This is a genomic window from Kitasatospora sp. NPDC114501 (genome assembly GCF_055633695.1).
This window is the reverse complement of record NZ_JBVKDS010000015.1, coordinates 223327-277405: the sequence shown is the minus strand read 5'-3', so window position 1 is coordinate 277405 and position 54079 is coordinate 223327. Positions and strand designations below refer to the sequence as shown.

Annotated in this window: 38 protein-coding genes, 3 tRNA genes and 2 pseudogenes (1 of these 43 cut by a window edge); 25 read left to right on the top strand and 18 right to left on the bottom strand. The window is 74.4% G+C overall.

Annotated elements, in window-relative coordinates; translation table 11 throughout:
- Positions 1–504: 504 nt before the first annotated feature.
- From ACZ7RU_RS27500 to ACZ7RU_RS27485, 4 genes and pseudogenes are all read right to left on the bottom strand, one after another.
- Positions 505–1179, bottom strand: coding sequence for a nucleoside/nucleotide kinase family protein (locus tag ACZ7RU_RS27500; RefSeq protein WP_470343631.1), 675 nt, complete (start codon positions 1177–1179; stop codon positions 505–507).
- A 77-nt stretch (positions 1180–1256) separates the two neighbouring features.
- The gene (locus ACZ7RU_RS27495) at positions 1257–2213 is read right to left on the bottom strand and encodes a S66 peptidase family protein (RefSeq protein ID WP_470343630.1); all 957 of its coding nucleotides are present in this window, start codon (positions 2211–2213) and stop codon (positions 1257–1259) included.
- Between the two features lie 185 nt (positions 2214–2398).
- Positions 2399–3160, bottom strand: a pseudogene (locus ACZ7RU_RS27490) (tryptophan--tRNA ligase); the annotation flags it as partial.
- Positions 3161–3265: 105 nt separating this feature from the next.
- Positions 3266–4840 carry an APC family permease gene (locus ACZ7RU_RS27485; RefSeq protein WP_470343644.1) on the bottom strand — a complete coding sequence of 525 codons (1575 nt, stop codon included), beginning with the start codon at positions 4838–4840 and terminating at the stop codon, positions 3266–3268.
- A 328-nt stretch (positions 4841–5168) separates the two neighbouring features.
- On the opposite strand from ACZ7RU_RS27485, the gene ACZ7RU_RS27480 reads away from it, so the two are divergent.
- Positions 5169–6278, top strand: a complete 1110-nt coding sequence (locus ACZ7RU_RS27480; RefSeq protein ID WP_470343629.1) for an ABC transporter substrate-binding protein — start codon at positions 5169–5171, stop codon at positions 6276–6278.
- 354 nt (positions 6279–6632) lie between these two features.
- Entirely contained in the window at positions 6633–7772 is a 1140-nt protein-coding gene (locus ACZ7RU_RS27475; RefSeq protein WP_470343628.1) for a hypothetical protein, read from the top strand.
- Between the two features lie 97 nt (positions 7773–7869).
- Here ACZ7RU_RS27475 and ACZ7RU_RS27470 read toward each other — a convergent pair whose 3' ends face one another.
- Positions 7870–8412 (bottom strand): NUDIX hydrolase, encoded by a 543-nt coding sequence (locus ACZ7RU_RS27470; RefSeq protein WP_470343627.1) that lies wholly within the window; start codon positions 8410–8412, stop codon positions 7870–7872.
- Positions 8413–8535: 123 nt separating this feature from the next.
- On the opposite strand from ACZ7RU_RS27470, the gene ACZ7RU_RS27465 reads away from it, so the two are divergent.
- On the top strand, positions 8536–9537 hold the full coding sequence (locus tag ACZ7RU_RS27465; protein ID WP_470343626.1) for an ATP-grasp domain-containing protein: 1002 nt from the start codon (positions 8536–8538) through the stop codon (positions 9535–9537).
- A gap of 53 nt (positions 9538–9590) precedes the next feature.
- Here the strand turns inward: ACZ7RU_RS27465 and ACZ7RU_RS27460 are convergent, their stop codons facing one another.
- Together ACZ7RU_RS27460 and ACZ7RU_RS27455 are read right to left on the bottom strand one after the other, a co-directional pair.
- Positions 9591–13661 carry an ABC transporter ATP-binding protein gene (locus ACZ7RU_RS27460; protein WP_470343625.1) on the bottom strand — a complete coding sequence of 1357 codons (4071 nt, stop codon included), beginning with the start codon at positions 13659–13661 and terminating at the stop codon, positions 9591–9593.
- 369 nt (positions 13662–14030) lie between these two features.
- A complete protein-coding gene (locus tag ACZ7RU_RS27455; RefSeq protein ID WP_470343624.1) occupies positions 14031–14696 on the bottom strand; it encodes an SACE_7040 family transcriptional regulator in 666 nt (221 codons plus the stop codon).
- Positions 14697–14829: 133 nt separating this feature from the next.
- Between ACZ7RU_RS27455 and ACZ7RU_RS27450 the strand changes: the two genes are divergently transcribed.
- From ACZ7RU_RS27450 to ACZ7RU_RS27435, 4 genes are all read left to right on the top strand, one after another.
- On the top strand, positions 14830–16539 hold the full coding sequence (locus ACZ7RU_RS27450; protein ID WP_470343623.1) for a carboxyl transferase domain-containing protein: 1710 nt from the start codon (positions 14830–14832) through the stop codon (positions 16537–16539).
- Between the two features lie 151 nt (positions 16540–16690).
- On the top strand, positions 16691–18949 hold the full coding sequence (locus ACZ7RU_RS27445) for an ATP-binding protein (protein ID WP_470343622.1): 2259 nt from the start codon (positions 16691–16693) through the stop codon (positions 18947–18949).
- On the top strand, positions 18946–19932 hold the full coding sequence (locus tag ACZ7RU_RS27440; protein ID WP_470343621.1) for a hydroxymethylglutaryl-CoA lyase: 987 nt from the start codon (positions 18946–18948) through the stop codon (positions 19930–19932). Before ACZ7RU_RS27445 ends, ACZ7RU_RS27440 begins: the two co-directional genes overlap by 4 nt.
- Before the next feature lie 176 nt (positions 19933–20108).
- Positions 20109–21299 carry an acyl-CoA dehydrogenase family protein gene (locus ACZ7RU_RS27435; protein ID WP_380668090.1) on the top strand — a complete coding sequence of 397 codons (1191 nt, stop codon included), beginning with the start codon at positions 20109–20111 and terminating at the stop codon, positions 21297–21299.
- Positions 21300–21458: 159 nt separating this feature from the next.
- On the opposite strand, the gene ACZ7RU_RS27430 is transcribed toward ACZ7RU_RS27435, so the two are convergent.
- Entirely contained in the window at positions 21459–21935 is a 477-nt protein-coding gene (locus ACZ7RU_RS27430; protein ID WP_470343643.1) for a universal stress protein, read from the bottom strand.
- A 1168-nt stretch (positions 21936–23103) separates the two neighbouring features.
- On the opposite strand from ACZ7RU_RS27430, the gene ACZ7RU_RS27425 reads away from it, so the two are divergent.
- On the top strand, positions 23104–24111 hold the full coding sequence (locus ACZ7RU_RS27425) for an HAD family hydrolase (protein ID WP_470343620.1): 1008 nt from the start codon (positions 23104–23106) through the stop codon (positions 24109–24111).
- A 143-nt stretch (positions 24112–24254) separates the two neighbouring features.
- Here the strand turns inward: ACZ7RU_RS27425 and ACZ7RU_RS27420 are convergent, their stop codons facing one another.
- Entirely contained in the window at positions 24255–25061 is an 807-nt protein-coding gene (locus tag ACZ7RU_RS27420; RefSeq protein ID WP_470343619.1) for a GNAT family N-acetyltransferase, read from the bottom strand.
- Positions 25062–26125: 1064 nt separating this feature from the next.
- On the opposite strand from ACZ7RU_RS27420, the pseudogene ACZ7RU_RS27415 reads away from it, so the two are divergent.
- The 5 genes and pseudogenes from ACZ7RU_RS27415 to ACZ7RU_RS27395 form a co-directional block, all read left to right on the top strand.
- A pseudogene (locus ACZ7RU_RS27415) lies at positions 26126–27131 on the top strand (helix-turn-helix domain-containing protein); the annotation flags it as partial.
- Between the two features lie 880 nt (positions 27132–28011).
- Positions 28012–28614 carry an oligoribonuclease gene (gene orn / locus ACZ7RU_RS27410; RefSeq protein ID WP_470343618.1) on the top strand — a complete coding sequence of 201 codons (603 nt, stop codon included), beginning with the start codon at positions 28012–28014 and terminating at the stop codon, positions 28612–28614.
- Positions 28615–28788: 174 nt separating this feature from the next.
- A tRNA-His gene (locus ACZ7RU_RS27405) sits at positions 28789–28864 on the top strand.
- A gap of 182 nt (positions 28865–29046) precedes the next feature.
- Positions 29047–29493 (top strand): DUF4442 domain-containing protein, encoded by a 447-nt coding sequence (locus ACZ7RU_RS27400; RefSeq protein WP_401115049.1) that lies wholly within the window; start codon positions 29047–29049, stop codon positions 29491–29493.
- Between the two features lie 339 nt (positions 29494–29832).
- Complete coding sequence (locus ACZ7RU_RS27395) at positions 29833–30507, top strand: hypothetical protein (protein WP_470343617.1); 675 nt, start codon at positions 29833–29835, stop codon at positions 30505–30507.
- Positions 30508–30560: 53 nt separating this feature from the next.
- Here the strand turns inward: ACZ7RU_RS27395 and ACZ7RU_RS27390 are convergent, their stop codons facing one another.
- The 3 genes from ACZ7RU_RS27390 to ACZ7RU_RS27380 form a co-directional block, all read right to left on the bottom strand.
- Positions 30561–31019: a GNAT family N-acetyltransferase gene (locus ACZ7RU_RS27390; protein WP_470343616.1), complete on the bottom strand. Its 459-nt coding sequence runs from the start codon at positions 31017–31019 to the stop codon at positions 30561–30563.
- Between the two features lie 160 nt (positions 31020–31179).
- Positions 31180–32085 (bottom strand): spermidine synthase, encoded by a 906-nt coding sequence (locus ACZ7RU_RS27385; RefSeq protein WP_470343615.1) that lies wholly within the window; start codon positions 32083–32085, stop codon positions 31180–31182.
- A gap of 105 nt (positions 32086–32190) precedes the next feature.
- Positions 32191–32574: a hypothetical protein gene (locus ACZ7RU_RS27380; protein WP_470343614.1), complete on the bottom strand. Its 384-nt coding sequence runs from the start codon at positions 32572–32574 to the stop codon at positions 32191–32193.
- Positions 32575–32841: 267 nt separating this feature from the next.
- On the opposite strand from ACZ7RU_RS27380, the gene ACZ7RU_RS27375 reads away from it, so the two are divergent.
- Positions 32842–34464 carry a tetratricopeptide repeat protein gene (locus tag ACZ7RU_RS27375; RefSeq protein ID WP_470343613.1) on the top strand — a complete coding sequence of 541 codons (1623 nt, stop codon included), beginning with the start codon at positions 32842–32844 and terminating at the stop codon, positions 34462–34464.
- A 60-nt stretch (positions 34465–34524) separates the two neighbouring features.
- Here ACZ7RU_RS27375 and ACZ7RU_RS27370 read toward each other — a convergent pair whose 3' ends face one another.
- Positions 34525–35181, bottom strand: coding sequence for a histidine phosphatase family protein (locus ACZ7RU_RS27370; RefSeq protein ID WP_470343612.1), 657 nt, complete (start codon positions 35179–35181; stop codon positions 34525–34527).
- A gap of 230 nt (positions 35182–35411) precedes the next feature.
- Here ACZ7RU_RS27370 and ACZ7RU_RS27365 point away from each other — a divergent pair, with 230 nt between their 5' ends.
- The 3 genes from ACZ7RU_RS27365 to ACZ7RU_RS27355 all read left to right on the top strand — a co-directional run bounded on the left by ACZ7RU_RS27365 (position 35412) and on the right by ACZ7RU_RS27355 (position 39748).
- Positions 35412–36611 carry a hypothetical protein gene (locus tag ACZ7RU_RS27365; RefSeq protein ID WP_470343611.1) on the top strand — a complete coding sequence of 400 codons (1200 nt, stop codon included), beginning with the start codon at positions 35412–35414 and terminating at the stop codon, positions 36609–36611.
- A 150-nt stretch (positions 36612–36761) separates the two neighbouring features.
- Positions 36762–38387 (top strand): hypothetical protein, encoded by a 1626-nt coding sequence (locus ACZ7RU_RS27360; RefSeq protein WP_470343610.1) that lies wholly within the window; start codon positions 36762–36764, stop codon positions 38385–38387.
- The gene (locus ACZ7RU_RS27355) at positions 38384–39748 is read left to right on the top strand and encodes an AAA domain-containing protein (RefSeq protein WP_470343609.1); all 1365 of its coding nucleotides are present in this window, start codon (positions 38384–38386) and stop codon (positions 39746–39748) included. The genes ACZ7RU_RS27360 and ACZ7RU_RS27355 overlap by 4 nt, the downstream gene beginning before the upstream one ends.
- Before the next feature lie 3 nt (positions 39749–39751).
- On the opposite strand, the gene ACZ7RU_RS27350 is transcribed toward ACZ7RU_RS27355, so the two are convergent.
- Positions 39752–40072 (bottom strand): hypothetical protein, encoded by a 321-nt coding sequence (locus ACZ7RU_RS27350; protein WP_470343608.1) that lies wholly within the window; start codon positions 40070–40072, stop codon positions 39752–39754.
- A 261-nt stretch (positions 40073–40333) separates the two neighbouring features.
- Here ACZ7RU_RS27350 and ACZ7RU_RS27345 point away from each other — a divergent pair, with 261 nt between their 5' ends.
- From ACZ7RU_RS27345 to ACZ7RU_RS27335, 3 genes are all read left to right on the top strand, one after another.
- Positions 40334–40687 carry a hypothetical protein gene (locus ACZ7RU_RS27345; RefSeq protein WP_387757023.1) on the top strand — a complete coding sequence of 118 codons (354 nt, stop codon included), beginning with the start codon at positions 40334–40336 and terminating at the stop codon, positions 40685–40687.
- Positions 40688–40892: 205 nt separating this feature from the next.
- A complete protein-coding gene (locus ACZ7RU_RS27340) occupies positions 40893–41438 on the top strand; it encodes a bifunctional DNA primase/polymerase (protein WP_470343642.1) in 546 nt (181 codons plus the stop codon).
- Positions 41439–41506: 68 nt separating this feature from the next.
- A tRNA-Lys gene (locus ACZ7RU_RS27335) sits at positions 41507–41580 on the top strand.
- A gap of 137 nt (positions 41581–41717) precedes the next feature.
- Here ACZ7RU_RS27335 and pgi read toward each other — a convergent pair.
- Both pgi and ACZ7RU_RS27325 read right to left on the bottom strand, forming a co-directional pair.
- Positions 41718–43379, bottom strand: a complete 1662-nt coding sequence (pgi, locus tag ACZ7RU_RS27330) for a glucose-6-phosphate isomerase (RefSeq protein ID WP_470343607.1) — start codon at positions 43377–43379, stop codon at positions 41718–41720.
- A 174-nt stretch (positions 43380–43553) separates the two neighbouring features.
- On the bottom strand, positions 43554–45137 hold the full coding sequence (locus ACZ7RU_RS27325; protein WP_470343606.1) for a Na+/H+ antiporter: 1584 nt from the start codon (positions 45135–45137) through the stop codon (positions 43554–43556).
- 160 nt (positions 45138–45297) lie between these two features.
- Here ACZ7RU_RS27325 and ACZ7RU_RS27320 point away from each other — a divergent pair, with 160 nt between their 5' ends.
- The 4 genes from ACZ7RU_RS27320 (at position 45298) to ACZ7RU_RS27305 (ending at position 48113) form a co-directional block, all read left to right on the top strand.
- Positions 45298–46206, top strand: coding sequence for an NADP-dependent oxidoreductase (locus ACZ7RU_RS27320; protein WP_470343605.1), 909 nt, complete (start codon positions 45298–45300; stop codon positions 46204–46206).
- A gap of 74 nt (positions 46207–46280) precedes the next feature.
- Positions 46281–46354 (top strand) — tRNA-Lys (locus ACZ7RU_RS27315).
- A gap of 158 nt (positions 46355–46512) precedes the next feature.
- Positions 46513–47484, top strand: a complete 972-nt coding sequence (locus ACZ7RU_RS27310; RefSeq protein ID WP_470343604.1) for a GlxA family transcriptional regulator — start codon at positions 46513–46515, stop codon at positions 47482–47484.
- Positions 47484–48113 (top strand): DJ-1/PfpI family protein, encoded by a 630-nt coding sequence (locus ACZ7RU_RS27305; RefSeq protein WP_470343603.1) that lies wholly within the window; start codon positions 47484–47486, stop codon positions 48111–48113. Before ACZ7RU_RS27310 ends, ACZ7RU_RS27305 begins: the two co-directional genes overlap by 1 nt.
- A gap of 62 nt (positions 48114–48175) precedes the next feature.
- On the opposite strand, the gene ACZ7RU_RS27300 is transcribed toward ACZ7RU_RS27305, so the two are convergent.
- A complete protein-coding gene (locus ACZ7RU_RS27300; RefSeq protein ID WP_470343602.1) occupies positions 48176–49363 on the bottom strand; it encodes an MFS transporter in 1188 nt (395 codons plus the stop codon).
- Positions 49364–49442: 79 nt separating this feature from the next.
- Entirely contained in the window at positions 49443–51116 is a 1674-nt protein-coding gene (locus ACZ7RU_RS27295; protein ID WP_470343601.1) for a chitinase, read from the bottom strand.
- 203 nt (positions 51117–51319) lie between these two features.
- On the opposite strand from ACZ7RU_RS27295, the gene ACZ7RU_RS27290 reads away from it, so the two are divergent.
- On the top strand, positions 51320–54079 hold the 5' portion of the coding sequence (locus ACZ7RU_RS27290) for a S41 family peptidase (protein ID WP_470343600.1). Its footprint extends 468 nt past the window's final position; the window shows 2760 of its 3228 coding nt (coding positions 1–2760); it begins with the start codon at positions 51320–51322; the stop codon falls past the right edge of the window.

Sequence of the window (54079 nt, the reverse complement as noted above, 5' to 3'; positions counted from 1 at the left end):
TGAGCGGCACGGCAACCACCGGAATAGGGCGGCCCCGCGCACTGCGTCCTCGCTAGTGTTTGTTTCAAAAGGAATCTCCAACCCCGATCAAACGATCGAGGCCGGGGATGTCAACATATCTGGCGTTGACTTTTGGCACGCTGTTGAGTTCTCAAGGAACGGACGCTTCCTTCGGACTGCCTTCCGGCAGGCCCTCCGGGCTTCGTTCTTTCGTGTTCCCAGCTTATCAGACGTTTTCCGCTCCGTTTCCGGGGCTTCGTTCATCCAACTCGCCGGTGTCTTCCGGGGTTTGACGCCCTGTCCGACGTTTCAAACTCTAGCCGATCCCCGCTCCGAAAAGCGAATCCAGCCGCAATCCGATAAAATGCGCACGCCAAATACGCACCAGGCCGCAACGTGAAAACGACGAAGCGACCCGGCCCGAACCGGGAAGTGGTGTTTCAGAGGATTGGCCACTCCGGGACCGTCCGCGCAGACGCGTGTCCGGTGCTCCCTGCCGAGCGACTAGGAAACACTACCCCTGTCGGACGTCGGAGGCAAACCCGTCCCGGAGACGGTCCGGGTGCAGAGTGCCCGGCCCGGCTTCACGTACTCCCCGTTGGGGTGGTCGTTGCCGGTGACCCAGTGACGGGCGGCGGCCTCGTCGCGGCCGCCGTCGCGGTGCCGCCTGAGCAGGCGCTCCTCGCGGACGTCGTCGTCGGTGTGCACGTACCAGAGCTCGTGCAGCAGTCGGCGGGCGTCGGGCCAGGGGGTGTCGGCGGAGGCGAGGTAGTTGCCCTCGGTGATGACGAGCCGGGTGTGCGGGCGGACCACGTGGCGGGCGGCGACCGGTTCGTCCAGAGTGCGGTCGAAGTCCGGCACGTAGATGTCCTGGAAGCGGTCGCCGGCGATGCGGCGCAGCAGGGCGACGTAGCCGTGGGCGTCGAAGGTGGTCGGGGCGCCCTTGCGGTGGGTCAGGCCGAGGCGGTCGAGCTGGGCGCCGGAGAGGTGGAAGCCGTCGAGCGGGACGTAGGCGGCGGTGCCGGGGCCTTCGGTGCGCTCGACCTCGGCGACCAGGTGGCGGGCCAGGGTGGACTTGCCGGCGCCGGGCGGGCCGGCAAGTCCGAGGATCGTGCGGGCGTTGCTGCCCGGGCCGCGGAGGAAGCCGAGGGCAAGGGCGGTGAGGCGGTCCTCGTTCATGGCCGCACCTTACTCAGCGGCCGACTTACTCAGCGGTCGGATCACTCAGCGGTCGGTCTGACAGACGGCCGGCCTGCTCAGCAGCCGGCGAGCGCGGGCAGGTCCAGGGTGAGGGTGCCGGCATCGGCGTCGAGCAGGGCGGGAACGCCGAGCGGGACGGTGAGGGTGGACGGGCAGTGGCCGAAGCCCAGCTCCCAGAGCACGGGGACGCCGAGCCCGCCGAGCCGGTCGAGCATCACCTCGCGGATCCGCTCGGGCCGTCCGCAGCCCTCCCAGGATCCGAGGGCCAGGCCGGCCACGCCGTCGAGGGCGCCGGAGCGCAGGAGCTGGGTGAGCAGCCGGTCGAGCTGGTAGGGGTGCTCGTTCACGTCCTCGAGCAGCAGTATGCGGCCCTCGTACGAGGGCCGGGCCGCGGGCGTGCCGCGCTCGGCGGTGAGGACATGGAGGCAGCCGCCGGCCGTGACGCCGCGGGCCCGGCCGGGGACGAGCGGGGCGGCGGTGGGTGAGGTGAGGACGGTGACGGCGGCGGGGTCGAAGAGGGTGCGGCGCAGGTGCTCGGCGGTCGGCCCGTCGGAGACGAAGGAGGCCCCGGCGGCCAGCGGTCCGTACAGGGTGGTGAGGCCGAGGCGCTGGGCGAAGGCCTCGTGCAGGGAGCTGACGTCGCTGAAGCCGATGAAGGGCTTGGGCCGGGCGGCGCGCATCGCGGTCCAGTCGAGCAGGTCGACGATGCGGTGCACGCCGTATCCGCCGCGGGCGCAGATGACGGCGTCGACGGTGGGGTCGAGCCAGGCGGACCGGAGGTCGTCGGCACGGTCGGCGTCGGTGCCGGCCAGGTAGCCGAGGGCGGGGTGGGTGTCGAGGACGTGCGGGGCGACGGTGACGCGCAGCCCCCAGGAGCGGAGGATCGCGCACCCGGCGGCGAGGCGTTCGGCGTCGACGGGGCCGCTGGGGGCTACGACGGCGATGTGGTCACCGGGGCGCAGGCGCGACGGGCGGGTCAGCCCCTGGCCGGGTGGAGTCGGGTGCTGGTCCATGGGCCGGGCCGCCTTTCGGGCGCGGGAACGGGGTGCGGGCGGTCGCGCTGTGGCCGCGACCGCCCGGTGACGATATGCCCCTGTGTCAACCGGCCGATGTGCGCGGGTGACGGTCCGCTGTTCGACGGGTTCCGGCGGGTTAGATCGCCGCCCCCATCACCTCCCGGACCTCGGCGAGGGTGGCGTCGGCGGGCGCGCATCGGGCGGAGGAACTCGTTGACGGACTCGGTGACGGTGCGCTTGAGCACGGCGGCGCCGCCGTCGCCGATCTCCCCGGCGACGGCCTCGGGGGCGCGGTCCTGACAGACGGCGGCGAGCAGGACGAGGCTGGAGACCTCCGGCCGGGCGACCGGGTCGTAGCCGATCCGGCGGTCGGCGTCGGTGCCGGGCAGCATCGGGGCGTCGGAGAGCAGGGCCTGCGGGCGGGGAAGACGGCGCTGCCGTCGGCGTGCGGGTAGCGCTCGTTGAAGCGACGGGCGACGGTGCGGGCGACTTCGAGGTGGGGCAGCTGGTCCTGGCCGACCGGGACCAGGTCGGCCTTGCAGAAGAGGATGTCGGCGGCCTGGTGGACGGGGTAGGTGAACATCAGCCCGCTGACGGCGGCCTGCCGGGAGCGGGCGATCTCGTCCTTGACGGCTGGTTCAGGGCGGGGACGGCGCTGTGCGGGAAGATCGTCGCCCGCTCGGGGTCGAGCCCGGCGGCGAGGTGGTCGAGGACGAGGTTCTCGGTGTGCTCGGCGAGCCGGTCGGCGAGGTCCCGGTCGGTGATGCCTGGTAGTCGGCGACCACGACGAACATCTCGACGCCCTGGTCCTGGAGCCGGACCCGGTTGCGCAGGGTGCCGAAGTAGTGGTCAAGGTCTTCTCTCCTCGGTGCGGCGGTGGTGGTTGCCGTCCGGGGCGAGGGGCCCGTCCTGCGGGAGCGCGGGAGGCGCGGGAAGCGCAGCAGGGCCGTCCATCCCGGACGGCCCTGCTCAGGCGAGTGGGGTGGCCGTCCTAGGACGGCCACCAGCACAGGCGCGTGAAGCGCTTCATGCGCCCGACAGTAGTGGTGTCAGTCCTCCACGACCAGCGCCTGGGTGTCCTGGTGCAGCGTCTCGCCGCGGAAGAACTCCGGCCGGATGAAGCCGTACCAGGTCATCAGTCCGGCGCCGAGCAGCAGGATGCCGACACCGATCACGAAGACCGAGCCGATGCCGAGGACCGACCCGCTGCCGTAGTCGGGGGCCCAGGCGTCGGTGAGGGTCTGCAGGAAGACCGCGCTGAGCAGCACGCCGCCGAGGAGCGGGGCGACGCCCTTGAGCAGCAGGTCGCGGATCCCGGTGCGCAGCGACCGGCGGAAGTACCAGGCGCAGGCGAAGGCGGTCAGCGCGTAGTAGAAGCAGATCATCAGACCGAGCGCCAGGATGGTGTCCTGGACGACGTTCTCGCTGATCAGGCTCATGCCGACGTAGAAGACCGCGGTGGCGATGCCCGCCGCGACGGTGGCGTAGCCGGGGGTGCGGTAGCGCGGGTGGACGGCGCCGAAGCGCGGCGGCACGGCGCGGTAGGCGCTCATCGCTAGCAGGGTGCGGGCCACCGGGATGAAGGTGGTCTGCAGGCTGGCGGCGGCGCTGGCGACGACGGCCAGGAAGAGCAGGATGCTCCACGGCGAGCCGAGCACCGGGCGGGCCAGCGCGGCGAACACGTTGTCGGCGGTGGCCGGGTTGCCGAGGCCGTTGCCGGTGCTGCCGACGCCCGCGAACATCTGGGAGGCGATCGCGACCAGCAGGTACGAGCCGACCAGGGTGACCATGGAGATCATCGCGGCGCGGCCGGGGGTCCTGGCGCTGCCCTGGGTCTCCTCGTTCATGGTCAGGCAGGTGTCCCAGCCCCAGTACATGAAGATCGACAGCGACAGTCCGGCGGTGAACGCGCTGAACGAGCTGACCTCGAGCGGGTTGAGCCAGGAGAAGGAGAAGCCGACCGAGTCGGGCAGGTCGCCGGAGGCCGCCTTGCCGATGGCGATGGCGGAGAAGAGCAGCAGCACGGCCAGCTGGAGGCCGACCAGGCCGTACTGGAACCACTTGGTGGCGGTCATCCCCCGGTAGCTCATCGCGGTGGCGCCGGCGATCAGCAGGACCACCGTGAGCAGGTGGACGGCCTTGTTCTGGTCGAGTCCGGTCACCCAGTCGCTGCCGGTCATCTCCCCGAGCATCAGGTACAGGAAGTCGGTCGCGACCCCGGCCAGGTTGGAGAGCACGATGATGGTCGCCACCGTCAGACCCCAGCCGGCCATCCAGCCGACCCGGGGGCCGAAGGCCCGGACGCCCCAGGTGAAGGACGTGCCGCAGTCCGGGAAGTCCTTGTTCAGCTCCTTGTACGCGAACGCGACGAGCAGCATCGGCAGGAAGCCCGCGAGGAACACCGCGGGCATCTGGACGCCGACCGCGGTGACGGTCGGGCCCAGTGTGGCGGTCAGGCAGTAGACCGGGGCGACCGTCGAGACGCCCAGCACCACACTGCTCAGCAAGCCGACGGAGCCGCCCCGTAGACCCTTGTCCCCCGCTCCCCCAGCCGTCCCCTGATCGACGGGGACTCCACCACTGGTGCCACTGACCGGGGCACCCTGCGGAGCGCCGGGCGCCATTGCCCGGCCGCTGCTCGTGTGCTCTGAGAGCTGCTGATCAAACACCAGCGCACCCTAGATCCGGGCACGGAAGGTTGAGTAGACCAACCCTTGGTGATCTCAGCCACGTGTTTCGATTCGTTCCCCTGAAGGCAAGACAGGCTGGCGCATTAACGGCCCGTTAACCCAGGTACCTTTGTTTCAAAGGAGTAAGGTCAAAAAACTTTCTCCGTTTTGCCAAGGTTCGGCATGGTTTGTCCCTACGTCGCAGGCGGGGGTCGGGGGGGTCCGCCCCGTCGGGATCGGATAGGTTTGCCTAACCTAATCCGACCCGTGAACGGAGCGTCGCGTGCCCCCCACCTCCGACGACCTGGCCCTCTCCCCCCGCACCTCCGGCCGCCGCCGGTTCCTCACCACGGCGATCGCCGGCGGGGCGGTACTCGGCCTCGGCGGACTGCTCACCGCCTGCGGCAGCTCGGGCGGATCCGGTGGATCCGGCGGCGGTTCGACCCCGGCCGGCGGCGGCTCGTCCCCGAACCAGAAGTCGGTCAAGCAGGGCGGCGACGACTACGCCGCCGTGATCGAGAAGATGAAGGGCTTCGGCACCGACGCCGCCCCCGGCGTCTACCCGCGCACCGTCAGGCACGCGATGGGCGGGACCGTCATCCCGGCCAGGCCCACCCGGGTCGTGGTGCTGGACACCGGCGAGCTCGACAACGTCGTCGCCCTCGGCATCCAGCCGGTCGGCGTCGTGCACGCCGACGCCTCCAAGTCCCTGCCGTCCTACCTCAAGGACAAGGCCGGCAGCCCCGCCGCCGTCGGCACCATCAACAGCCTCAACCTGGAGGCCATCGCCGCGCTCAAGCCGGACCTGATCCTCGGCAGCCAGCTGCGCGCCCAGGACCAGTACGCGCAGCTGTCCAAGATCGCGCCGACCGTCTTCTCGCTGCGCCCCGGCTACCCGTGGAAGCAGAACTTCCTGCTCAACGCGAGCGTGTTCGGCCTGGAGGCCGAGGCCAAGGCGCAGCTCGACGCGTACCAGGCGGCGGCCACGGCGATCGGCGCGAAGCTCGGCGACAAGCGGCCCACCGTCACGCCGCTGCGCTTCATGCCGGGCCGGACCCGGCTCTACGCCGAGCTCTCCTTCATCGGCACCATCCTCACCGACGTGCCGCTGCCGCAGCCCAGGATCGAGCAGGTCCAGGAGCTCGCGGTGGAGGTCAGCCCGGAGCAGATCGACAAGGCCGACGCCGACTGGATCTTCTACGGCGTGTACGGCAGCCCCAGCTCGACCAACCAGGACGCGGTGCTGGGCGGCGCGCTCTGGAAGACCCTCGGGGCGGTCAAGTCCGGTCAGGCCCGGCCGGTTTCGGACGAGACCTGGTTCCTCGGGCTCGGTGTCATGGCGGCGAACGCGGTGCTCTCCGACCTCAAGGGCTTCGTCGCGCCCGGTAGTTGATCCCACCCGGCGGGCTGGGAGTGGGGGTGAGGGCGGGGTCGACGGGCGGCACCGGGCTTCAATCCCGCCGTGGGGCAACGGTGTTCGCCAGGCGCTGTCTTGGGCGGCCCCGGGGCGGTTCCGGGGCGCTTCCGGAGAGGTTCCGGGGAGGTTCCGCAGGGTGTCACGGTGGTTGTCGCGGTGGTCTCGCGCACTCCGTCGGGTTCGACGCTTGGAGCTGATCGCCAGGTGCGGGAGGATCGTCGGGACCATTCCCCGAAGGGCCCGCAGATGACCTCGCTCCATCCCGCCGTAACCGACCCGTCCCTGCCCGGTCCGCCCGGGGACAGCGCCGGATCGTCGCCTCCGTCCACCATGACCGGTCCGATGTGCTCGATCGCGACCGCCGCCGAGCCCGGTGCGGCCGCACCCGGCACCCCGGACGGGGCGGCGCGCCAGGGCGGTGCGACGCGCCACGACTCGGTGCCGCAGCCGCGCAGCCGGTACGACGCGGAGGCGCCGCCCGTCCCGCCCGCGCCCGGCCCGGAGGCCGACGGCGACCCGATCGACGGCGACCCGACCACCGCGCGGCTGCGGGCGGCGTTCGCCGACCGGCTGCGGACCGCGCACGCCCAGGGTCGCTCCGTCGCCGAGCTGGCGGAGGCGTGCCACCGACCGGTCGCCGAGGTGCGGGCCCTGCTCGACGCGGACGCGGAGCCGGAGGACGGTCTCGCCGCCCTCGGCGCTCCCGCCGACCGTGCGGCCGCGGCACCCGAGGCTCTCGACGGACCGGCCGGAAGCGGGGCCGGGGCCGGGTTCGTCCGGTTCGGGCCCGTCGCCGCGCCCTCCGAGGGCGCCCTGTCCGTACCGGCCCCGCGTCCGGCACGCGAGGAGTCGCGGATCCTGGTGTTCCGGCGGCCGTCGCCCTCGCGGCGACTGCGCCGGATGCACCCGCAGGCCGACCGGACCGGGCAGGGGGCGACCGCACGGGAGACGGCCGCGTCCGGCCCGGCCGGGACGGGCCAGCCGGGTGCCGCCGGGTGGGCGGACGGCCCCGGCGGTGCGGCGGGTGCGACGGCGCAGGTGCCGCCGTTCGGAGCCGGAACCGGAGTTGGAACCGGAGCTCGAACCGACTCCGGGGGCTCCGTCGCGACCAGCCCCTCCACCGGGGCCTCGTGGGCCGAACCGCCGCTCGGCATCCTGATCGGCGGCAGCCCCGGGCCGGCCGAGGCGCCCGGCCGGCCGGAGGAACGCGAGCCGGTCCGGGTGGTGGCCCGGCCGATCCGGGTCGGCCTCGGCACCTGCCTGGTCGTGCTGCCCTCCTGGCGGCCGGCCATCGCCGTCTCGGTGCCGACCGACCAGCTGCTGTCCGCGACCGGGCTCGCCTTCGAGCAACTGGCCGACTCCCGACTGACGGTGCTGATGAACCCCGCCGCGCTGCACGACCGGGAGCTGGAGCTGCACGGCTGGGAGCCCGCTCCGGCCGGGCGGCCCCGGCGCGGCGGGCGCGCGTAGCCGATCCGCCGGGCTCGTTCGGCCACACCCAACCTCGTCCAGCCGTGTTCGGCCGCCCTCGGGCGACGGGCCGCACGGGACAGGCGGGGCCGGCGGTCTAGCGCGGCTGGCGGGTGGCCGGGGCGTTCGGGACGTACCCGAGGTCGACGGGTACCGGCGGCCGCCCGTCCACGGCCCAGCCGGCACGGACCGTGTCCAGCAGTTCCGGCAACGCGGGCGGCCAGAGCGCGTCGGCGTTCTCGTCGGCGAGGTCGGCCGGGGTCCACCAGCGCCAGTCCAGGATCCGGTCGACGGCGTGCACCGCGCTGACGTCGCCGACCGGGCCGCGGTGCGGTCCGCCGGTGAGGTAGATGTGCTCGTGCTGGCGGACCGGGGTGCCGTGCCAGGTGAAGTCGTGCTCCCAGGTGCAGAGCAGCGGGCCGGGTTCGAGGTCGCTCCAGCCCGTCTCCTCCCACAGCTCGCGCCGGGCGCCGTCCCACGGGGTCTCGCCCGGCTCCAGTCCACCGCCCGGCATGGTCCAGTGCACGCCGACCTCGTCGTTGTCCGAACGGAGCAGGAAGACCGAGCCGTTCTCGTCCAGGACCACCGTGCGGGCGGCCTGCCTCGGCCGGCGTTTGCGGGAACGCAGCAGATTTCGCATCGGGTCACTCTCGCAGCGGGCAACCGGGGCGTCGAGCGGATTCGGCACTCCGGTCGGGTGCTCGAGCCGGCCGGTCCGTCGTGGCGGGCGCGGGACCCGCCGGCCGGCCGTACCCTGACGGCCATGCCCGTACCCGCGATCATCTTTCCCGCCGATCCGCTCAACCCGCGCAGGCCCGACCCGCACTTCGCCTGGGAGGCCAGGATGCTGCGGGAGTTGGGCGGCGAGCACCACCTGGTCGACCACGACGGGCTGCTCGCCGGGCGGGCCGAGGAGGCCGTCCGGCGGGTGCCGCGGGACAGCGGCCCGCTCTGGTACCGGGGCTGGATGCTGCCCTCCGCCCGGTACGCCGACTTCGCCGCCGCACTCGCCGCCCGCGGTGGCAACCTGCTGACCAGCGCGCCCGGTTACGCGACGGCCCACGAACTGCCCGGCTGGTACGACGTGTTCGAGGGCGCGACCCCGGCCAGTGCGTGGATCCCGTCCGACGGGCCGGTGGTGCCCGGAGCGGCCGAGCTGGCGCAGGCCGTGGCCCGGCTCGGCGGGCAGGGGCCGGCGATCGTCAAGGACTACGTGAAGTCACGCAAGCACGAGTGGCACGAGGCCTGCTATGTGCCCGAGTTGGCCGATCTGGCGGCAGTCGGCCGGGTGGTGGAACGGTTCGTCGAACTTCAGGGCGAGTTCCTGGCGGGCGGCGTGGTGCTGCGGCGGTACGAGGAGTTCGAGGGCGCGGGCGTCCCGGCGGAGGAGCCGGTCGCGGAACCGGTCGCGGACGGCGCGGACGGCGCGGACGGCGCGAGCCGCGTGGCCGGTGCGGGCGAGGCGGCCTGCGGCGTGGCCGGTGCGGCCGACGGGCGGGCCGTGGAGGCCCGGGTGTGGTGGCTGGACGGCCGGCCCGTGCTGGTCGGGCCGCACCCGGACGCCCCGCGCCGGGCCGTCGAGCCCGACCTCACCGACGTCCCGGCGCTGGTCCGCAGGCTCGGCTGCCGCTTCGTCACCACCGACCTCGCCAGCCGTGCGGACGGCTCCGGCTGGCGGGTGGTCGAGGTCGGGGACGGCCAGGTGAGCGACCTGCCGCGCGGGATCGACGCCTCGGGGCTGCTGGCCGCGCTGATCGCCGCCTGACGGCCCGTACGTGACGGGCCGCCAGGCGGTTCGCCGGCGGGCGCGGTGCGGCCCTATCCGGCGGCGACGGCCTCGACCGCCGGGTGACCGTCGGCGATGAACGCCCGCCAGAGCCGGGCGTAGGTGCCGCCCCGGGCGAGCAGTTCGGCGTGGGTGCCGTCCTCGACCACCCGGCCGTGGTCCAGCACGATCACCCGGTCGGCGCGCTCGGCGGTGGTCAGGCGGTGGGCGATGACCAGGGTGGTCCGGCCACCGCTGAGCCGGTCCGCGGCCTGGTTGACCGCCGCCTCGGTGGCCAGGTCGAGGGCGGCGGTGGCCTCGTCGAGCAGCAGGATGTCCGGGTCGACCAACTCGGCCCGGGCCAGTGCGATCAGCTGGCGCTGGCCCGCCGAGAGGTTGCGCCCGCGGCCGGCCACCTCGTGGTCGTAGCCGCCCGAGAGCCGGACGATCATGTCGTGCGCGCCGACCGCCCGGGCCGCCGCCTCGACCTCGGCCGCCGAGGCGTCCGGCCGGCCGTACGCGATCGCCTCGCGGACCGTGCCCGCGAACAGGTACGCCTCCTGCGGCACCACGCCCAGGCGGTGGCGGTACTGCGCCAGGTCGTAGCGGGTGAGGTCGACCCCGTCCACCCGGACGGTGCCCTCCGTCGCGTCGTAGAACCGGGCGACCAGCTTCACCAGCGTCGACTTGCCGGCTCCGGTCTCACCGACCAGCGCCACCGTCTGCCCGGCCGGGATGTGCAGGTCCACGCCGCTCAGTACGGTCGGGGCACCGTCCGCCCCGCCGTTGTAGGCGAAGCCGACCCCCTCGAAGGAGATCTCGCCGCGCAGCCCCTTGGCCACCGGCACCGGGTCGGCGGCCTCGGCGGTGGTGGTCGGGGTGCGCAGCAGCTCGCGGATGCGGCCGAGGCCCACCGAGGCCTGCTGGTAGCCGTCGAAGACCTGGGACAGCTGGTTGACCGGCGCGAAGAACAGGTCGATGTAGAGCAGGTACGCGACCAGCGCGCCGACCGTCAGCGTCCCGGCGTCGACCCGGGCGGCGCCGACTATCAGCACCAGCGCGGCGGCCAGGCTGGAGAGGAACTGGACGAACGGGAAGTACAGCGAGATGTAGAGCTGGGCCCGGACCCTGGCCTCGCGGTAGGCGATGCCGCGGGCCACGAAGCGGTCGGTGTTGGTGTCCAGGCGGCGGAAGGCCTGGACGATCCGCATGCCGGCCACGTTCTCCTGGAGGTCGGCGTTGACGGCGCTGATCAGGTCGCGGGAGCGCTCGTACTGGTCCCGGGACTTCTTGCGGAACACCAGGGTGGCGATCACCAGCAGCGGCAGGACGGCGAAGACCACCAGGGCCAGGCCGGCGTCGATGATCAGCAGGGCGGCGAAGATCCCGGCGAAGGTCAGCAGGCTGACCACGGCGGTGACCATGCCGGTCTGGAGGAAGGAGGTCAGCGAGTCCAGGTCGGTGGTCATCCGGGTCATGATCCGGCCGGTCAGCTCGCGCTCGTAGTAGTCCAGGCCGAGCCGGTTGAGGTGGGCGAAGATCTTGAGCCGGAGCGTGTAGAGGACCCGCTCGCCGGTACGGCCGCTGACCCGGTTCTCGGCGCCCTGCACCACCCAGTCCAGCAGGACCACGACGAGGGCGGTGAGCGAGGCCACCGCGACGCCGCCCATCAGGCCCTTGCGGACGCCCTCGTCGATGCCGTGCCGGATCAGCACCGGCAGCACCAGCCCGGCCGCCGCGTCCAGGGCGACCAGCAGGAGGGCGATGAGCAACGGGGTGCGGAAGGCGCGCAGCAGGCGCCACAGGGTGAAGTCGGGGTCGCCGGCCTCGGCCTCGGCGCGGGGCACGGCCGGGGTGTCGGAGGCGGGCGGGAGGGCCGCGACCTTGTCCAGCAGGTCGGCATCGGCGGTACGGGCGGCCTTGGCCAGGGCCGGCGTGGGGAGGGCGGGGGTGGGGGCGGCCTGGGTTCCGGCGGTTCCGGCGGCGGTCTGCTGCTCGGTTTCCCGCCCCGGCGCCGTTGCGGGCGCCGTTGCGGATGCAGTTGCGGGTGCCGCTTCGTCGGCTGCCCCTTCGTCGGCTGCCCCTTCGGGGGCTGCCTCTTCGGCGGTGGAACGCCGGCCGGTGCGACCGGCCTCGGGGTCGGTGATCAAGGCCCGGTACTGGGGACATCGGGCTTCGAGTTCCTCGTGCGTTCCGAGGTCCAGCAGCCGGCCGCGCTCCAGGACGGCGATCCGGTCGGCGAGTTGGAGGGTCGAGCGGCGGTGGGCGATCAGCAGGGTGGTGCGGCCGGTCATCACTGAGCGCAGCGCGTCGTGGATCTCCGCCTCGATCTGCGGGTCCACCGCCGAGGTGGCGTCGTCCAGCAGCAGGATCCGGGGGTCGGTGAGGATCGCCCGGGCCAGGGCGATGCGCTGGCGCTGACCGCCGGAGAGGGTCAGGCCCTGCTCGCCGACCTTGGTGTCGTAGCCGTCCGGCAGCGCGCGGACGAACTCGTCGGCCTGGGCGGCGCGGGCGGCGGCGACCACCTGCTCGTCCGTGGCGTCCGGGCGGCCGTAGGCGATGTTGGTGCGGACCGACTCGGAGAAGAGGAAGCTCTCCTCGGGGACGATGCCGACCGTCGCGCGGACCGAGTCCAGGGTGAGGTCGCGCAGGTCGTGGCCGTACAACCGGACGGTGCCGGCCGCGGGGTCGTAGAAGCGGGGCACCAGCTGGGCCACCGTCGACTTGCCGGAGCCGGAGGCGCCGACCAGGGCGAGGGTCTCGCCGGGGGCCAGCTTCAGGCTGAGGCCGTGCAGGACGGGGGCGGGGTGCTCGGGGTCGTAGCGGAACTCGACCTGGTCGAACTCCAGGGCGACGTCGGGGGTCAGCGCTCCGACGGGGGCGCCGGACGCGGCACCGGGGCTGGTACCGGCGCCGGTGCCGGGACCGGTGCCGACTGGGGCGCCGCTCGTCGGGGTGCCGGCCGGGGTGTCGCCGTGCGCGAGGTCCAGGGTGCGGGCGTCCGGGCGCTCCTGGACCAGCGGGCGCTCGTCGACCAGTTGCAGGACGCGCTCGACGCCGGCCCGGGCCTGCTGGCCGACGGTGATGACCATGGTCAGCATCCGCACCGGGCCGGTCATCTGGGCGACGTAGGTGGAGAAGGCGACGAAGGTCCCGAGCGTGATCCGGCCGTCGACGGCCAGCCAGCCGCCGAAGGCCAGGACGCCGACCTGGGCGAGCGCCGGGATCGCCTGCATCGCCGGGTTGTAGCGGGCGTTCAGCCGGATCGACCGGAGCCGGGCCGCGAAGAGGTTGCGGGAGGCCGTCTCCAGCTTGTCGAGCTCCTGCGCCTCCTGGCCGAAGCCCTTGACCACGCGGACGCCGCCGATCGCGCCGTCCACCACGCCCGCGACGGCGGCCGCCTCCTGCTGGGCGGCCCAGGTGGCGGGGAAGAGGCGCTTGCGGCTGAGCACCGAGACCCACCACAGCGCGGGGGCCATGACCAGGGCGACCAGGGTGAGCGGCGGGGACAGCCAGACCATCACGACCAGCGACATGACGAACATCAGCAGGTAGCCGGTCATCATCGGCAGCATCGAGAGCAGGCCGTTGACCAGCTGGAGGTCGGAGGTCGCGCGCCCGACCACCTGGCCGGTGTCCAGCCGGTCCTGGCGGTGGCCGTCGAGCCGGCCGAGCGAGCGGAACAGGTCGCTGCGCATGTGGTGCTGGACGTCGAGCGCGAGTTGGCCGCCGTAGTAGCGGCGGACCTGGGTGCAGCCGAAGACCACGAGGGCGGCGAGCAGCAGCACCACCGCCCAGGGGGCCAGCGAACGGGTGTGGGCGACGATGACGTCGTCGATGATCAGCTTGGTGACCAGCGGCACCAGCGCGGTGACGGCCATGCCGAGCAACGAGGCACCGAAGGCCAGCAGCAGGCTGCGGCGGGACCGCCAGCTGTAGCCGACCAGACGGCGCAGCCAGCCGGCCGGCTCGGTGTTCCCGGCTGCGGGCTCGGCGCCTCCGGCGGCCGCCCCGGCGTTCTCGGCGGCGCTCTGCGGACTGTCGACGGGGGCCTCCGGGGTCGGGCCGGGGGCCGGGGAGCCGCTCGGGGATGGCTCCACCGTGGATCCGTGAGTCTCAGGCATATTTAGGGATGCTAACCATTTCGTCGGGTGGCCGCCACGCCGTTTCCGACCCGGGCTGGGTCGGGGCGGGCCGGGGCAGCCCGGATCGTCCGGTCCGGCGGACTGGCCAACAGCCCGCGGCCTGCGCTGATTCCCGATCGAACGCACGCACGGCCCGTTCACCCCCGGCCACCTCCAGGATCACCGACGGCACGCACGGCGCCCAGCGGCCGGGGACGGGCCGACGCCCTCCTTTGGGACTAGGCCTCGGGACGGGCGGCCGCCGGGGCGCCGGCAGACGGGACCCGGGCTCCCGCGAGACCCAGGCCCTTGCGCGGCTCAGGCGCCCGCGGGACTCGGGCTCCCGCGGAACTCAGGCGCCTGCGGGACTCAGGCGCCCGCGGGCGCCGAACCGTCGCCGGGGCCGGCGGCGGAGTCCGCGGCCGCCGCGAAGGCGCCGTGGGCGAGGGTGTGGAGCAGTGCGGCCATGCCGTCGCGCTGGAGGGCGGCGCGCTCGCCCTGGTCCGGGTTCGAGCCGAGGCTGTGCGGGGTGGAGTTGATCAGGCCGAAGACGGCGTGCACGGTGGCCCGCGCCACCGGCTCGGCGGCGGGGTCGGCCAGCGGCGGGTAGGCCTGCCGGACCACGTCCACCCAGAGTTCGACGTAGCCGCGCTGGAGGCGGCGGACGGTGCGCCGGTCCTCCTCCTTGAGGTTCAGCAGCTCGCGGTCGTGCAGGGTGATCAGGTCCCGGTCGTTCAGGGCGAAGTCGACGTGGCCGCTGATCAGCGCGTCCAGTGCGGCGACCGGGCCTTCGCCGCTGCCCGCCCGGCGGCGCCCCTCGTCCAGCAGGCGCTCGCTGATGCCGATCAGCAGGTCCGCGAGCATCGCGTCCTTGCCGGCGAAGTGGCGGTAGAGGCCGGGGCCGCTGATCCCGACGGCCTTGCCGATCTCGTCCACGCCCACACCGAGGAAGCCGCGGGCGGCGAACAGCCTCGCGGCCTCCCGGCGGATCTGGTCGCGGCGGGGGAGCGCGGAGGCGGCGGGGACGTTCGGCATGCCGCCCATCGTAGACAGTCGGGTTATCGGCCGTTAACCTGGGGCTCGTAAGTTAACGTTAATTAACGTGGCGACCACTGGCGGACCGCACCCGGCTGCCCACCTGGTGCCGAGGGCAAGGGAGCTCTTGGGAATGGTCATCTCAACCGCCGGCACACCCACCGGTGTCCGGCTCAGCGCAGCGACCGGCACGGCGGCGCCCGGTGCCGCCCCGTCCGCGGCCGCCGCACCGGCCCCCCGGCTCGGCAGCTCGGTCGACCCCGGCTCGGAGGCCTACCGCGCTAACACCGAGGCGCACCGTGCCCTGGTCACCGAGCTGCGCGCGAAGCTCGACGCGGCCGCCCTGGGCGGCGGTGCCAAGGCCCGCGCCCGGCACACCGCCCGCGGCAAGCTGCTGCCCCGCGACCGGGTGGACACCCTGCTCGACCCGGCTTCCCCCTTCCTGGAGCTGGCCCCGCTGGCCGCCGACGGGATGTACGACGGCGCCGCCCCCGCGGCCGGCGTGATCGCCGGCATCGGCCGGGTCGCCGGGCGCGAGGTGGTGGTGGTCGCCAACGACGCCACCGTCAAGGGCGGCACCTACTACCCGATGACGGTGAAGAAGCACCTGCGCGCCCAGGAGGTCGCGCTGGAGAACCGGCTGCCCTGCGTCTACCTGGTGGACTCCGGCGGCGCCTTCCTCCCGATGCAGGACGAGGTCTTCCCGGACCGCGACCACTTCGGCCGGATCTTCTACAACCAGGCCAGGCTCTCCGCCGCGGGCATCCCGCAGATCGCCGCCGTGCTCGGCTCGTGCACGGCCGGCGGCGCGTACGTCCCGGCGATGAGCGACCAAGCCGTGATCGTCCGCAACCAGGGCACGATCTTCCTGGGCGGGCCACCGCTGGTGAAGGCCGCCACCGGCGAGGTGGTCACCGCCGAGGAACTGGGCGGCGGCGACCTGCACTCCCGCACCTCGGGCGTGACGGACCACCTGGCCGAGGACGACGCCCACGCCCTCTCCATCGTCCGCAACATCGTCGCCGGGCTCGGCCCGCGCGAGGCCAGGCCGTGGCCGCTCACCCCGGTCGAGCCGCCAGCCGTCGACCCGGCGGGCCTGTACGGGGCCGTGCCGGTCGACCCGCGCACGCCCTACGACGTGCGCGAGGTGATCGCCCGCCTGGTGGACGGCAGCCGGTTCGCCGAGTTCAAGGCCGAGTACGGCTCGACCCTGGTCACCGGCTTCGCCCGGATCCACGGCCACCCGGTCGGCATCGTCGCCAACAACGGCGTGCTGTTCTCCGAGTCGGCCCTCAAAGGCGCCCACTTCATCGAGTTGTGCGACCAGCGCGGCATCCCCCTCCTCTTCCTCCAGAACATCACCGGGTTCATGGTCGGCCGGCAGTACGAGGCGGGCGGCATCGCCAAGAACGGCGCCAAGATGGTCAACGCCGTCGCCTGCACCCGCGTCCCGAAGCTGACCGTGGTGATCGGCGGCTCGTACGGAGCCGGCAACTACTCGATGTGCGGACGGGCCTACTCACCCCGCTTCCTGTGGATGTGGCCGGGCGCCAAGATCTCCGTGATGGGCGGCGAACAGGCGGCCTCCGTCCTCGCCACCGTCCGCCGCGACCAGCTGGAGGCGCACGGCGAGCAGTGGCCGGCCGAGGCGGAGGAGGAGTTCAAGCGCCCCGTCCGCGAGCAGTACGAGCGCCAGGGCAACGCCTACTACGCCACCGCCCGGCTCTGGGACGACGGCGTGATCGACCCGATGGACACCCGCACCGTCGTCGGTCTCGCCCTCACCGCCTGCGCCAACGCCCCGCTGGCGCCGCCCGCTCCGTACGGCGTCTTCCGCATGTGATCACGTCTCGTCCAGCTCGTGTCACTCCTGCGTCCGTGATCCCTCTCTTCCGGGTGTGACTTCCCGCGGCGCCGGCCCACGCGGGCCGGCGCCCGACCGCCCACCGCCACCTCCTTCGTACGGCTCCCCTCGACCCGGAGGAACGCCTCCCATGTTCGACACAGTTCTGGTCGCCAACCGCGGCGAGATCGCCCTGCGGGTAATCCGCACCCTGCGGCGACTCGGCGTCCGCTCGGTCGCCGTGTTCAGCGACGCGGACGCCGACGCGCCGCACGTCCGCGAGGCCGACGTCGCGGTCCGGCTCGGCCCGGCCGACCGCAGCGACAGCTCGGCGGCCGAGACCTACCTGCGGACCGACCAGATCCTCGCCGCCGCCCGCCGCACCGGCGCCCAGGCCGTCCACCCCGGCTACGGCTTCCTCGCCGAGAACCCAGGCTTCGCCCGCGCCTGCGCCGACGCGGGCCTCGTCTTCATCGGACCACCTCCCGGTGCGGTCGAGCTGATGGGCGACAAGATCAACGCCAAGGAGGCCGTCCGGGCCGCCGGCGTCCCGGTGGTCCCCGGCAGCCAGGCCACCGCGCCCACCGACGAGGATCTCGTCGCCGCCGCCGACGAGATCGGCTATCCGGTGCTGCTCAAGCCGTCCGCCGGTGGCGGCGGCAAGGGCATGCGCCTGGTACGGGACCCCGCCGACCTGCCCACCGAGATCGCCGCCGCCCGCCGCGTCGCCCGCACCGCCTTCGGCGACGACACCCTGTTGCTGGAGCGCTGGGTCGACCGGCCGCGCCACATCGAGGTGCAGGTGCTCGCCGACGCCCACGGCACCACCGTCCACCTCGGCGAGCGCGAGTGCAGCCTCCAGCGCCGCCACCAGAAACTGATCGAAGAGGCTCCCTCCGTTCTCCTCAATGCCGAGACCCGCGCCGCGATGGGCGCCGCGGCCGTCCGCGCCGCGGAGTCCTGCGGCTACACCGGCGCCGGCACCGTGGAGTTCATCGTCCCCGGCATCGACCCGGACGCCCCCGCCTCCGCCGCCGAGGGGGTGCGGGACTTCTTCTTCATGGAGATGAACACCCGTCTCCAGGTGGAACACCCCGTCACCGAACTCGCCGTCGCGGTCGGCGCGGACTCGGCCAGGCTCGACCTGGTCGAGTGGCAGCTGCGCGTCGCCGCCGGCGAACCGCTCTCATTCGCCCAGTCGGACATCTCCTTCCAGGGCCACGCCATCGAGGCCCGCATCTGCGCCGAGGACCCGGAACGGGACTTCCTGCCCACCGGCGGCCGCATCCTCACCCTGGACGAGCCCCGGGGCGAGGGCATCCGGGTCGACTCCGGGGTGGCCCCCGGAACCGTCGTCACCAGCGCCTACGACCCCATGCTCGCCAAGGTCATCGCGTACGGGCCCGACCGCCCGACCGCGCTGCGCCGGCTCCGCGCGGCGCTGGCCGACACCCGCATCCTGGGCGTCACCACCAACACCGGCTTCCTGCGCCGACTTCTCGCACACCCCGAGGTCACCGCCGGCCGGCTGGACACCGGCCTGGTGGAGCGGACGGCCCAGGAGCATCCGGCCCTGCTCACCGCGCCGTACTCCCCCACGAACGCGGCCGCCCCGGACGCGCCCGCGGCGGCCGAACCGCCGTCGCCCGCTCACCTCCTCTACTACGCGGCCGCGCTGGCGCGGCACCTGCAACTCACCCCGGCCGCCGACCCCGACGGCTGGACCGACCCGTTCTCCCTTCCCTCCGGCTGGCGCCTGGGCGGCACCCCCGCCTGGACCACCCACCGACTCCGGACCCCCGGCCAGGACCCGGTGGCGGTGCGCATCCGTTCGATCACTGCGGGCAACGTAGCCGATGCCACTGACAATTCCGCCGGGTCCGCCCGCGAGGTGGAGCTCCGGCTCGACGAGGGCCCCGCGCACCGCGCCCGCGCGACCCTGGCCGGGGACCTGCTGCACCTGACCGTCGACGGCCTCCGGACCACGTTCTCGCTGGCCACCGACGCCGCCCCCGGCCTCGCCGCCGGACCGGTGACCTGGCTCGGCACCGAGGGCGACGCCTGGCCGCTGCACGCCTACGACCCCGTCGTCGAGAGCGCCGCCGGGGCCGGCGCGCACCACGGCGCCCTGACCGCCCCGATGCCCGGCACCGTCACCGTCGTCAAGACCACCACGGGCGAGACGGTCCGCAAGGGGCAGCCCCTGCTCGTGCTGGAGGCCATGAAGATGGAGCACGTGATCGCCGCGCCGCACGACGGCGTGGTGGCCGAACTGCGGGCCACCGCCGGTGCCACCGTCGCGATGGAGGACCTGCTGGTCGTGGTCACCCCGGTCGAGGACCCGGCGGCCGGGGACGCCCCGGCCGAACCGTCGGCCGCCCCCGCCGAGCCCGTGGAGGTCCGGTCGTGACCGCCCCCGCCCGCGAGCCCGACGCCCTCGACCTCGGCCTGCCCGCCCCGGTCCGCGCCCCCGGCCTGCCCGAGGAGGTCCGGATCCACGAGGTCGGACCGCGCGACGGCCTCCAGAACGAGAAGTCCCTGGTGCCGGTCGAGGTGAAGGCCGAGTTCATCGCCCGGCTCGCCGCCGCCGGACTGCGCACCGTCGAGGCCACCAGCTTCGTTCACCCGAAATGGGTACCCCAGCTGGCCGACGCCGAGGAACTGGTCCCCAGGCTCGCCGGCCTGCCGGAGCGCCACCCCGGTCTGCGGCTGCCGGTACTGGTGCCCAACGAGCGCGGCCTGGACCGCGCACTCGCCCACCGCACCGCGGACATCGCGGTGTTCGCCAGCGCCACCGAGACCTTCGCCCGCCGCAACCTCAACCGCTCGGCGGACGAGGCCATGGCGATGTTCCGCCCGGTCGTGGCCCGGGCCACCGAGGCCGGGGTCGCGGTCCGCGGCTACCTCTCGATGTGTTTCGGCGACCCGTGGGAGGGCCCCGTCCCGGTCGACCAGGTGGTCCGGTACGGCGTGCGGCTGCTGGAGCTGGGCTGCTCCGAGCTGAGCCTCGGCGACACCATCGGCGTCGCCACCCCGGGCCAGGTCGGCGCCCTGCTGGCGGGCTTCGCCCGGGCCGGCGTCCCGGTCGACCGGCTCGCCGTGCACTTCCACGACACCTACGGCCAGGCGCTCAGCAACACCCTGGCGGCGCTGCGCGAGGGCGTCACCACGGTGGACGCCTCCGCGGGCGGCCTGGGCGGCTGCCCGTACGCGAAGAGCGCCACCGGCAACCTGGCCACCGAGGACCTGGTCTGGATGCTGCACGGCCTCGGCATCCGGACCGGCGTCGACCTGCGCTCCCTCGTCGCGACCAGCGGCTGGATGGCCGAGCGCCTCGGCCGCCCGAGCCCGTCCCGCACCGTCCAGGCACTGCTCGGCTCCACCGGGGGCTGACCCGCCCGCCCCGTCCCGGCGCCGGCCGTCCGCACCATCCGGCCGGCGCCCCGCTCCACCCGCACCGCTCGACATCCGTCCGTCCATCACATCGTGCGTCCGTCACACCGTCCGACGGACGCCGGTCACCCCGCTCACGTCCGCGGCCGACCCGGCCGGGCGCCAGGAGGATCACCATGCTCGACCACAGGCTCAGCAGCGAGTACGAGGAACTGCGGCGCACCGTCGCCGAGTTCGCCCAGGACGTGGTGGCGCCGAAGATCGGCGAGTTCTACGAGCGGGAGGAGTTCCCCTACGAGATCGTCCGGGAGATGGGGCGGATGGGGCTCTTCGGCCTGCCCTTCCCGGAGGAGTACGGCGGCATGGGCGGCGACTACTTCGCCCTCGGCCTCGCCCTGGAGGAACTCGCCCGCGTCGACTCCTCGGTGGCCATCACCCTGGAGGCCGCCGTCTCGCTCGGCGCGATGCCGATCCACCGCTTCGGCACCGAGGAGCAGAAGCGCGAGTGGCTGCCCCGGCTGACCTCGGGCGAACTCCTCGGCGCCTTCGGCCTCACCGAGCCGGAGGGCGGCTCGGACGCGGGGGCCACCCGCACCACGGCGCGCTACGACGAGGCCACCGACGAGTGGGTCATCAACGGCACCAAGTGCTTCATCACCAACTCCGGCACCGACATCACCGGACTAGTCACCGTCACCGCGCTCACCGAACCGATCGCTCGTTCGAGTGAAGAGGGCGAATTCCGCTCGCCTGTACGGGAGATCTCGTCCATCATCGTGCCCACCGGGACCCCCGGCTTCCAGGTCTCGAAGAAGTACTCGAAGGTCGGGTGGAACGCATCCGACACCCGCGAACTGTCCTTTACCGACTGCCGCGTTCCCGCGGCCAACCTGCTGGGCGAGCGTGGCCGAGGCTACGCCCAGTTCCTGCGGATCCTCGACGAGGGCCGCATCGCGATCGCGGCCCTGGCCACCGGCCTGGCCCAGGGCTGCGTCGACGAGTCCGTCAAGTACTCCGGCGAGCGCCGGGCCTTCGGCCGGCCGATCGGCGCCAACCAGGCCATCCAGTTCAAGCTTGCCGACATGGAGCTGCGCGCCCACACCTCCCGCCTGGCCTGGCGGGACGCCGCTTCCCGGCTGCTGCACGGCGAACCGTTCAAGAAGGAGGCCGCGATCGCGAAGCTGTACTCGTCCGAGGCCGCCGTCGACAACGCCCGCGAGGCGACCCAGATCCACGGCGGGTACGGCTTCATGAACGAATTCCCGGTCGCCCGTTTCTGGCGCGACTGCAAGATCCTGGAAATCGGGGAGGGCACGTCCGAGGTCCAGCGCATGCTCATCGCCCGGGAGCTCGGCGTCGGTTCGTGACGACCATGTCCTGATCGTCACTTTCCGAGCCTCGCCCACCGGGACGGAAAACCGCTCAACGTGCGGCTCCCCGACGAGGGTCGGGGTGCCCGAAACGGTCGAGGAGGCATCAGGAGGAGACCAGGGAGAGGCCTCGGAAGAAGCCTCGGGAACGAGGCCTCAGGGAATCACGATCACCGGACGGTTGGCCCGCCGCGCCAGCCGTCCGGAGACCGAGCCGAAGATCTTGCCGAGCAGGCCGTGCGTCGTGCCGACGACGATCGCGTCGGCGGCGTACTCACGGCCGACCTCCTCGATCTCGTGGCAGATGTCCCCGCCGCGCTCGACCAGGACCCACGGCACCCCGGCGAGGAAATCCGCGCAGGCGAGCTCCAGGCCGAGGACCTCGGTCCGGTGGTCGGGGAGGTCGACGAAGACGGGCGGCTCGCAGCCTGCCCAGACCGTGGCGGGCAGGCGGTTGGCGACGTGCACGATCACCAGGCCGCACTGGGAACGGCGGGCCATGCCGACGGCGTAGGCGAGGGCGCGCTCGCTCGACAGCGAGCCGTCGAAGCCGACCACCACGCCGTGCTGGAACACCGGGTCGAGGGACGGCGCCGGCGAGTTCCGCCCGGACGGCTCGGCGTGCCCACCCAGCGGGTCGACCGCGCCGGAGGGTGCCTCCGGGTGCTCGGCACCCGGGCCCAGGCGGCCCGTCACCGGAGACCCTGCGGGGTCGGCCGGGGGCTCGCCACGCCGCTGGCGGGGCCCTGGACGGTCACGGCGGGCGAGGCTGCCCCGACGGGCGAGGCCGCGCAGCGCGCGCGCGAAGCCCGGCGGGCCGTCGCGCCCCGGGGCGGGCTCCCCTGGCTCCGCCGGTGGTGCGGCGTCGGCCGGCCGGGCCTCGCCAACGGCTCCGGACGCCTCGGTCCCCTCGGCGGCGTCGGCTCGCTCGCACCCCGTCCGGCCGCCCGGGACGCGGCCCGACGCATCGGGGTGTCGCGCGTCGGCTCGTCCGTGGGCTCGTCCGTCGGCAGGCCGGTCCGCGCGGTCGCCGCCGTCCGTGCGGGCGCCCCCGCTGTCGCCGTCCCGGCCGCCATCCCGGCCACCGTCCCGGTCGTCACGGAGGGGGTCGCCGCGGTCGTCATCACCGTGGTCGCCGCCATGATCGTCACCGCGCTGGTCGGCGCGCTGGTGGTCGGCACGCACCTCGGCCCGGCCGTCGAAGCGATCGGAGGCAGGCCCGCCGTCCGGGGCCACGCTGCGGGGCGTGTCCGGATCAACCGGTCGGGGAGGCTCAAAACCAGCCATGGCTCACGGCTCTTCGATGGAGAGGGGCCGACAGGAGAGGAGGACAACGCTGCCCGGGCAGCAGGCCCGCCCACGGGATGACGTCGGTCTGCGCCGCGCAGCACCGTATGTGACCTGTTCCTTTCAGAGTACGACGGGCAGGGGGCCCCGCCCAACGGGGAAGCCCCGGAGCGGCGTTGTTCCCGCGAAAGGGGGATGCGCCCGCCGAGGCAGTGCGCCCCGCCGACAGGCGATCGCGCCCCTCCGGAAAGGAGGTTCCCTGGAGCTTGACTGAGCGGACCGGGCGGCGCAACAGCCCCACGGGACACCGTGACCGGACTGTCATGGATCGGCGACGATCCGTTGCGGTGCGTCGCGAACCGTGACGTCCGACCTGCCCCAACAGCCCCGGCCACCCCACGCGTCACCCCCTGCCACGGGCCCCCGGAGGCCGTTTCAGCCACTCCATGCGGCTTCGCGACGCCATCTGGCATTTGCCAGGTGCATAGGCGCGGCCGCTGGCACCATGCTTGGCATGCCCCTGCTCCTGTTCGACCTCGACAACACCCTGCTGCCCCGGGACGCCGCGTACCGGGCCTGGGCACAGGACCTCCTGTCCGAACACGATCTCCCGCCGGGCGACCTCGACTGGTTCGTCACCCTCGACGGCGGCGGCTACGTACCGCGCAGCACCGTACTGTCGGCGGTCCGGCGGCGCTACGGGCTGGACGTCTCCGCCGACTTCCTGATTGCCCACTACCGACGCGGCATCAACTCCCACATCCACTGCCCGCCCCGGCACATCGAGGCGCTGCGGGCCGCCCGGACCGCCGGGTGGACGCTCGGGATCGTCAGCAACGGCGGCACCCGGCCGCAGTTGGAGAAGATCCGGCGGACCGGGCTGGGCCCCCTGGTCGACGGCTGGGTGATCTCCGAGGAGGCCGACTGCGTCAAGCCGGACCCGTTGATCTTCGAGCTGGCCGCCCAGCGGTGCGGGATCGCCCCCACCGGGGACTGGGCCGAACACACCTGGATGATCGGGGACCACGCGCCCGCCGACATCGCCGGTGCCGAACTGGCCGGGCTGCGCAGCGTCTGGCTGCACCACGGCCGGCCGTGGGCGGAGAGCGGCTACCGGCCGACGCTGAAGGCGGCCGGCCTGCCGGAGGCCGTCGGCCAGGTGCTCGCCGCGCGGAACGCGCCCTCGCCCCGGCCGGGCGTCCGCTCCGACGGGCGGCTCCGCAAGGCGGCGGGGATGCCTGTACGCGCGACGGCGCTGGTCGGCGCACGGTCCGGCGCACGTCCCGCGGTGGCCGCTCCGGAGGGCCCGAGTGCATCCGTTCCCGCCGGCGCCGGGACGGTCGGCGAACCCGTCCCCGCAGGCGGGGCCGGTGTCCGAAACCGATCCGGCGGGTTTGCCGTGATCGCCGAGGCCCTCACGGATACCGGAGTGGGTTCCGGGGGCCGGGCGGGTGGCGGACCGGGTCGGGCCGGGGTACCCGCTGGGGCCGACGCACCCACCGCCGTGGCGACCGCCCAGTAGCGCCCCGCCCCCAGCCCCCTTCGCTTCGCCTCCGCCGCCCCGCCCGGCCGTCGCCCCTCACCAGTCAGCCGACGCCGCCCGCCGCCAGTCGTCAGCCGCCCGCCGCGCCACCCGGCCCGCTCCCCTTGTTCCACCTGCCCCGGCTACTCCGCCGGCTCCACCGACGTACTGGTCCACCAGCAGGTGCGGGCCCGCTCGACGAACCCGAGCTTGCGGTAGAGCGGTTCGCCGAGCGAGGTGGCGACCAGGGTGGCCGGACGGTCCGGGTGCGCGTGGGCCAGGGCGGTCTGGAGGACGGCGCGGGCCACCCCCCGGCCGCGCCAGTCGGGCAGGGTGGCGACCCAGTACACGCCGGTGGCCCGGCCGTCGTCATAGGTGAGGCAGGTTCCCGCCACCGCGCCGTCGACGCGGCCGAGCCAGCCCCGCCAGCCGGGCACGTCCAGCAGTCGTCCGGGGAGTGCCTCGCCCCGGACCCAGGGCTGGCGGGCGGGCAGCGGGAAGCCCTCCACCACCGCCCGCTCGGCCATCGCGAAGCTGTCGCCGTCCCTCGTCTCATCGACCGTCAGGACCCCGCCCCCGTGGGCCTCCGATACCGCGGGCAGGACGGCGGTGGCTCCCTCGACCGGTCCGGGGTCCCGGACCATCACCGGCATGATCGGCATCCGGCTGACCCCGAGGTCGCCGAGGTCGAGCCCGTCGTAGGGGTCCTCCACGGTGCAGCGTATGGTCGACCACTTCGCCATCAGGTCAGCCAACTCCCGCTTCACGGCGTCCGGTTCGGTGTAGGGCCGGGTCACCACGAAGCGGTGGGCGTCGTCCGGGGTCCGGGCGCACCGGACCGCGGTCAGCCCCGCATGGGTGCGGGACCGCCAGCCGTGGACGCGGGCTTGGGCGAGCCAGAAGGCGGCGGCGTTGTCGTTGGCCCGTTCGAGCCGGCTGTCGGTGTTCACGGCAGGACCGTAACCCGGCGGTCCGGTTGCCGGTTCCGCCGTCCCAGGCTTGGCCGGATGAAGCCTGGGCGGCGCACGACTTCTCCCCGTGCGCCCCCTCGTGCACCGCCGATTTTCGGTCAATTTCGCGCCGATCCCTCCCGCTTGGGCAAATCCGCAGCCCAGACCTGCCGGCCGGGCGCACCGGAGCCGGACACCCCAGGAACCGTCCCGCGACAACCAGCCACCGTTGCCCCGGCCCTCTTCCCAGAAAGGTCGACGGGTGCCACGCTTCGTGATCGAATGCATCACGCCAAATTGCCATGTCGACATAGCGTCGGATGGTGAACTTGTCACAACGGCAATGGTCCGCCCGATAGATTTCGATCTTGGCTAGCAGTGCCGCACCACCCACACCACACCACCGAGGGGGCTTGAGCGCCTTGAGCAGGGTGAGCAGGAGCGACGCGGGTCCTGACAGCGGCCAGGAGGCGGCGGGGAACGCGGGTCGGTCCGCGAGAAGCACCGGCACCGCCTCGATCGCCACCACCCGCACCTCCGGCACTCCGAGCAGCTCGGGCGCCGCCTCGCACTCCTCGTACTCCGCCGTGCCCTCTCCCGGAACGGGCGGCGGCATCGGCCACGGTGCGGCGCCGAGCGCCGCGGACCACGGCGCTACGGCGCCCTACGGAGGCCAGTCCCCCTACGGCGGCCAACCCGCCCTCGGCGGCCAGTCGTCCTTCGGTGGAGCGCCCTACGGCGGACAGCCCGTCAGCCGAGGGCCCGTCAATCCCGGCCCGGCCTACGGCAGCGACCACCCGGGCCATTCCGGCCACCCCGGACACCTCGCCCACCCGGGCCACCCCAGCCATTCCGGCCACCCCGGCTACGGCGGCCACCCCGGCTACTCCGGCTACGGCGGCGGCGCCGCGAGCCCGAACGGCGCCTCCGCCGCCGCCGGCCCGGGCGGCGGTCCGCTCGGCGGCCTCGCAGTCGGCGCCGGTTCCGGCCACGGCTCTGGCTCCGGCCACGGCCACACCCCGCTGGGCCACGGCGGCCCCGGCGCGAACGGCTCCCCGACCTCTGTGACGGCCTCCGCCCCGCGCAAGCTGTCCGGTCGGCGCCGCCGGGAGACCGTCGCGGTGCTGATCTTCGGCGGCGCCCCGATCTTCGAGAGCTCCATCCCGCTCTCCGTCTTCGGCGTGGACCGCCAGGACGCCGGGGTGCCCCGCTACCGCCTGCTGGTCTGCGCCGGGGAGGAGGGCCCGCTGGCCACCACCGGCGGCCTGACCCTCTCCGCGCCCTACGGCCTGGAGGCGCTCGCCCGGGCCGGCACGATCGTCGTACCGGCCTGGCGCTCGATCTCCCAGCCCCCGCCGGTCGAGGCGATCACCGCGCTGCGCAAGGCCCACCACGAGGGCGCCCGGATCATCGGACTCTGCACCGGCGCCTTCGTCCTGGCCGCCGCCGGCCTGCTCGACGGCCGCCCGGCGACCACCCACTGGATGTACGCGCCGACGCTGGCCAAGCGCTACCCGCGGGTCCACGTCGACCCGCGCGAGCTGTTCGTCGACGACGGCGACGTGCTCACCTCGGCCGGCACCGCCGCCGGCATCGACCTCTGCCTGCACGTGGTGCGCAGCGACCACGGCGCCGAGGCGGCCAACGCGCTGGCCCGCCGGCTGGTGGTGCCGAGCCGCCGCGGCGGCGGAGGACAGGCCCAGTACATCGATCAGTCTTTACCGGAGGAGATCGGCAACGACCCGCTGGCCGAGGTGGTCACGTGGGCGCTGGAGAACCTCAACCAGCAGTTCGACGTCGAAGTGCTGGCGGCTCGCGCGTACATGAGCCGGCGCACCTTCGACCGGCGGTTCCGCACGCTCACCGGCAGCGCGCCGTTGCAGTGGCTGATCACCCAGCGGGTGCTCCAGGCGCAGCGGCTGCTGGAGACGTCGGAACTGTCGGTGGACGACGTCGCGCGCCGGTGCGGGTTCCGCTCGCCGGTGGCGCTGCGCGGTCACTTCCGCCGCCAGCTCGGGGTCTCCCCGGCCGCGTACCGGACCAGCTACCGGGCCCGCCGGCCCGGTCAGCAGCCGTCCGCGTCGACCGGTCCGCTCGGCGACCTGCGGCTGCCCGGAGGGTTGCCGCACCCGGCGGGCGCGGTCGCCCCGGCGGGCGGGCCGATGTTCGGCGGGGCGCACGGTGTGCCGTCGGCGCAGCCGTTCCCGGCCGGGCCGGGGTCGCCGGTGCCGGTCGGTCAGCACGGCCAGCAGGTGGCACACGGCCAGCACGGTCAGCACGGCCAGCAGCTCGGGCACGGACAGCCGGGTGCGCACGGGCAGCCCGGCGGGTTCGGTCCGGGCCAGGTCGGGACGCCGACCGGCCAGGCCTTCCACGCCCGCGCCGGTCAGCCGTACCCGCACCAGCAGGCCTCGCAGCAGCCGCACCCCGGGCAGCAGGGTGCGACGGGGCGCGGTCCGCTGCGTCCGCCGGTCGTTCCGCCGCAGGCCGGACCCGGGGCGGGGACCGGACGTCCGCCGCGCACCGCCGAGCACGCGGCGGCGGAGGACGGCCTCCCCCAGCCGGGGGCCCGTGGCCAGGGCCAGGGGCACCGGAGCACGGCCGAGCGGCCCGCGGACGAGCCGGGTGCGGCCGGTCGCGGTCACGGCCCGGCCGCCGGACGGATGCCGGCCCAGGGCGGGCAGCCGGGCTCCGGGGCGGGGGAGCTCCGCGGTCGCCAGGCCCGGGCTCCGCAGGCCCGCGGCCAGGCCGGCCGGCCCGCGGCCGAGGGCACCCGGGCGGCGCGCGAGGCCCGGACCGGACGGGACGGCCACGCGGTCCGGACCGGCCGGGAGGGCGAGCACCCGGACGGCCACGGCGCGCACGACGGGCCGGAGGAGCACCAGGCCGAGGCACCCCGCTCGGCTCCACCGGTCCCCGCGGCGCGTGATCGCGCCGTAGGGTGAGTTGCGTGAATGACCGTTTGGTATGGATCGACTGTGAAATGACCGGCCTCGACCTCGACCAGGACGCCCTGGTCGAGGTCGCGGTACTGGTGACGGACTCCGAGCTGAACATCCTCGGCGAGGGCGTGGACGTCATCATCCGGCCGCCGGCTGAGGCGCTGGCGAACATGCCCGAGGTGGTGCGCACGATGCACACCTCCTCCGGGCTGCTGGAGGAGCTGGAGCAGGGCGTGACCCTGGCCGAGGCCGAGGCCCGGGTGCTCGCCTACGTGCGCGAGCACGTGCCGGAGGCCGGGCGGACCCCGCTGTGCGGCAACTCGGTGGCCACCGACCGCGGCTTCCTGGCCCGGGACATGCCGGCCCTGGAGAAGCACCTGCACTACCGGATCGTGGACGTCTCCTCGATCAAGGAGCTGGCCCGCCGCTGGTACCCGAAGGCGTACTACAACAGCCCGCAGAAGGGCGGCAACCACCGGGCGCTCGCCGACATCCGGGAGAGCATCAACGAACTGCGGTACTACCGCGAGGCGGTGTTCGTCCCGCAACCCGGACCGGACGCCGACACCGCGCGGGCGATCGCCGGGAAGTACCAGGCCCCGGCGAGCTGAACCCGCGACCGCCCGACGGGCCGAGCCCGGACCGCCCGGCGGACTCCCGCCGGAGGATCGGAGAGGGTGCCCGCGTTCGCCCGGACGAAACCCTGGCGCGAGCACCCTCTCGGATCCTGTAGAGTTCTTCCTGTCGGAACGGGAACGCGAGAGCGGGAACGGACCGGACAGATGGTGGGTGTAGCTCAGTTGGTAGAGCACCTGGTTGTGGTCCAGGTGGCCGCGGGTTCGAGTCCCGTCACTCACCCCAGAGCCTGAGGGGCCGATCTCTTCAAGAGATCGGCCCCTCAGGCGTTTTCGCGTTCCCTCAACCGTGCACGGCCTCAGTTGCCCGCTCCCCCAGCGGTATGTGCGCCCCGTCACACCCGCCCCATGGGTCGAGTTCCGCCCCGGCCCTGCCGCCGGTAGCTACTGACTAGTAACATCGCGCCCATGACCACACCGACGATCGGCAAGATGCTCGACGACACCGTGCCGATGGCGCACACCCTGAACCTGAAGTACCTGGAGACCTCCCCGGAGCGCGCCGTGCTCCAACTCCCGGACCAGCCCGCGTACCACAACCACCTCGGCGGCCCGCACGCCGGCGCGATGTTCACGCTGGCCGAGTCCGCCAGCGGCTGCATCGTGCTCGCCGCCTTCGGCGCCCAACTGTCCCGGGCCGTGCCGCTCGCCGTGAACGCCGAGATCGCGTACAAGAAGCTCGCCATGGGCGAGGTCACCGCCACCGCCGTGCTCGGCCGCCCGGCCGCCGAGGTCGTCGCCGAGCTGGACGCCGGCGGCCGCCCCGAGTTCCCGGTCACCGTCGAGATCACCCGCGCCGACGGCGCCGTCACCGGGGTGATGACGGTCACCTGGACCCTGCGTCCCAACTCCTGACCGCCACTCGGTCGGTGGCCCCGGGAGCGCCGGCCCCGGGGCCACCCGTACGATGACTGTCCGTGACGGCGGGCGTGACCTCACCGCCCGGCCGCTCGTTCTCGACTCACGTGCGAGCCAATCACGCGACCGAGCCCCAGGAACCCGCCCCCCCGCGGCGTCGCGGGTGCCCGCCGCGGGATCGCCCGGTGGCTGCCGCGCCCCCGCGCCGTCGCCGCCGCAGGGGCCCTGCTCACCCAGCTCTGGGGCTTCGGCGCCCCCGGGGCCTACGCGGCCGCCGTCGACCCGCCGGCCGACCCGACCCGGCCCGCCGTCCGCCGCGCGCTACCCGGCGCACCGGTGCTCGACCGGCCGGTGCTCGAAGGACCCGCCCTCGACGGACAGTCAGCCGAACGTCCCGTCGGGTCCGGGCCGTCGCCGGTCGGGCCGCCGGACCGCTCCCCCGGGCCCGCCGGGGAACCGGCCCGCGACGGCCCGGCCGACGAGGTCACCGGGTCCGCCGGCGCGGTCGGCGACACCCTCCAGGAACGCATCCGGGCCGGCGGCCTGCCCCTGCCCGGTCAGCGGGCGGCCGTCCCCGACGCCTTCGCGCTGGCCGCCGGCCTGCTCGGCACCTCCCCCGCCCAGGCCCGGCCCGACGAATCGCGCGCCTCCCGCGAGGGCGGTCCCGCCGAACCGCCCTCCGCCGCCCGACGCCGCGCCGACGCCGCCCGCCCCACCGTTCCCCGGCCGTACGAGGCCGCGGGGGAACCGCTGCTCCAGGAGGCGGCGGCCACCACCGTCGACGAGGCCGGACCCGCCACCGCGCTCGACAGGACGACGGGCGCCACCGCTCCCGCCGCACCGGACGACGGAAGGACGCCCGAGGCGGCGGCCATCGCCGACACCGCCACCGCGACCACCTCCGGCAACGGCTCCGCCACCCTGACCGCCGTCCTCGCCCCCATCGCCGCGGGGCTGCTGCTCACCGGGGCCGCCATGTGCAAGCACCGCGGACTGCCGCGCGGCCACTGAGCGAAACCGACCGGGACCGAGCGTGCCCGGGCCTCCCGCGCTCCGACCCCCGCCTAGGACGTGGCCAGGTCCAGGGCCAGCTGCGGGAGTTCGCGCCCCGGGATCGAACCGGACGGGACGCTGCCGATCCGGGTCGCCCCCATCGCCAGGTAGAACGGCTCGGCGTTCGGGTCGGAGTCGATGGTGAGCCGGCGCAGACCGAGCGCCACGGCGAGGCTCCGGGCCCGTTCGAACAGCGCGCGGCCGACCCCGTGGCCGATCCACTCGGGCTCGACGAAGAGCTGGTCCAGCGATCCGGTCGGCGGCGCTCCGGAGAGCGAGACGAACCCCAGCACCCGCCCGCCGTCCTCGGCCACCACGGTGGCCGAGTGCTCGATGACGCCGGCGTCCATGGTGAGCTCCTCCCGGCAGGCGTCCAGGAACGCCTCGTCGTAGCCCCAGTACGCCTTGGATCGCAGCGCGATGCCGGTGAGCAGCGCGGCGTCCTCCGGCCGGGCCGGTCTGATCTCCATGGCGCTCCCTGAGGTCGACGGCCGGGCGGCAGCGCCATTGTCGGCCCCGGTTCGGTCGTCCGCCAACGGTTTTACGGCCGGCCGCGCGGCGTGGAGGAGTACCGGCGGTACGTGTACGCGGATGCGGACCGGCGGTCGGACGGACGGCCCGAGCGGGCCGTCAGCGGAACACCCCCGGCGGGGGTTCCGGGGACGGGGCCGCCGTGGCGTCCGTGGCCGGGGTGGCGCCGGCGGCGAAGTCGGCGAGGGCGCGGCCGTGTTCGACCCGGGCGTGGGCGGAGTCGGAGGCGGCGCGACGGGTGAGGTCGGCGACCGGGAGCGGAGTGTGGGCGGCGGCCAGGACGAGGTTGCCGAAGCGCTTGCCGCGCAGCACGGCGGGGTCGGCGATCAGGCACAGCTCGGGGAAGACCGCGCCGAGGGTGGCGACCTGGGAGCGGGCGAAGGGCAGGGCGCCGCCGTCGGCGATGTTGGCGGCGTACCAGCCGCCGGGGGCGAGGGCCCGGGCGGCGAGGGTGGTGAACTCGACGGTGGTGCAGTGGGCCGGCGTCCGGGCCCCGGAGAAGACGTCGGTGATCACCAGGTCGACGCCGGCCTCGGGGGTGCGCTCCAGTACGTCGCGGGCGTCCGCGCCGCGCACCTTGATCTGCCAGCCGCGTTCCAACGGGAGTTCGGCGCGGACGAGTTCGGTGAGCGCGGTGTCGATCTCGGCGACCTGCTGGCGGGAGCGCGGCCGGGTCGCGGCGGTGTAGCGGGCGAGGGTGAGGGCGCCGCCGCCGAGGTGCAGGACGGTGATCGGGCGGCCGGGCGGGGCGACCAGGTCGATCAGGTGGCCGAGCCGGCGCTGGTACTCGAAGCCGAGGTGGGTGGGGTCGGCGAGGTCGACCAGGGACTGCGGGGCGCCGTCGATCAGCAGCGACCAGGCGGCGGGGCGGTCGCGGTCGGGGCGCAGCTCGGCGAGGCCGGAGCCGACGGGACGGCTGAGCGGCCCCTGGGCGTGGGTGCGTCCGCCCGGTCCGGTGGTGGCCTCCGGTTCCGGTGTGCGCGCGGCTCTGCTGCTTCGTCCCATGGCGGCCATTATCGCCGCCGGGGCGGCACACCCACAGGTCAGGGGCGCGTCGCGGGGCCCGGCCGGAGGCTGACGGGCCCGACTGGATCCGCGGCGGCACGCCCGCTAGAACGGGCCCAGGCCGCCCGCGGTGAGCGTGCAGGCGGCCTCGCAGAGGGCGGAGCGGAGCACCCAGGCGTCGGTGGGACGCGCGGTGCGGCCGACGCCGGAGGGCGGGATCACCCAGCGCGGGTCGGTGGCGGCGGGCACGAACGCGCCCGCGGTACAGGTGCTGCCGGGCAGGTGCCAGGTCTCCCAGGTGCCGGCCGGGACGAGGAAGGAGACGGTGCTGCCGTTGCGGCTCTGCAGGACGGCTCCGCAGGCGCGGCGCAGTCTGAGGATGTCGACGGCCTCCAGACCGTGCCGCAGGGCGACGGTCACGGTGTCGCAGGCGCCGGCGAGCACTCCCCCGGGGACGGGTCGGTGCTGCGGCAGTCCGGTGGCCATCATGGGACCTCCTGTACCTCTGTACCTCGTCGGGTCCGGAAGCACAGCCGTTGGGGGGCCGCCGGGCTTGGGACGGGCCCGGCGACGGCATGGGCTTTCCGCGTACCAGGAGAACGCGGCGGGTGCGCCGCAGGCCACGGGGCGCATTACAGCAAGGCATGGCATTTCATGGCGGATATCCCGCAACATCGCCCCTTTTGCCCGGGATTGATGACTGATGTCCTATCAACCCAATGTGGCCACTCGGTGACTCCGAGTACTCTCGGCGCCATGGCAGCCACCCCACCGGCCGAGCCGAACCGACCGTCCCCCAACCTCGTGATGCGCGCACTGCGCGGCGACCGCTCTCCCGGCGAGTTCGCCACGGCCGTCCGCAGAGCCGCCCGCGAGATCGGCGAGCACGTGTCCTGCGACGCCCGCTACGTCGGACGGGTCGAGTCCGGTGAGATCCGCTGCCCCAACTACGCCTACGAGCGGGTGTTCCGGCACATGTGGCCGGACCGCACGCTCGCCGACCTCGGCTTCGCCTCCCGGACCTCCGTCCGCCGCCGCTCGGCGGACGCGCCCGGCGGGCGGAGCGAACCGCCTCCGCTCCACCCGACGTTCCCGCCCCTGCCCGCCCCGCGCTCACCGCTCTCCACTCAACTCCCGTACGCTGCCTCGCCGTACGCGGATCCAGCCGCACCGGACGGGCCCCCGTGGCCGAGTCCCGGCACGGTGCCCCGGGGGCCCGATGGATCGCCCAATCTCGACGAGGAGAACGACGACGTGCGTCGCCGTACGTTCCTGGCCGGCGGCACCACCGCGCTGGCCGCCGTGATCGGCATCGACCGACCGGCCGCGGCCGCCGGTCGGCAGGCCGGCGCCGACCACGCCTCCCCTGCGCTCGCCGGCCGAGGCGCCCTCCCCGGTGCGGAGTTCACCGCGCCGTCGCTGCTCGGCGGCGAACCGCCGGTACCCGGTCGGCCGGGGCCGGTGGTACCGCTGCGCCGGGTCGGCACCGCCGAGGTGCTCCGCGTCGAACAGGCCGTCCGGGAGATCCGGCTGGCCGACGACGCGCACGGCGCCGACGCCCTGTACGAGCTCGCCGGGCAGTCGCTGCGCAACGCGTACGTGCTGCTCAACGAGTGCGACTACAGCACCGAGACGGAGCGCCGGCTCCAGTCCGGGGCGGGCGAACTCGCCATCTCCGTCGGCTGGTTGGCCCATGACTCGAACCGGCTCGCGGACGCCCGCTCGTTCTACTCCGAGGCGCTCGCCACCGCCCGGATGGCCGGGGACTCCGCCCTGGAGGCGCACGTCTTCTGCAACAGCGCCTTCCTCGCCCGGGACGCCGGCCGCCCGCGCGAGGCGCTGCGCGCCGCCCAGGCCGGGCAGGTCGCCGCCCGGGAGCTGGACTCCGACCGGCTGCTCGCACTGCTGGCCATGCGCGAGGCCGGCGCCTGGGCGCTGCTGCAGGACCGCGCCTCCTGCGAGCGCGCCCTCGGCCGGGCGTACGCCCTGTTCGACCGGGGCCCCGGCGAGCGGGACCCGGAGTGGATGTCCTTCTTCAGCGAGGCCGAGATCGCCGGCCTCCAGTCGCAGTGCTGGTCGGCGCTCGGCGACTGGGACCGCGCCAGCGAGCAGGCCGGGCTGGCGATAACGCTCCAGCAGCCGCACTTCGTCCGCAACCGGGTGCTGTACACCGCCGAGCTGGCCCACGACCGGCTCGGTCGCGGGGACCTGGCGGGCGCGGCCCACCACGGTTCGGCCGCCGTCGCGCTGTTCGGCGACGTGCGCTCGGCCCGGATCCGGAGCATGCTCGCGGACACCGCCGGACGGCTGCGCCCGCACGTCGCGGTGCCCGAGGTGCGCCGGTTCCTGGCCGACTACGACCGGGCGGCGGCCGCCTAGGGCCGGGGCAGGGCCGGGCGCACCCGGGGCCGCCCGACGGGGGCCGGGGTGCCGAGCGGGTCAGTGCCCGGCGGTCAGGCCTTCCAGGTGGGACAGGTCGTTCCAGACCTCCACCGCCGGAGCCCCGTACTCCCACGACAGCACGCAGAGCGCGGCCGTACCGAGCTTGAACCGCTGGGCGAACTCCGGCGGCAGGCCCAGCCAGCGGGCGGTCAGGATGCGCAGCAGGTGGCCGTGCGCGAACAGGACGACGTCCTGGTCGGCGCAGTGCATCACGGTGGTGTCCGGCTCCGGGACGCCGTACTCCTCGTGGAGGCTCGCCAGGAAGGCGTCCACCCGGGCGGCCACCTCGGAGAGCTTCTCGCCGCCGGGCACCCCGTCGCGCCAGATCAGCCACCCCGGGTGGTCGGTCGCCCGGATGTCCGCGCCGGTGCGGCCCTCGTACTGGCCGTAGTCCCACTCCAGCAGCTCCGGGCGATCCACCGCGCGGTCGCCGAAGCCGGCCAGCTCGCAGGTCTCCCTGGCCCGGCCGAGCGGGCTGGTGTAGACGAGCGCGTCCGGCAGCCCGTTCCAGGGGGCCTCGGCGAGGCGGGCGCCGAGGGCCCGGGCCATCGCCCGGCCCTCCTCGGTCAGCGGGATGTCGGTGCGGCCGGTGTGGCGGCCGGTGGCGGACCACTCGGTCTCGCCGTGGCGGACCAGCACGATTCGGGCGGGCATGGGGGGCTCCTCGGAACGAAACGGTGGCAACGGTCGGTCTCACCCTTGAGCACCGGGCTCCATGATCCCCCACCCGGACGGCGGCCACGATCGCGGGGCCCGTCGCCGGTGGTGACGGGCCCCGGCCGGCGACCCGCGACCGGCGGGCCTCCGGTGCCGGCCGCCCGGCACGTCGCGGACGGCCGGTCCGCACCGCTTTGTCGGACCCGGATGCGACACTGGGCCGCACCATGAACGTCTCGACGAACGTCCCGCCCCGCGGGCACGCTGAGCCGCTCGCCCAGCGGCTCGCGGAGCTGCGCGGACCGGCCCCGCAGCGCAGTCTGAACGCCCGCTCCCTCGCCGCGCTCGCCGCCAACCCGGGCTGCCACCGCCGCGCCGTGCTCGACGCGGCCGGGGTGGACAAGTCGGCGCTGGCGGCCCGGCTCGGCCGCCCCGCCCCCTTCGGGCAGTCCCCCTTCGCCATCGCCCGCGGCGTGATCTTCGAGTCCCGGCTGAAGGCCGACGGCTACGCCCCGCTGCTGGAGCCGCTCCGCCACCACCTCGGCGTCCCGGCGGACGGCCACGCCCCGCTCCAGGTGCCGGACCTGCTGCACCGCTCCGGCCCGGCCGTGCGCGCCGACCGGACGGCCGAGGCGCTGGCCCGGGCGGCCGCCGACCCGGAGGCGTGGACGCTGCTGGACCACCCGATGCTGCGCCTGGGGGTGGCCGGCAGCACCGCCTACCTGGAACCGGACGCGCTGGTGGTGCACGGCGGGCGGTGCACGGTGGTCGAGATCAAGTCCTTCCCGGTGCTGGACGGCAGCGCGGACCCGGCCAAGGTGGGCGCCGCCGCCCGGCAGGCCGCCGTGTACGTGCTGGCGCTCCAGCAGGCCGCCGCCGCGGCGGCCGGGCAGCCGCTCGCCGAGGACCCGTACACCGAGCAGCGGCTGCCGGGCAGTCCGCGCACCAGCGTGCTGCTGGTCTGCCCGAAGGACTTCGGCAACCGGCCGACCGCGGTCGCCGTGGACGTCCGCCGTGAACTGGCCACCACCCGCCGCCAGCTGAGCCGGATGACCGGCATCGGCCGGCTGCTGGCGGTGCTGCCGCCGGACGCCGACTTCGACCTGGCCTCCGACGAGGACGGCACGCCGGCCCGGACCGCCGAACAGCTGACCGCCTCGGTCGAGGCGGTGCCCGCCGCCTACAGCCCGGACTGCCTCTCCACCTGCGAACTCGGCTTCCACTGCCGCGCCCGGGCCCGCTGCGACGACCGGGTCGAGCAGCTCGGCCGGGGCGTGCGCGGCGAACTGGGCAGCATCCGTACGGTCGCCGAGGCGCTGGCCGCCGCCGGCACGAAGAGCGGCGACCTGGACGGCGCGGACGACGCCGCCGAGCGCCTGGCCTACGCGGCCGCCCTGCGCGCCGAGGCCCTGGGGACGGGCGCATGATCGAGCGCAGCGAGAGTGTCGTCGAGAGGTGCGGGTGGGCGAATGCCCCTGCCGAACGGAGCGAGGCGGGCGCATGATCGAGCGCAGCGAGAGAATCGTCGAGAGGCGCGTGTGGGCGAATGCCCCTGCCGAGCGGAGCGAGGCGGGCGCATGAGTCTTCTCACCACCCTCGCCCGGCTGGAGGCCGTCCGCAGCGGCCGGGCCGAGCCGCTGGCCACCGTCCGGCACCGGCACCTGTCGGACCGCCCGATGGTGCTGGTCCCGCTGACCGCCGCCGGCGAGTCCGGCGCGCCGCTCGCGGTGATGCTCGGCACCGACCGGGACGCGCCCCGGCTGCACCTGGTGCCGCAGCCGCTCAACCGCACCCTGCGGTTCGACTTCCTGGCCGAGCTGGCCGCCGACCTGCTGCCCTACCTGGAGTCCTTCGCCGAGGACGTCGAGCAGATCGAGGGCTCCGAGAAGGACCCGGAGACCGGCGAGAAGACCCAGGTGTTCCGCGAGCTGTGCGCGGACGCCCCGCAGCTGATCGTGCCGAACAGCGCCGGCGTGCACCACCTCGCCCTGATCGGCCGCTCGACCCGCTTCCGCCGCACCGCCGAGGACGAGGAACCGGGCCCGTACCCGGCGCCGGTCCGGGTGCCACTGCTCGGCCGCTGGCTGACCCACCTCACCGACCGCGCCCAGGTGCCCGGCTCCTCGCTGCTGCTGCCGATGACCGGCCTGCTGGCCCGGCACTGGGCGACCGGCCAGAGCCACCTGGAGGACCAGCACCTGGCGGCCCGGCTCGCCTGGCACCGCCCGCCGCCCGGCCTGACCGGCGCGCAGGCGGCCGAGCTGGCCGAGTCAGCCCGGGACGAGCGGGGGCAGTTGCTGCACCCGCCGGCCGGTCCGGCCACCGACCCCCGCTTCGACGAGTTCGTGCTCGCCCCGGCGATCGCCCGCTACGACTCCGCCGTGGGCGCCCTGCAGCACAGCGCCGAACAGCGCGACGAGGCCGCCGCAGCACGCGCCCGGACGGCCGTGCGGGCCGCGGTGACGGCACTGGAGGAAGCGCTGACGTCCGTCCTGCTGCCCACCTGGCGGGACGTCTGGCAGGGCCTGGACCTGCTGCGCGCCCTGCCGCCGGCCGGCCACCTGGCGGAGCGCTGGACCGGCGACCGCTGGTCCTACACCGGCCACCGGGACCGGCTGGCGGCCGGCGAGCCGCCGCAGCCCCGGCAGGACGACGCCGTCACCGCCGCCCGCAAGCTCGCCCAGCGCGAGCGCGAGCAGGCCCGGCTCGACGTGCAGGAGGCGCTGGACGATCCGCTGGCGATGGCCGAGCACCGGCTGGCCGGCGAGGCGTTCAGCGGCGTGGTCACGGAGGTGGTGCCGGACTGGGACACCACCGGCCGCTCCCCCAAGCCGCGCCCGCTGGTCACCCTGCACACCGTCGACCGCCCGCACGCGGACCTCGGCCGGGAGGTGCACCGGGTCTGGGGGTCCCCCCGGCCGGAGGGCGGGGCGGCGCCGTCGGCACAGAAGGCCGAGATCGTCGCGGTGGACACCGCCCAGGGCACCCTCACCCTGCGGATGCTCTCCGGCATGGGCCGCCGGAAGGAGCCGGAGCCGGGCTCCGTGCCCGAGCCCGGCGAGTCCGTCACCTTCACCCTGTTCGAGCTGACCGTGCGCCAGTCCGCGCCGCTGCCCGAGCCGGACGACACCCCGTGGACCCACGGCGGCCCGCCCGGCGCCGCGCCCGTGCCCGCCCCGTCCGCCTCCGAGGAGTGGGAATGAGCCGTCCGACGACCCCCGACCAGGCCCCGGGCGCGGCCGCCGACGCCGCGGTGGCCCGGATCCTGGCGGCCACCGTCCGTCCGCCGGCCGGCGCCCCGCGCGGCGTGGTGGTGGACTCCCCGCCCGGCGCCGGGAAGTCGACGCTCGTGGTGCGGGCCGCCCGCGAGCTGGTCGGGGCCGGCGAGAGGCTGATGATCGTCGCCCAGACCAACGGCCAGGTGGACGACCTGGTCGGCCGACTGGCCGAGAAGGCCCCGGAACTGACGATCGGCCGGCTGCACGCCGCGGACTCCCGGCCCGCCCCGGAGGTGCTGAAGCACGCCAACGTCACGCCCTCCGACAAGGTCGCCGACCTGGTCGAGCAGGACGTGGTGATCTCCACCTCGGCCAAGTGGCAGTGGGTGCGGGCCGAGGCCCCGTGGCGGCACGCGATCGTCGACGAGGCGTACCAGATGCGCTCGGACGCCCTGCTCGCGGTGGCCCGGCTGTTCGAGCGGGCGCTGTTCGTCGGCGACCCGGGCCAGCTGGACCCGTTCACCGTGGTCGGCACCGAGCAGTGGGCCGGGCTGTCGTACGACCCGTCCAGCAGCGCGGTGGTCACCATGCTGGCGCACAACCCGGAGATCGCGCCGCACCGGCTGCCGGTCTCCTGGCGGCTGCCCGCCAGCGCCGCGCCGCTGATCTCGCGGGCCTTCTACCCGTACACGCCGTTCCGCTCCGGCACCGGCCCGGAGGACCGCCGGCTGACGGCCGCCGTGCGCCCGGACGGCTCGGCCCTGGACGCGGTGATCGACCGGGCCGCCGAGCACGGCTGGGCCCTGCTGGAGCTGCCCGCCCGGCACACCGTACGGACCGACCCGCAGGCCGTGGCGGCCGTCGCGGCAGCCGTCCGCCGGCTGTTGGAACGCGGACTGACCGCCCACTCCGAACAGGGCGAGGCCCCGCTCACCGCGGACCGGATCGCCGTCGGCACCGCCCACCGGGACCAGGCGGCGGCCGTGCGGGCGGCGCTGCTCAGGGCGGGCGTGCCGGTGGACGGGGCGGCCGGTCCGGCCGTCACGGTGGACACCGCCAACCGTCTGCAGGGCCGCGAGTACGACGTCACCGTGGTGCTGCACCCGCTCTCCGGGCGCCCCGACGCGACCGCCTTCCACCTGGAGACCGGCCGGCTCTGCGTGCTCGCCTCCCGGCACCGGCACGCCTGCATCGTGGTGGCCCGGGCCGGGATCGCCGAGCTGCTGGACGAGCACCCCGCGACGGAGCCGGTGCAGCTGGGCGTGCCGGTGGCGTTCCCGGACGGCTGGGAGGCCAACCACCAGGTGCTGCACCACCTGAGCGGCCACCGGGTGCACGTGCGGTAGGGCTCAGTCCTCGGTCTCGCAGACGGCGAAGGCCTGGACGGACTGGTTCCTGGCCCGGACCCACCAGGTGGTCGGGGTCGGCTCGTCGGGCGCCGGACCGTTGTAGACCACGGTGGCGGGTTCCTCCCGCAGCAGGGCGTACCCGCCACCGGTCAGGTGGGTGCCGCTCGGGCAGGTCGCCGACGACCAGCCGTCGGGGGCGCTCGGCTCCCCGACGACCACCTTCGCCGTCTCCGCGGCGACCGCCGGCGTCGCCGCGACCGGGCCGACGAGGGCGGGGGCGGCCAGCAGGACGCCGACGGCCAGGATCTTTCGCCTGCGCATGGGGATCTCCCGGTTCTGTGACTGGTCGGTACTGGTCGGTGCTGGTCAGTACGTCTGCGACGCCCTGCCAACCGGTTCGCATGCGACCAGGACACTGGGCGCGCGAGGCGCACGCCCGGCGTACGCCGGGGAATAGCGCTTGCGTGCGCACCGTTCCGCTACCGGCCACCGCCGCGAGACAATGGACGGCGGCCACGACCGGGCGGCGCAGCCCGGAGCAGATTCCGCCCTCCCCCACCCGAGACCCGGAGGTGTCCGTCCATGCCCGACTCCCCAGAGTCGTCCGAGCCCACCAGGCGCGTACGTCCGGTGCAGCTGCTGTTCGAGCCGCAGTCCGCCGAACCCGAGCCGGAACGATTCTTCGACCTGGAGTCGATCGAGGACCCGGCGGAGCTGCTGCGCCGCTCCACGGAACTGGCCCTGGCCTTCCGGGCCGCCGCCGAGCGGGCCACGGACTTCCAGGCGGTCGCCGCCGCGCAGCTCGCCGACCCGCGCCGGTTCGACGCGCTGTCCGACGCCGAGGTCGGCCGGCGGGCCGACTGGACCCCGGACTACGCCGCCAAGATGATCGAGTACGGCCGCACCCTGCTCCAGCCGCGCCGGCACGAGGACTGAGCCCCCGGCGTCGCGCCGGACAAGGGCCCCTGGCATATGCGCGGCGGGGAAGGGTACGCCGTCCCCCGCCGCGCTGTCCGGCGAACCGCGCTTTCCGTCCCGCCGGGGGCGCCCGCCGCGCAGGCTGCTCCCCGTGGAGATCTGGACACAGCAGTCGGTGACACAGCAGTCGATGACGCAGCAGTCGGTGGCGTACCCCTCGGTGATGCACCCGTCGGTGGAGTACGTCGGTGCGGCCGGGGAGGCGTGGCTCGCCTCCGCCAGCGAGTACCCGCGCAGCATGCGCGCCCTGTGGGAGAGCCGCCCCTGGGCGTCCTCGGTGCTGCCCTGCGGGCGTGCCTTCGACGTGATCAGCATGCCGGCGCTGTTCGGCCGCCGGGTGCTGGACGAGCTGTGGGCGTCCGGGCCTGGCTGCGGGCCGGTGGCCGTCCACCGGGGGCGGCTGCTGCTGTTCGTCCAGCCGGGCGCGGCGCCCCGGCTGCGCCGGCTGCTGGCCTGGGAGGAGTGGGCCCGGGACGTGCCGCCGCTGCTGTGCCACGGCAAGGGCGACGCGGTGACGGTGCCGCCCCTCCAGCGGATGGTGAACAGCCCGGACTCCCCCGGGCAGGGCGCCGGCCGGTGGATCGTCGCGCCGGAGCGGCGGGAGCCCCGGCTGCCCGGCGCCGCGGTGGTGCTCTGGGCCTGCGTCCGGGCGGCGCGCGAGCCGGGCGCGCCGGTTCCCGCCGGGGCGGCCCTGGTGACCGGGGGGTGAACGCGGGGCGGCCGGCATTCGATTTTGGCTCGGCCGCACGGCGCTGCTAGAGTCTTCTCTGTCAGCAGGCGCCGCTAGCTCAGTTGGTTAGAGCAGCTGACTCTTAATCAGCGGGTCCGGGGTTCGAGTCCCTGGCGGCGCACAGACAGCCGGAAGGCCCTTCGCGAGAGCGAGGGGCCTTCCGGCGTTTCCGCGTACGCCCGCGGCCCGCGGCCCGCGGCCCGCGGCCCCCGGGTGCCGGGCCGCCCGCCTGAGCGGACGGCCCGGTCCGGGTCCGGCTCAGCGGCCGCGCAGCGCCCGGTAGCGGGCGACCAGCTCGGCGGTGGAGCTGTCCAGCTGCTCGGCGCCCTCGCCGGTGAGCAGCACCGGCTCGATCCGCTTGGCGAGCACCTTGCCCAGCTCGACGCCCCACTGGTCGAAGGAGTCGATGTTCCAGACCGCGCCCTGGACGAACACCTTGTGCTCGTAGAGCGCGACCAGCTGGCCCAGCACCGAGGGGGTCAGCTCGCCGGCCAGGATGGTGGTGGTCGGGTGGTTGCCCTTGAAGGTCTTGTGCGGGACGAGCTCGGCGGGCACGCCCTCGGCGACGACCTCCTCCGGGGTCTTGCCGAAGGCGAGCGCCTGGGTCTGGGCGAAGAAGTTGGCCAGCAGCAGGTCGTGCTGGGCGACCAGGCCGGGGAGCAGGTCGGCGACCGGCTCGGCGAAGCCGATGAAGTCGGCCGGGATGACCTTGGTGCCCTGGTGCAGCAGCTGGTAGTAGGCGTGCTGGCCGTTGGTGCCGGGGGTGCCCCAGACCACCGGGCCGGTCTGCCAGTCCACCGGGGTGCCGTCGCGGGTCACCGACTTGCCGTTGGACTCCATGTCCAGCTGCTGGAGGTAGGCGGTGAACTTGGACAGGTAGTGCGAGTAGGGCAGCACCGCGTGCGCCTGGGCGTCGAAGAACGCGCCGTACCAGATGCCGAGCAGGCCGAGCAGCAGCGGGACGTTCTGCTCCGCCGGGGCGGTGCGGAAGTGCTCGTCGACCAGGTGGAAGCCGTCCAGCATCTCGCGGAAGGCGTCCGGGCCGATGGCGATCATCAGCGAGAGGCCGATCGCCGAGTCGAAGGAGTAGCGGCCGCCGACCCAGTCCCAGAACTCGAACATGTTGGCGGTGTCGATGCCGAAGTCCTGCACGCCCTGGGCGTTGGTGGACAGCGCGACGAAGTGCTTGGCCACCGCGTCGGTGTCGGCGCGCAGCCCGGTGAGCAGCCAGTCGCGGGCGGAGACCGCGTTAGTGATGGTCTCGATGGTGGTGAAGGTCTTCGAGGCGACGATGAACAGCGTCTCGGCCGGGTCGAGGTCGCGGACCGCCTCGTGCAGGTCGGCGCCGTCCACGTTGGAGACGAAGCGGACGTCGAGGTCGCGCTTGGCGTACGAGCGGAGCACCTCGTAGGCCATCGCAGGGCCGAGGTCGGAGCCGCCGATGCCGATGTTGACGACCGTGCGGATCGGCTTGCCGGTGTGGCCCTTCCACTCGCCGCCGCGGACCCGGTCGGCGAAGGCGGCCATCCGGTCGAGGACGGCGTGCACCGCGGGCACCACGTTCTCGCCGTCGACCTCGATCACGGCGTCGCGCGGGGCGCGCAGCGCGGTGTGCAGGACGGCCCGGTGCTCGGTGTTGTTGATCTTCTCGCCGCGGAACATCGCGTCCCGCAGTTCGGCGACGCCGGTGGCGGCGGCCAGCTCGCGCAGCAGCTCCAGCGTCTCGTCGGTGACCAGTTGCTTGGCGTAGTCCACGTGCAGGTCGCCGACCTGCAGGGTGTAGCGGCGGCCGCGCTCGGGGTCGGCGGCGAACAGCTCACGCAGGTGGGTGTCGCCCAGTTCGGCCCGGTGCTTGGCCAGGGCGGCCCACTGCGGGGTGCGGTCCAGCGGGGTGCGGGCGTCGGCGCGGGTCTCCGACATCGGTGGGTCCTCGATTCATCTGGGTGCAGAAACCGGCAGGGCCAGGCGTGAGGGTTCGCCGAGGTCGTGCGGGTACTGGTGGTGCGCCGACTCCGTTGACGGCCTGCCCGGGTTCAGCCTATGCAACCCCGGGGCCGGTCACCCACATTCCGCCCGGCGGGTGCGGACAGTGCGTCACTTCCGCTCGGAGCGCAGGTCCAGTCCGCGCAGCACCTGGTCGACCAGCTCCGGATCGGCGCCGAGTTCGCTGCGGGCGGCGAGCATCTCGCGCCGGGAGGCGGCGATCATCTCCTGCTCGACGTCCCGGGCGGCCCGCCACTGGGCCATCCGCAGCCTGGCCTCGGCGGCCTCCTCCTCGGCGTAGTTCTCCGGGCAGAGCCGGGCCAGCCGGTCGTGCTGACGGTCCCGCAGGCGGTCGGCGACCTCGGCGGGCAGCCGGTCCTGCTCCTCCAGCTCGCCGAGCCGCCGGAGCCCGGCCTTGGCGGCCCGCCACCAGAGCTGGCGCACGGCCTGCTCGTGCGCGTCCTGGTCGATGTCCAGCTCGAACCGCTTGGCCAGCCAGGGCAGGGTGAGGCCCTGCACCAGCAGGGTGAAGAGCACCACGCTGAAGGCGATGAAGACCAGTCGGCCGCGCTCGGGGAACTCCTCGCCGGAGTGCAGGGTGAGCGGGATGGCGAGCGCCAGGGCGACGGTGGCCACGCCGCGCATGCCGGACCACCAGAGGATCACGCTCTCCTTCCAGCTGAACGGCGTGTCCTCGTCGTCGCCGGAGCTCAGTTTCTTCGACAGCCAGCCGGCCGGCAGCAGCCAGAGCAGCCGCACCACCACGACCACCGCGATGACCACGGCGGCGTCGCCGAGGAAACCGGTCCAGCCGCGGCCGGCCTCCTTGAGCACGGTGGCCAGCTCCAGGCCGATCAGGCCGAAGGCTACGCCGGTGATCAGGATCTCGACCACCTCCCAGAAGGCGTTGCCGACCAGCCGGTAGGAGACGGCGTCCGCGTCGGAGGCCCGCTCGGCGAGGTACAGCGCGCAGACCACGACGGCGAGCACGCCGGAGCCGTGGATCTCCTCGGCCAGGGCGTAGGCGGCGAAGGGCACCAGGAGGTTGAGCGCGACCTGCTGGGTCGGGTCGTCCAGCCGCTCGGCGAGCTTGGTGTTGACCCAGCCGAGCGCGACGCCGACCACCACGGCCAGCACCGCGGACAGCACGAAGCGCAGCACCGCGTGCCCGGCCGAGAAGTCGCCGCTGACCACGGCCTCGATGGACAGCGAGTAGATGACGATCGCGGTGACGTCGTTGAACAGCCCCTCGCTCTCCAGGATCGCCACCAGGCGGCGGGGCAGCCCGATGCTGCCGGCCACCGCGACGGCGGCGACCGGGTCGGGCGGGGAGACCAGCGCGCCGACCGCGATGGCGGCGGCCAGCGGCAGGGTCGGCAGCAGCCAGTGCACGGTGCCGGCCACGGCGACCGTGGTGACCACCACCAGGGCGACCGCCAGCAGCAGGATCGAGCGGGCGTTGGCCTTGAAGTAGCGCACCGAGGAGCGCCGGGCCACCGCGAAGATCAGCGGTGGCAGGACCAGCGGCAGGATCAGTTCGGGCTCGATGGTGACGTCCGGGATCTGCGGCACGAGCGCCATGACGATGCCGAGCAGGGTCATCAGCACCGGTTGCGGCACTCCGGTCCTCCGCCCGAGCGGCATGGTCACCACGGAGGCGAGCAGCACCAGGAAGAACAGGGGCAGCTGGCCCACGGGGAGGTTCCTCTCGACGACGGACGGCTGAGCGCCGTCCAGGATAAATCTGACAATGCGCCCAATGGTGACGACACGCTGAACGACGGCTTGACCTCAAGTGCACTTCAGGTCCGAGGATCGTCGGCACCGGAAGGATCGACGAGGGGCGGGAACAGGCATGAAGGCGGTCATCGTGACGGGGAGCGGCGGTCCGGAGGTCCTGCGGGTCGGGGAGGCGCCCGACCCGGAGCCCGGGCCGGGCGAGGTGCGGGTGCGGGTGTACGCGGCCGGGGTGCAGCCGGTGGACCTCGCGATCCGCGAGGGCTTCCGGCCGCCGGGCCTGGCGGTCGAGCCGCCGTTCGTCCTCGGCAACGAGTTCGCCGGGGTGGTGGAGGCCCTCGGCCCGGACGCAGGGCAGTGGCGGGTCGGGGACGAGGTGCTGGGCTTCCGGGTGCTGGGCTGCCAGGCCGGACTGGTCACCGTGGACGCCGGCCGGCTGGTGGCCAAGCCCGCCGGGATGCCGTGGGAGCAGGCCGGTTCGCTCTCCGCGTCCGGCCAGACCGCGCACCTGGCGCTCACCGCGCTGGGCATCGGCCCGGGCGACACCGTGCTGGTGCACGGCGCCGCGGGCGGGGTCGGCACGGTCGCCGTCCAGTTGGCCCGGGCCTGGGGCGCCACGGTGGTCGGCACCGCCAGCGAGCGCAACCACGGGTACCTGCGGGAGCTGGGCGCGGTGCCGGTCACGTACGGCGAGGGGCTGGTCGACCGGGTCCGGGCGGTGGCACCGCAGGGGGTGACCGCGGCCTTCGACGCCGCCGGGCGGGGCGCCCTGGAGGCCTCCGTCGACCTGGTCGCCGACCGGGACCGGATCGGCACCGTGGTCGACTACCCGGGCGCCGAGCGGCTGGGCGTGCGGGGGCTGCGGGGCGAGCGGACGGCCGAGCGGCTGGCCGAGCTGGTGAAGCTCTGGGAGGCCGGCGGACTGCGGCTGGAGGTCGAGGAGACGTTCCCGATGGAGCGGGTCGCCCAGGCGCACCGGCTGGTCGCCGCCGGGCACGTGCGGGGCAAGGTGGTGCTGACCATGTGAGCGCGCCGGGCTCCCCACCCTGGGCCGATTGTGAGTTTCGGCCGCTGACCAGGTAATGTTCTCCACGTCAGCAGGCGCCGCTAGCTCAGTTGGTTAGAGCAGCTGACTCTTAATCAGCGGGTCCGGGGTTCGAGTCCCTGGCGGCGCACAGACAGCCGGAAGGCCCTTCGCGAGAGCGAGGGGCCTTCCGGCGTTTCCGCGTACGCCCGCGGGGCTCGTGTCCGCCCGCGCACGCCCGCGGCGCATGGCAGGAAAGGTGGGAAGCAGGTCATTGCTGCCACCGCAGGCCGCTGACAGGCTGGTCGCATGACAGGACGCAGCGTGCTCGTCGTCCTCTACGAGGGCGTGCAGAGCCTCGATGTGACCGGCCCGGTGGAGGTCTTCACCGGGGCGTGCTCCGCCTCCGGGCAGCCGGACGCGTACCGGGTGACGACCGCCGCCCCGGGCGGCGGGCCGGTGCGGGCCTCCAGCGGACTGCGGCTGCTGCCGGACGCCGACCTCGCCGGAGCCGGTCCGGTGCACACCCTGCTGGTTCCCGGCGGGGAGGGCACCAGGCACCCGGACCCGGCCCTGGTGGCACGGATCCGGGAACTGGCCGGACGGGCCGAGCGGGTGGTGTCGGTGTGCACCGGGGCCTTCCTGCTCGCCGAGGCCGGGCTGCTGTCCGGACGCCGGGCGACCACCCACTGGGCGCACTGCGAGGCGCTGGCCCGGCGGTTCCCGGACGTCGAGGTGGACCCGGACCCGATCCACGTCCGGGACGGGCGGATCGCCACCTCGGCCGGGGTCACCGCCGGGATCGACCTGGCGCTGGCGCTGGTGGAGGAGGACCTCGGACGCGAGACGGCCCTGGTGATCGCCCGTCACCTGGTGGTCTTCCTGCGCCGGCCGGGCAACCAGGCCCAGTTCAGCGCCCAGCTGGCCGCCCAGGTGGCGGCCCGGCAGCCGCTGCGCGAGGTCCAGCGGTGGATCGCCGAGCACCCGGAGGCCGACCTCTCGGTCGGGGAGCTGGCCCGCCGCTCGGCGCTGTCGCCGCGGCACTTCGCCCGCGCCTTCGCCGCCGAGGTCGGGGTGCCCCCGGGCCGGTACGTGGACGGGGTCCGGCTGGAGGCCGCCCGGCGCCGGCTGGAGGACACCGACGACGGGATCGAGGAGGTCGCCCGTCACTGCGGCTACGGGACCCCGGAGGCGATGCGGCGCGCCTTCGTCCGGGCCCTGGCCGCCCCGCCCGCCGAGTACCGACGCCGTTTCCGCCCCGAACCCACCGGAGGTCACTGATGCGCATCGCCATCCTGCTCTACCCCGAGTTCACCACCCTGGACGCGGTCGGCCCGTACGAGGTGCTGTCCCGGATCCCCGGCGCCGAGGTCGTGTTCACCGCCGCCGAACGGGGGCCGGTGCGCAACGACGTCGGCAGCCTGGCGGTCACCGCGGACGCCGCCCTGGACGAGGTGGACTCGGCCGACCTGCTGCTGGTGCCCGGCGGGCCCGGGACGCAGGCCCAGCTCGCGAACGAGGCGCTGCTCGACTGGCTGCGCCGGGTGGACGCGACCACCACCTGGACCACCTCGGTCTGCTCGGGTTCGCTGCTGCTGGGCGCCGCCGGGCTGCTCAAGGGCCGCCGGGCCACCTCGCACTGGAGCGTGCTGGACCGGCTGCCCGGGTACGGGGCGGAGCCGACCGGGACCGAGCGGGTCGTCATCGACGGCAAGTACGCCGTCGCCGCCGGGGTCTCGGCCGGGATCGACCTCGCCCTGACACTGGCCGGCCGGATCAGCGGGGACACCACCGCGCAGGCGATCCAGCTGCTGATCGAGTACGACCCGCAGCCGCCGTACGCGTCGGGCTCGCTGGCGAAGGCGTCTCCCGAGGCGGTCGACGCGGTGAACCGGCTGATGGTCCGCTAGCCACCGGCGCCGGGGCCCACCGGGACGGTCTCGACGCCGGACGGTCTCAGCGCCGGACGGTCTCAGCGCCGGGACGGGAAGGCGTGGCGGCGGGCGGCGGTGGCCACCGCGAGGACGGGGAGCATCAGCGCGAGCACCGTCCAGGGCAGGGCCCCGGTGCCCAGGCCGCTCAGCACCAGGCCGCCGACCACCCCGCCGCCCGCCATCGCCGCGTTCCACAGGGTCACCAGCACGGCCTGGGCGGCGTCCGCCCGCTCCCCGCCCGCGTCGCCGAGGGCGGTCTGGAGCAGGGTCGGGGCACCGCCCCAGCCCAGGCCCCAGAACACCGCCGCGACGTACACCAGCGGCGCGCTGCCGGACCACACCGCGAGGACGGCCGCCGTCAGCGCGACCAGCAGCGCGCCGCCGATCGTCAGCTGCCGCAGCCGGCGGTGGATGTGGACGCCGATCAGCCAGACGCTCGCCAGCGAGGCCATCCCGAAGACCAGCAGTACGGTGCCGGTGGCGCCGCCGAGGCCGGCCCGGTCCAGGAAGGGCGCGATGTAGGTGAACAGGATGGTGTGCGCGAGCACGAAGAGCACCGTCACGGTGAGCACCGGCCGGACGCCGGGCACGGTGAGCGCGTGGCGGACCGGTACCCGCTCCCCGGCCGGCTGGCCGGGCTGGTCCGGCAGCAGTACCGCGATCCAGCCGATCACGCCGACCGCCAGTGCCGTCATGGCCAGGAACGGCACCCACCAGGCCAGCACCTGCCCGAGGAAGGTGCCGACCGGCACTCCCAGCGACAGCGCCACCGGCACGCCCGCCATCGCCACCGCCATCGCCCGGCCCTGCTGCCCGACCGGCACCAGCCGGCGCGCGTACCCCGCCAGCAGGGCCCAGGCGAGGCCGGCCGCGACGCCCGCGAGGAAGCGGGCCGCCAGCGTGAGCGGGTAGCTGGTGGAGGCCGCGGTGACGGTGTTGGCCACCGCGAAGCCCGCCATCGCGGTGAGCAGCAGCCGCTTGCGGCCCCAGCCGGCGGTGGCCGCGGTGAGCGGGATCGCGGTGACGGCGGAGCCGATCGCGTAGACGGTGACGGTCTGCCCGGCCGCCGACTCGCTGACCCCGAGCGCCTCGCTCATCCCGGGCAGCACGCCGGCGGGCAGGTTCTCGGTGAGACCGGTGACGAAGACGGCGGTGGCCAGCGCGAGCAGGGCCGACAGGGGAAAGGGCTTGCGGGGTACCGGGGTCGTGAGCTGTGTGGTCGCCATGGGGACCATGCTTGGACCTCACACCGGTGTCAGGTTCAAGCACGGTCCCGCGGGCGGTCGGGCCGACAGGGCCCGGGGGTCAGCGGCCGAAGTAGCCGTTGAAGTTCCTGGAGAACTCCTGGCCGCCGAACCGGTCCCAGTTGATCGACCAGGTCATCAGCCCGCGCAGGTTCGGCTGCGCCCCCGAACGCGGCACGTACGTCCCGCAGTTGGCCAGCTTGGTGAGGCAGTCCAGCGCCTTGTTCACCTCGGCCGGGGCGACGTAACCGTTGCCCGCGTTGGTGGTGGCCGGCATCCCGATGGCGACCTTGGAGGCCGGCAGCGCCGGGAACACGTTGTCGGCGTTGCCCGCCACCGGGAAGCCCTTGAGCAGCATGTCGGTCATCGCGACGTGGAAGTCTGCGCCGCCCATCGAGTGGTACTGGTTGTCCAGACCCATGATGGAGCCGGAGTTGTAGTCCTGGACGTGCAGCAGGGTGAGGTCGTCGCGCAGCGCGTGGATGACCGGCAGGTACGCCCCGGCGCGCGGGTCCTGGCCGCCCCAGGGGCCGGATCCGTAGTACTGGTAGCCGAGTTGGACGAAGAACGTCTCCGGCGCCATGGTCAGCACGAAGCCCGGGCCGTACTTGGCCTTGAGGGTCTTCAGCGCGGAGATCAGGTTGACGATGACCGGGCTGGTCGGCTTCCTGAAGTCGGTGTCACCGGTGTTGAGGGAGAGCGAGTGCCCCTCGAAGTCGATGTCCAGGCCGTCCAGGCCCCACTTGTCGATGATCGCCGAGACCGAGCTGACGAAGGCGTCCCGGGCGGCGGTGCTGGTCAGCTGGACCTGGCCGTTCTGGCCGCCGATCGAGATCAGCACCTTCTTGCCCTGGGCCCGCTTGGCGGCGATAGCGGCCTTGAACTCGTCGTCCGACTCGACGCCCGGGCACTCGGCGGCCGGGCAGCGGTTGAAGCGGATGTCGCCGGAGGTGACGGAGGTGGGCTCGCCGAAGGACAGGTTGATGAAGTCCCAGGAGTTCGGGACGTCGGCCATCCGGGTGTAGCCGGCGCCGTTGGCGAAGCTCGCGTGCAGGTAGCCGACCAGGACGTGGCTGCCGGCCGGCGGGCTGGTGGGCGTGCCCGTCGGGGTTCCGGTGGGCGTCCCGGTCGGCGTCCCGGTCGGCGTGCCCGTCGGGGTGGCGGTCGGGGTGGCGGTCGGCGAGGCGGTCACGGTCGGCGAGACGGTGGGCGTGGGCGTCGGGCTGGGGGCGCCCGGGCCGTCCAGCGAGACGTCGTCCGCGTAGTAGGTGCCCTGGCCGTACCAGCCGTGGGTGTAGACGGTGGCGCTGGTCTGGTTCGCACCGGTGGTGAAGCTGAGGCTGAGCTTCTGGTACGCGCCGCCGGTGCCCGGCGTCCAGGTGCTCGGGCCGCCGCCGTCCACGCCCAGGTAGACGTACGAGCCGTTGACGAAGGCGCTGAGCGTGTAGGTGGTGTTCGGGGCGACGGTGACGGTCTGGCCGCACTGGGCGGTGTCGCCGGCCGTGGCAGCCGCGGCGAGCGCCCGGCCGCCACCGTGCACCGGAGTGGTGACGACGCTGCCGGAGCCGGCGGTGCAGCTCCAGGGGCCGAGCGAGCCGGACTCGAAGCCGCCGTTGACCAGGAACTCGCCGGCCGAGGCGGCGGGCGCCAGGCCCAGCGTGACGCCGACCAGGGCGGCCGCGGCGACGGCGGAGGCGGTACCGGCGGCGAGGCCGTTTCTGAGGTTTCTGCGCATGCGGGTGCTCCTGCGATGGCGCGGTCGTGGGGGGACGTCCGAGGGCACGCCGGAGCACGCGCCAGTGGGGGGGAACGGCCCGGCCTGGCACCCTAGTTGGACTAGACCACTGAAGTGGATCCGGCCGCGCGGTGTCAATGGTCCAGACCGGTTCCCGCTCTCCTCCGGTTGCCGGGGGTGACACCCCGTCGAAGGATGGAGGGGTGACCCCGCCCGGCTACCTCCGCCACCCCCACCTGCACGGCGGCCTGCTCACCTTCACCGCCGAGGACGACGTCTGGATCGCCCCGCTGGACGCCGACGGCACCGCCACCGGCCGGGCCTGGCGGGTCGGCTGCGACCGCACCCGGGTCAGCCACCCCCGCTTCTCCCCCGACGGCACCACCCTCGCCTGGACCAGCTGGCTCGCCCTGACCCCCGAGGTGTGGACCGCCCCGGTCGAGGGCGGCGAGGCCTCGCGGCTCAGCTTCTGGGGCAGCCAGGACACCCGGGTGCGCGGCTGGCTGCCGGACGGCGAGGTGCTCGCCGTCACCTCCTACCACGAGCCCTTCGGCCACTACACCTGGGCACACGCCCTGCCGCCGGACGGCTCCCCCGGCCGCCGGATGCCCTGGGGGCCGGTCGGCGACGCCCAGATGAGCCGTGAGCGGACCGTGCTGCTCACCGGCACCGCCCCGCACGAGCCGGCCGCCTGGAAGCGCTACCGGGGCGGCGCCACCGGCCGGCTCTGGGTGGACGGCGAACGGATCCTGCCCGGACACACCGGACACCTCGCCGCCCCGATGCCGGTCGGCGGGCGGATCGCCTTCCTCTCCGACCACGAGGGCATCGGCAACGTCTACTCCTGCCGCCCGGACGGCACCGACCTGCGCCGGCACACCGACCACGCCTCCTACTACGCCCGCGAGGCCGCCACCGACGGCACCCGGATCGTCTACCAGCACGCCGGCGACCTCTGGCTGCTGGACGGCCTGGACGCCCCCGCCCCGCGCCGGCTGCGCGTCCCGCTCGGCGGCGCCCGGGCCGGCCGCCGCCCGTACCAGGTCAACGCCGCGAGCCAGGTCAAGGACCTCGCCTGCGACCAGACCGGCCGGGCCGGGGTGATCACCGTGCGCGGCAGCCAGTACTGGCTCACCCACAAGGACGGCCCGGCCCGCGTGCTGGCCGACACCCCCGGGGTGCGCACCCGGCTACCGGTGGTGCTCGGGCACACCGGGGAGGCGGCCTGGATCACCGACGCCGAGGGCGCCGACGCGATCGAGGTGGTGCCGCTGCCCGGCCACACCGAGCCGCCGGGCCACCCCGGGTCGGAGAAGCACCGCCACCGGGTGCTCGCCGCCGGGCGGATCGGCCGCGTCCTGGAGCTCACCGCCTCCCCCGACGGCAGCCGGCTCGCCGCCACCACCTCGGACGGGCGACTGCTGCTGGTCTCCGCCGCCGACGGCGAGGTGCGCGAACTGGCCGCCTCCGGCTACGGACCGTGCTCCAGCGCCCGCTTCTCCCCCGACTCGCACTGGATCGCCTGGTCCGAGCCGGTCGCCGGGCGCTCGCTGCGCCGCATCCGGCTCACCCGCACCGACGCCCCCGCGGCGACCACCGACGTCACCGACGGCCGGTTCGAGGACGAGCAGCCGGTGTTCACCCGGGACGGCCGCTACCTGGCCTTCCTGTCCTGGCGCGGCTTCGACCCGGTCCACGACGTGCACACCGGCGACCTCTCCTTCCCGGTCGGCTGCCGTCCGTACCTCGTCCCGCTCGCCGCCGACACCCCCTCGCCGTTCGCCGCCCCGGCCGAGGACGGCCCCCCGCACGGTGACGGCGGCGGCGACGGCACCGTCCGGGTCGACCCGGAGGGCATCGGCGAGCGGCTGCTCCAGTTCCCGGTGATCGCCTCCAAGTACTCGGCCACCGACGCGGTGCGCGGCGGCCTGGTCTGGCTGCGCTGGCCGATCTCCGGCACCCTCGGGCAGACCTTCGCCAGCCCGGAGGACACCTCGGGGCGCCCCGCGCTGGAGCACTTCGACCTCGCCCGGGGCACCCGCAGCACCCTGGTCGACCGGCTGGACGGCTACGCGGTCTCCGGGGACGGCGGCTCGATCGCGGTCTACTCGGCCGGCACGCTGCGGGTGGTCCCGGTCGCCGCCCCCGCCGCCGGCACCACCGTCGACCTGCGCCGGATCACCCACACCGTGCACCCGGCCGCCGAGTGGCGCCAGGCCTACCACGAGGCCGCCCGGATCGTCCGGGACCAGTTCTGGGACGAGCGGATGTCCGGCCTGGACTGGCCCGCGCTGGTCGCCCAGTACGAGCCGCTGCTGGAACGGGTCTGCTCCCCCGACGACTTCGCCGACCTGCTGCGCGAACTGCTCGGTGAACTCGGCACCTCGCACGCCTACGTCACCCCCTCCCGGCGCGCCGAGGGCCCGACCCTCGCCCAGCAGCCGCTCGGCCTGCTCGGCGCCAACGCCCGCCGCTCCCCCGAGGGCCGCTGGCTGGTCCACCGGGTGCTGCCCGGCGAGAGCTCCGACCCGCGCGCCCGCGCCCCGCTGGCCGCCCAGGGCGTCCGGGACGGCGACGAGCTGCTGGAGGTCGGCGGCCGGCCGGTGGACCCGCTGCGCGGACCGCTGCCGCTGCTGGCCGGCACCGGCGGCACCACGCTGGAACTGGCCCTGCGCAGCGGCCCGGACGGCCCGGTGCGGCGGATCGTGGTCACCCCGCTGACCGACGAGCGGCCCATCCGCTACCAGGACTGGGTGGCCCGGCGGCGCACCCTGGTCCGGGAGTTCAGCGACGGGCGGTGCGGCTACCTGCACATCCCGGACCTCGGCGGCTCCGGCTGGGCACAGTTCAACCGGGACCTGCGGCGCGAGCTGGACAAGCCCGCGCTGGTGCTGGACGTCCGCGGCAACGCCGGCGGCAACGTCTCCGAACTGGTGCTGGAGAAGCTCTCCCGGTCCGTCCTG

Bases quoted from the DNA above. Each gene is read 5' to 3' on its own strand.
- ACZ7RU_RS27445 (WP_470343622.1), top strand. From the start codon at position 16,691: ATGTTCGACACAGTTCTGGTCGCCAACCGCGGCGAGATCGCCCTGCGG.
- ACZ7RU_RS27465 (WP_470343626.1), top strand. From the start codon at position 8,536: ATGCCCGTACCCGCGATCATCTTTCCCGCCGATCCGCTCAACCCGCGC.
- ACZ7RU_RS27375 (WP_470343613.1), top strand. From the start codon at position 32,842: ATGGCAGCCACCCCACCGGCCGAGCCGAACCGACCGTCCCCCAACCTC.
- ACZ7RU_RS27310 (WP_470343604.1), top strand. From the start codon at position 46,513: ATGACAGGACGCAGCGTGCTCGTCGTCCTCTACGAGGGCGTGCAGAGC.
- ACZ7RU_RS27435 (WP_380668090.1), top strand. From the start codon at position 20,109: ATGCTCGACCACAGGCTCAGCAGCGAGTACGAGGAACTGCGGCGCACC.
- ACZ7RU_RS27345 (WP_387757023.1), top strand. From the start codon at position 40,334: ATGCCCGACTCCCCAGAGTCGTCCGAGCCCACCAGGCGCGTACGTCCG.
- ACZ7RU_RS27295 (WP_470343601.1), bottom strand. From the start codon at position 51,116: ATGCGCAGAAACCTCAGAAACGGCCTCGCCGCCGGTACCGCCTCCGCC.
- ACZ7RU_RS27340 (WP_470343642.1), top strand. From the start codon at position 40,893: ATGCACCCGTCGGTGGAGTACGTCGGTGCGGCCGGGGAGGCGTGGCTC.
- ACZ7RU_RS27385 (WP_470343615.1), bottom strand. From the start codon at position 32,085: ATGGGACGAAGCAGCAGAGCCGCGCGCACACCGGAACCGGAGGCCACC.
- ACZ7RU_RS27320 (WP_470343605.1), top strand. From the start codon at position 45,298: ATGAAGGCGGTCATCGTGACGGGGAGCGGCGGTCCGGAGGTCCTGCGG.
- ACZ7RU_RS27300 (WP_470343602.1), bottom strand. From the start codon at position 49,363: ATGGCGACCACACAGCTCACGACCCCGGTACCCCGCAAGCCCTTTCCC.
- ACZ7RU_RS27470 (WP_470343627.1), bottom strand. From the start codon at position 8,412: ATGCGAAATCTGCTGCGTTCCCGCAAACGCCGGCCGAGGCAGGCCGCC.
- ACZ7RU_RS27350 (WP_470343608.1), bottom strand. From the start codon at position 40,072: ATGCGCAGGCGAAAGATCCTGGCCGTCGGCGTCCTGCTGGCCGCCCCC.
- ACZ7RU_RS27455 (WP_470343624.1), bottom strand. From the start codon at position 14,696: ATGCCGAACGTCCCCGCCGCCTCCGCGCTCCCCCGCCGCGACCAGATC.
- pgi (WP_470343607.1), bottom strand. From the start codon at position 43,379: ATGTCGGAGACCCGCGCCGACGCCCGCACCCCGCTGGACCGCACCCCG.
- ACZ7RU_RS27425 (WP_470343620.1), top strand. From the start codon at position 23,104: ATGCCCCTGCTCCTGTTCGACCTCGACAACACCCTGCTGCCCCGGGAC.
- ACZ7RU_RS27400 (WP_401115049.1), top strand. From the start codon at position 29,047: ATGACCACACCGACGATCGGCAAGATGCTCGACGACACCGTGCCGATG.
- ACZ7RU_RS27370 (WP_470343612.1), bottom strand. From the start codon at position 35,181: ATGCCCGCCCGAATCGTGCTGGTCCGCCACGGCGAGACCGAGTGGTCC.
- ACZ7RU_RS27305 (WP_470343603.1), top strand. From the start codon at position 47,484: ATGCGCATCGCCATCCTGCTCTACCCCGAGTTCACCACCCTGGACGCG.
- ACZ7RU_RS27485 (WP_470343644.1), bottom strand. From the start codon at position 4,840: ATGGCGCCCGGCGCTCCGCAGGGTGCCCCGGTCAGTGGCACCAGTGGT.
- ACZ7RU_RS27380 (WP_470343614.1), bottom strand. From the start codon at position 32,574: ATGATGGCCACCGGACTGCCGCAGCACCGACCCGTCCCCGGGGGAGTG.
- ACZ7RU_RS27460 (WP_470343625.1), bottom strand. From the start codon at position 13,661: ATGCCTGAGACTCACGGATCCACGGTGGAGCCATCCCCGAGCGGCTCC.
- ACZ7RU_RS27365 (WP_470343611.1), top strand. From the start codon at position 35,412: ATGAACGTCTCGACGAACGTCCCGCCCCGCGGGCACGCTGAGCCGCTC.
- ACZ7RU_RS27500 (WP_470343631.1), bottom strand. From the start codon at position 1,179: ATGAACGAGGACCGCCTCACCGCCCTTGCCCTCGGCTTCCTCCGCGGC.
- ACZ7RU_RS27495 (WP_470343630.1), bottom strand. From the start codon at position 2,213: ATGGACCAGCACCCGACTCCACCCGGCCAGGGGCTGACCCGCCCGTCG.
- ACZ7RU_RS27475 (WP_470343628.1), top strand. From the start codon at position 6,633: ATGACCGGTCCGATGTGCTCGATCGCGACCGCCGCCGAGCCCGGTGCG.
- ACZ7RU_RS27355 (WP_470343609.1), top strand. From the start codon at position 38,384: ATGAGCCGTCCGACGACCCCCGACCAGGCCCCGGGCGCGGCCGCCGAC.
- ACZ7RU_RS27450 (WP_470343623.1), top strand. From the start codon at position 14,830: ATGGTCATCTCAACCGCCGGCACACCCACCGGTGTCCGGCTCAGCGCA.
- ACZ7RU_RS27390 (WP_470343616.1), bottom strand. From the start codon at position 31,019: ATGGAGATCAGACCGGCCCGGCCGGAGGACGCCGCGCTGCTCACCGGC.
- ACZ7RU_RS27360 (WP_470343610.1), top strand. From the start codon at position 36,762: ATGAGTCTTCTCACCACCCTCGCCCGGCTGGAGGCCGTCCGCAGCGGC.